A 57404-nucleotide genomic window follows, 5' to 3' on the forward strand; every position below is an offset into this window, starting at 1 on the left:
CATAGGTTTCAGCTCTTCCCAGGGCATGGTCAGATCCTCACAAAATCGACCCTGCCAGTTAATAACTGTTACCTATGTGCGTGAACTGATTTGTAACCCATGTGGGTGAGTCATACCGGCAAGAGCGCTTTGCTTACTTTGGCGCTCTTCCAAAGTGAGCCGCCGTAAGGGCGGAACCCTAAGTGGCCGTGACCGCAGCAACGGATATGTACACATCCCCAACAACCAAATCAACCAACCCATCTGCTGACTGATACACCACCATCGCGGGCAAGCCCACTCCCACCGCAAAGCCATTGCCACATCCCGATTTTTGCGAATGACCCGGCGACTTTATTTCGTTTGCCGGGCCACCGCGCTCGCGGCTTAGATAGGCGCAAACCGCCCCTTTGCGAGCCCGTGATCCATGAGCCACGAAACCATCAGCCAGTCGATTTCCATCGTCCATCCCATCTGCCTGAGCCACGGGCGCAACGCCGAAGTCTGGGACACCGAGGGCAAGCGCTATATCGACTTTGTCGGCGGCATTGGCGTGCTCAACCTCGGCCATTGCCACCCGGCTGTGGTCGAGGCGATTCGCGAGCAGGCTACCCGGCTCACCCATTACGCCTTCAACGCCGCGCCGCACGCGCCCTATATCCAGTTGATGGAGCGCCTCAGCGCCTTTATCCCGGTGGCTTACCCGGTCAGCGGCATGCTGACCAACAGCGGCGCCGAAGCCGCCGAGAACGCACTGAAGATCGTCCGTGGCGCCACCGGCCGCACCGCCGTGATTGCTTTTGACGGCGGCTTCCACGGGCGCACCCTGGCCACCCTCAACCTCAACGGCAAGGTGGCGCCCTACAAGCAAAAAGTCGGCGTGCTACCCGGCCCGGTTTATCACCTGCCCTACCCCAGCGCAGACAATGGCGTGACCACAGACGATGCACTCAAAGCCATGGAGCGCCTGTTCAGCGTCGAAATCGACATCGCCGACGTGGCCTGTTTCATCCTCGAACCGGTGCAGGGAGAAGCCGGCTTCCTGGCCCTCGACATTCCCTTCGCCAGAGCCCTGCGGCGCCTGTGCGATGAACACGGCATCCTGCTGATCGCCGACGAAATCCAATCCGGCTTTGGCCGCACTGGCCAGCGTTTCGCCTTCTCACGCCTGGGCATCGAACCCGACCTGATCCTGCTGGGCAAAAGCATCGCCGGCGGCGTGCCCCTGGGCGCGGTGGTCGGGCGTAAGGCCTTGCTGGACAACCTGCCCAAAGGCGGCCTGGGCGGCACCTATTCCGGCAACCCGATCGCCTGCGCGGCCGCCCTGGCCACCCTGGATGTGATGAGCGACGAACACCTGCAAACCTGGGGCGAACAACAGGAAGCCGCGATCACCCGGCGTCATGCCGCCTGGCAGTCTGAAAAACTCTCGCCCTACCTCGGCCGCCTGACCGGCGTCGGCGCCATGCGCGGTATCGAGTTGGTCAACCCCGACGGCAGCCCAGCCAGCGCCCAACTCCAACAACTGCTGAACCTGGCCCGCGACGCAGGATTGCTGCTGATGCCCAGCGGCAAGGCCCGGCATATCATCCGCTTACTGGCCCCGCTGACCATCGAGCCGGCGGTGTTGGAGGAAGGCTTGGATATTCTGGAGAAATGCCTGGCACAGCTCGACGCGCCGGCATGTCGCAGATGACCCTGCGGGCTCTGGAGCGAGGCGCTGCGGGTGTCACCCTCGGCCTGTCTGTGCTGCAGGTACTGGGTTTGGAACCGGACATAGCCCATATCGCCGCCAAAGGTGTCGATTGGCAACGGATACTGATTGCTCCAGGCAGAACATTGGGCGGCGCACGTCCAATACGACGGCCACCTGCGGATCGCCAATGGCCGACATTGGCCAACGCCCTGGGTATACGGATGAGCCGGGAATTCAGGCTGGCGCTGTAGGAGCCGACAAGTCGGCCCCTACAGGGTTGAGGTCAGTAACGCGCGTCCACCGGCTTACCGCCGTTCGGCCAGTCCTTCACCTTGTCCGGGAAGTCCGGGCGTGGCTTTTGCGAGAAGTAGGCGGCAACGTCTACCGCTTCCTGGTCCGACAAGCCGCCCTGGCCCAACGGGAATTTCTCGTGGAAGCCGATCGGCATATTGCGTTTGACGAACGCGGCCGCCGTGTAGGTGCGGGCCATGCCAGCGCCGATGTTGAAGGACTGGTCGCCCCACAACGGTGGGTACACCAGGCTGCCGTCGGCACGGGCCAGGCCCTCGCCGTCGCTGCCGTGGCACACCGCGCATTGCTTGGCGTAGACCTGCTCGCCATTGGCCAGGTCGGGCTTGATGGCCGGGTCGATCTTGCCGACACCACGGCCAGGGACTTTATCCTCGGGCTTGGTGTTGTTTTTCATCCAGTCGAAGTACGCCACCATCGCCTGCATATCCGCCGATTGAGGCGGTATTGGCTTGCCGTTCATCGAGCGGCGGAAGCAGCCGTTGATGCGCTCCTCCAGGCTCACCACCTTGCCGGCACGTGGGGCGTAGCTGGGGAAGAAGGCCGACACGCCCACAAACGGCGAGCCATCCGCCACGGTGCCAGCGTTGAGATGGCAACTGGTGCAGTTCAGCGCGTTGCCGACATTGTCTGGCAGCAGTTCCTTGGTCTGCAGGTGCAGGCGCATGCCGCGGACCACTTGATCGGCATTGGATGCTGCCAGCAGGTTGGCCAGGCGCGGCGTCTCGAACGCCGAGGAGTCGGTGCTCACCGGGTTGAGTTGGTCACGCATTTTCTTCACCTGGGCGGTGCTGATCGGCGTGCCTTCGTTGCCCCAGCGTGTGCGCACAAAGGTGAGGATTTCCGCCACTTCGTTGTTCGCAAGCCTGGCAAAGCCCGGCATGGTGTAGACCCGTGGATGGGCGGCGGTCTCGGCGGTTTCCCAACCGGTCAGGGTGATGTGCAGCAACGAGGTCGGGTTGCTGGCAACCACGCCGGTGTTGCCGGCCAATGCCGGGAACAGGCCCTTCACGCCCGCGCCATCGCTGCGGTGGCAATCGCTGCAGAACTGCATATAGCCCAAACCGCCACGGCTGGTGAACAAGTCCTTGGGCAGTTCGGCCGGGCCTTTGGCGACGGCCGGCATCGGCAGGTCATCCTTGCCCGGTGGCAGGGATTTGAGATAGGTCGCAATGGCCGTCAGGTCAGCATCCGTGAAGTGCTGGGTGCTGTGCCGGATCACGTCCACCATGTTGCCCGATACCGTGGCAAAGCGGTTCTGCCCGGTCTTGAGCAGTTGCACGGTGTCTTGCACCGTCCACAGGTTGCGCAGGCTCAAGGCGCGCCAATGCTCGACGGTTTCCCCGCCCAGGTAATGCTCGCCGCTGCTGCCGGCGTCGCTCATGGCTTTTTCCTGGAAGGCGATACCGCGCGGGGTGTGGCACGAGCCACAGTGGCCGAGGCCCTGGACCAGATAGGCGCCCCGGTTGAGCACGGCATCCCGGGCCGGGTCGGGCTGGAACGGTTGCTTGTCGAGGAACATGAAATTCCACAACGCCAGGCCCCAGCGCTGGTTGAACGGGAAGCCCATGTCGGCTTCGAGGTTGGCCTGTTTCACCGGCTCGACGGCGTGCATCAGGTAGGCGAACAAGGCACGCATGTCCTCTTCGCTCATCTTCGCGTAGGACGGATACGGCATCGCCGGGTACAGGTTCATACCCGCCGGCGTCACGCCTTCACGCATCACACGGTCGAACTGTTCGAAGGTATAGGCACCAATCCCGGTCTCGCGGTCCGGGGTGATGTTGCTGGAGTAGATGATGCCCATGGGCGTGCTCAGCTCCAGGCCACCCGCCATCTCGGGGCCTTGCTTGGCGGTGTGGCAGGCGATGCAGTCACCCAGTTGGGCAACGTATTTGCCCTGGGCAATCAGTTCGGTATCGGGTTTGGCGGGTTCGTTGGCGTGCAGGGGAAGCGCAAGACACAGCGTCGCCCCCATCCAGGCCAAACGTGACAGAGAAAGGGCCATCGCATTATTCCTTTAATAACCTGGCCTGGGGGTTGGCCCCTGGGTACAGGTTTGTCTGCGTTTTTATGAGGTCATCAGGCGGACAACCGGGGCTTTGTAAGCCCCGGTTTGTTGTAGCGGATTTTCGAGGGGAGCCCGTTGATATGGATCAGGCCGAGGGCGGTTCAGGCGTTTTGCAGGTAGTGCGCGGCGTCGAGCTCGATCATCACCGGTTGACGGCTATCGACCAGGGTTTGCAACAACCCGTGCAAGGCCTGTGGCGTGTCGGCCGTGTGATAGGCGACGTGGCAGCTGCGGGCCATCGCGGCAAAGTCCGGGGTCAGGATATCCACCCCCAGCGGCGCGATTTCCCGGGCCTGCATATAGTCCCGGATCTCGCCGTAGCACTGGTTATTCCACACCACCAGGATCACACCGATGCCGGCCTCACGGGCCGCGATCAGTTCGTTGCTGGCAAACTGCAGGCCGCCATCGCCGACCAGTGCCACCACTGGCCGTTCAGGCTTGGCCAGCTTGGCACCGATCGCCGCTGGCAATCCGTAGCCGAGGGTGCCGTAGCCGGTGCCGGCGTTGAACCAACTGTTGGCCGCCGGCGCTTGGTAGCCCACCGCGCCCTGGTACACCGGCTGGGTCGAATCGCCAACGATCAGCGGGTCGACCAGGCTGTCGCGCAGCAGGTCCAGCAAGCCTTGCAGCCCCTGTTGCTTGGCGTTCCAGCTCTCGCGTTCCAGACGGTTGACGCGCTGCACGCTGTCCTGTGCCCAACGCCCGCTCGGCGCTGGCGGGCTGACCGCAGCCAGCAACGCCTGCAAGCCTTCGCGGGCATCGCCCAGCAGCCCGACATGGGCGCGTTGCACGCCCATGACTTGCATCGGGTCGATATCCAGGCGGATCAGCGGTGCCTTGAATTTCAGTGGGCCAAGGCCGAAGAAGTCGTAGTCGGTTTCTCCCAATTCAGTGCCCACGGCGAGGATCACATCGGCCTCGTCAAACAACGAGCGGCCATGCCTGGACGACTGCACGCCGTCCAGCAACAGCGGGTGCCCCATGGGCAGCAGGCCACGGGCATTGGTGGTCAGGGCCACCGGCGCTTGCAGGCGTTCGGCCAGTTGCTGCAACACTTCGGCGCAATCACGGGCGCCGCCGCCGGCGAGGATCAGCGGCCGCCGCGCTTCATTGAGCAGGCTCACCGCCGCCCGCAGCGAGGCCGGCGCCGGAGCCGGGGCGCCGGGCAGGCTGCGGGGCATCAGGTTGAGGTCGATGGCCGGCATCTCCAGCACATCCAGGGGGATTTCCAGATGCACCGGGCGCGGGCGCGCGCACTTGAACACGGCGAAGGCGCGGGCCAGCAGTTCCGGCAATTGCTCCGGTGATTGCAGGGTATGGCTGAAGGCACACACACCGGCGACCATCGCCCGCTGGTCCGGCAGCTCGTGCAGATGCCCGTGGCCCAGGCGCAGATGTTCGCGGCGGTTGGTGGTGGAAATCACCAGCATCGGCACCGAGTCGGCATAGGCCTGGCCCATGGCGGTCAGAATATTGGTCATGCCGGGACCGGTGATGATGAAACACACGCCCGGCTTGCCACTGGCGCGGGCGTAGCCGTCGGCCATAAACCCGGCGCCCTGCTCATGGCGCGGGCTGACATGCCGCAGACGGCTGCCATGCAGGCCGCGATAGAGCTCGACGGTGTGCACACCGGGGATGCCGAACACGGTATCTACCCCATAACCTTCCAGCAGGCGAACCAGGGACTGGGCACAGGTGGTCATTGCTCATTTCCTTCTTATTGTTCTGTGTCGATTGGTCAGACCTTAGGGGGCGCTCCGAGGGCGGACAAGCAAAAAATTTGCCGACCATTGGCAAAAAAAATTCACGGATTGCCGCGCACTACAGCCCGCCACCCAGCTGCGACTTCACCCACTCGCCAAACGCCTGCACCACCGGGCGCTCGACTTTCTGGTGATCAGCCACCAGGTAATAACCACGGTTGGATTCGATCTCGGTCTCGAACGGCCGCACCAGCAAGCCCCGGGCCAGGGCCTCGCCGCTGATCAGGTTGTCGCCCATGGCGATGCCCTGGCCGGCGATGCACGCCGACTGCACAAAGTGCGCATCGGCAAACACGATGCCACGCTGCACATCCACATTCGGCGCCCCGGCGGCGGCCAGCCATACGCGCCAGTCGGAGTAGTCGATCATATGCAGCAGCGGTGCGCCGGCCAGGTGTTCCGGGTTCTTCAGGCCGCCCATGGTGTTGACCAGGCGTGGGCTGCACACCGGGAAATAACGCAGCGAGACGATCTTCTGCACATGCTGGTTAGGCCAGTCGCCCATGCCGTAGGCGATAAACAGGTCGGCGCCGTGGTCGCTGGTGTCGTCCGGGGTGCGCGGTGATATCAGGTGCAGTTCGACCTGTGGATAAAGTGCCTGGAAGTCGGCGATATGGGTGCACAGCCAATAGGTGGCAAACCCCGCCGGGCTGCTGATACACAGGCGCCCGCTGACCTGCTGGCCATCGAAACGCTGCCCGGCTTCAAGGATATTGGCCAGCAGCCCGTGGATATCCCGAGCATAGCGCTCGCCCTGCCAGGTGATGCGGATGTTGCGCCCGGTGCGCTCGGTCAGGGCAAACCCCAGGGTCTGTTCCAGGCTTTTGATCTGGTGGCTGATGGCGCTGGGGGTGAGGTTCAGCTCGGCGGCTGCCTCGGACACGCTGCCCAGCCGGGCCACCGCGTCCAGCGCCCGCAAAGCGGTCATGGAGGGGTAACGCATGGATGTTCACCTGCTCGAAGATACCCGCACCATAGCCGGAATCAGCCGTCAGACATAGCCACCAGCAAGCGGGACAGTTGAATTAAATTTCAATACCGAGCGAAAAATGCTCGATTGACCTCATGTGGCCAGTGGCTATTCTCGATCCTCATCACTGCATGCCTGTGCAGCTTTGCGCAGGAGCCGGCTCCTGCAGAAAACTGCCTCATCTACAAAAATAAAGAGGGATAACCCTTGAACCCAGTCACCCCGGTGGTCGCCATTGATGCTCTGCACAAGAGCTATGCCGCGCACCATGTTCTCAAAGGCATTTCCCTGCGCGCCAACGAAGGCGATGTGGTGTCGCTGATCGGCTCCAGCGGTTCGGGCAAAAGCACCCTGCTGCGTTGCATCAACCTGCTGGAGATCCCATGCAGCGGCAGCCTGCGCATCAATGGCGAAGAAGTGCGCCTGAAAAAGGACCGCGCCGGCAACCCGCTGATCGCCGATCCCGACCAGGTGGCACGCCTGCGCACGCAACTGGGCATGGTGTTCCAGAGCTTCAACCTGTGGCCCCACCGCACCGTGCTGGAAAATGTCATCGAAGCACCGGTGTATGTGCTGGGTGAAGACCGCAAGGACGCCATCGCCCACGCCGAGCACCTGCTGGAAAAAGTCGGCCTGGCGAGCAAGCGCGATACCTTCCCGGCCTTCCTCTCCGGTGGTCAGCAACAGCGCGTGGCCATCGCCCGCGCCCTGGCCATGCGCCCGCGTGTATTGCTGATGGATGAACCCACCTCGGCCCTCGACCCGGAGTTGGTCGGCGAAGTGCTGAAGGTGATCCAGGGCATCGCCGAAGAAGGCCGCACCATGATCCTCGTCACCCACGAAATGGCGTTTGCCCGGGATGTATCGAGCAAGGTCATGTTTTTGCACCAGGGATTGGTTGAAGAAGAAGGCACGCCCCAGCAAGTCTTCCAGAACCCCACCAGCGAGCGTTGCCGCCAGTTCGTCATGGCCCAGGACAATCGCGTTTGAACTGCCGCTTCCATCCTTCAAAACAATAACTTCGAAAGGGTCAAGCCATGCATAACTCTCTGAAATCCCTCGCCGCCGGCTGCGTGCTCGCCGTGCTTTCCCACAGTGCAGTGGCCGCCGAAAAAATAGTGTTCGGCATCGCCCTGGAACCCTACCCGCCGTTCTCCGAAAAAGCCGGCAATGGCGCCTGGAGCGGTTTCGAACCTGACCTGATCAAGGCCCTGTGCGAACGCCTGCAAGCCCAATGCCCGCTCAAGGAAGTGTCCTGGGACGGTTTGATCCCGGCGCTGCAATCGAGCCAGATCGACGTGATCCTCAACTCCCTGAGCATCACCGAAGAGCGCGAAAAGGTCATCGCCTTTACCGCCCCCTACTACCAGACCCCGGCCATGTGGGTCGCCGACAAAAGCCTGGACCTGGTCACCACCCCCGAAGGTCTCAAGGGCAAGTTGATTGGTGTGCAGGGCTCAACCTCCAACGCCACCTACCTCAAGGCCTACTACGCCAAGGGCTCGACCCTGCGCTACTACAACACCCAGGACGACATGACCGCCGACCTGCAAAGCGGGCGTATCGACGTGATGCTGGCCGACGCGCTGACCATCGAGCCGATGCTCAAGTCCAATGCCGGCAGTGGCCTGGCTGACAAGGGCCTGGCGCCCAAAGACCCGTTGTTCGGTTCCGGTATCGGTGCCGCCGTGCGCAAGGGCGACGACAGCCTGCGCGAGCAGCTCAACACCGCGTTGGCGGCGATCAAGGCCGACGGCACCTACGACAAAATTCGCAGCCGCTATTTCAGCGTCGATATTTCCGCGCAATAACGTCCAACGGAACGCGCCATGATTTCTTTGTCCGAACTCACCCAGTTGTTCGTCGCCGACGGCTGGCTCAACGCGCTGCTCCAGGGCGCGGTGGTGACCTTGCAGATTTCCGCCGGGGCTTTTGTGCTGGGCCTGGGCATCGGTTTGCTGGTGGCCATGATCAAGCTCAAGGGCCCACGCTGGATGGTGCGCCTGGCCAACCTGTACACCACGCTGTACCGCGCGGTGCCGGAGCTGCTGCTGATTTTGCTGCTGTATTACGCCGGCACCGACCTGCTGAATATGGCGATGGCCGCCATGGGCCGCGACAGCGTGACGGTCAACGGTTTTATCGCCGCCGTGCTGGTGCTGGGCATCGTTCAGGGCGCGTACTCCGCGGAGATCATTCGCGGCGCGATCCAGGCCATTCCCGTCGGCCAGCTGGAAGCGGCGCGGGCCTTTGGCATCGAGCGCTGGCTGCTGGTGCGCCGGGTGTTGCTGCCGAGCATGTTGCCGTTTGCCATGGCCGGCCTGTCGAACCTGTGGCTGGTGCTGGTCAAGGACAGCGCGCTGATCAGCATCGTCGGCTACAGCGAGTTGCTCTCGGTGGGCAAACAGGCGGCCGGCTCCACCAAGCATTATCTGGTGTTCTACCTGGCGGTGGCGGCGGTGTATTTCATCATCACCCTGATTTCCAACGGCGCCTTCCGGGTGTTCGAGCGACGGATCAACCGCTGGATGCCGCAGCACTAAGGAGCGCAGCCGATGGACTTTTCATGGATCAACAGTTTTGGCAACGAGCTGCTGCACGGCCTGGGTATCACCCTGAAGTTGCTGGCCTTGTCCGGGGTGTTTGGCTTTTTGCTGGCGGTGCTGGTGGCCTTGGGGCGCTTGTCGTCCAACCCGCTGATCAGTGGGCCGTTGCGCGCCTATACCGCGGTGTTCCGAGGCACGCCGCTGCTGGTGCAGATCTACATCCTGTATTACGGCGTGGGCAGCGTGTTTGCCAGCTACCCGCTGATTCGCGGCAGCTTCCTCTGGCCGTACTTGCGTGAAGGCTTCTGGTACGTGGCCCTGGCCCTGATTCTGTGTGTCGGCGCGTATGTCGGCGAAGTGCTGCGCGGCGCCCTGCGTGCGGTGCCACGGGGCGAGCTGGAAGCGGCGCGGGCGTTTGGCATGAAGCGCCTGATGGTGCTGCGCCGGGTCTGGTTGCCACGGGCCCTGGAGCTGGTGAAGCCGACCCTGGTGGGCGAGACCGTGTTGCTGCTCAAGGCGACCGCCCTGGCCTCCACCGTGGCCGTCACCGACCTGCTCGGCGCCGCCAACCTGGTGCGGGCGCAGACGCTGCGGGTGTATGAACCACTGTTGGCCGTGGCGGTGATCTACATTGTCCTGGCGTTCGTGATCGAACACGTCTTCTCGCGCTGGGGCAAAGTCCCGCAGCGCCAGGCTTGAATCAATTTTAGGAGAACAAGGATGCGTTATTCACCGTTTGTCGAGCGCATTAGTGGCGAGTCCGTCAGCGCCTGGGATATTCACTACGCGGCCGTCGAAGCCCGTGGCCGTGGCGAAGATGTGATTGTGTTGAGCGTCGGCGATCCCGACTTCGCCACCACCAGTGCCATTTGCGAAACCGCCGTCGACGCCCTGCGCGCCGGCGACACTCACTACACCCATGTCCTCGGCCGACCGGCCCTGCGCGAGGCGATTGCGGCCAAGCAAAGCCGTCTGCAAGGCATCGCCGTACACGCCGATAACGTGGCCCTGGTGGCGGGTGCGCAAAACGGCCTGTTCGCCACCTCGCTGTGCCTGTTCAGCCATGGCGACGAAGTGCTGGTGCCGGAGCCGATGTACCTGACCTATGAGGCGTGCATCCACGCTTCCGGTGCGCGCATCGCGACCATCGAGCAACCGGCAGCCAACGGCTTTCGCCTGACCCGCGCGGCCCTGGAAAAAGCCATTACCGCCAAGACCCGGGGCATTGCCCTGGCCACGCCGTGCAACCCCACCGGGAACGTCTACAGCCGTGAAGAGCTGGAGTGGGTGGCCGAAGTCGCCCGTGAGCACGACCTGTGGGTAATTTCCGATGAGGTCTACGGCCAGATCACTTACGACCAGCCGCACCTGAGCATTGCCTCGCTGCCAGGCATGGCCGAGCGCACCGTGGTGCTCAACAGCCTGTCGAAAACCCACGCCATGACCGGCTGGCGCGTGGGCTGGGTGGTGGCGCCGACCACGTTGGTCGGCCACCTGGATAACCTGCTGCTGTGCATGCTCTATGGCCTGCCCGGGTTTATCCAGGAAGCGGCGATCAAGGCCCTGGAGCTGGATGACGAGGTGGTGAGCGACGCGCGCACGGTGTATCGCCGCCGGCGCGACCTGGTGGTGGCCGGCCTGGGTGGCATCGCCGACCTTGATTGCCGGGTGCCACAGGCCGGCATGTTCATGCTGGTGGACGTGCGCCGCACCGGGCTGTCGAGCATGGACTTTGCCTGGCAGCTGTTCCGCGCCACCGGGGTGTCGGTGCTCGATGCCCAGGCGTTTGGCGCCAGTGCCGAAGGCTTTGTGCGCATCTCCTTTACCGTCGCCGACGACACCCTCAAAGACGCTTGCCAGCGGATTGCCGGGTTTGTCGAGGGCCTGCGCGCCAACCGCTGAGCTTTATGTGGGAGCGAGCGTGCTCGCGATGCGGGCAACTCGGTCCCACAGGCACACCGCGGTGATGCCATCGCAGGCAAGCCAGCTCCCACCCTTTGATCGTCGCCGCTTCTGAATATTGAGGTTTCCCCCGTGACCGCTTCCGACCAATTCACTTCCACCCACTCCGTTGTCGGCGAGCACGCTGACCTGGTGCTGCACCACGGCCGCTTCTACACCCTCGACCCGGCCCAGCCGTGGGCCGACGCGGTGGCGATTCGCGGGGGACGTTTTATCGCAGTCGGCACATTCGCCGACCTGCAACACCTGATCGGCCCGCAGACCCGCCAGCATGATCTGCTGGGCGCATTCTGCATGCCCGGCCTGCACGATATGCACACCCATCCCGACCTCGCCCTGGCGCCACGCTACAGCGATGACCTGGATGTGGGCATCGAAGATCCCACCCCCGAACAACTGGCGGCGGCGATCCACGCCTACGCCGATGCCCACCCCGGCGATGGCTGGATCTACGGCCAATACTGGGTGCGCTACACCTTCCGCGAAGCCGGGCTGACCCCAGGGCGCGAATGGCTCGACAGCATCATGCCGGACCGCCCGGTGGCGCTGCTGGACCGTATGTGGGGGACCATGATGGTCAACTCCTGCGCCTTGAAACTGGCCGGCATCGACCGCCACACCGCCGACCCGCGCAACGGCTATATGGAGCGCGACGAACTCAGCGGCGAGCCCAACGGCCTGATGATCGACGGTGCCTACGCGCTGATCCATGCGGCCATGCCGCCGACCCCGGTGGCGGTGCTGCGCCGGGCCTATCGCGACGGCGTGCATTTCCAGAGCTCGCGTGGCGTTACCGCGACCAAGTATGTTCACGTCTGCGAGCGGCGCCTGGACGCCCTCAAGGAGCTGGACGATGCGGGCGAATTGAGCCTGCGCGTGGAAGCCGCGATCAGTTGGCAGGACGATATCTTCCCGGTGCGCCGGCGCTGGGAGTTGCTCGGCGGCGAGCGTCACTACTATCGCAGCGCGCGGCTGAACGCCAACGCGGTGAAATTCCACTTCGACGGCACCGTGGAGCCCAAGTCTTCGTACCTGATGACCCCCTGGGCGGCCGACTCCACCTGGCGCGGCAAGCTCAACCTGACCCCGGAACATATCACCGACATGGTGGTGGACATGGACCGCCGTGGCCTGCGGGTGATCGCTCACTGCACCGGCGACGGCGCTTCCGATGTATTCCTTGATGCGGTCGCCGAAGCGCGGCGGGTCAACGGTGACAGCGGCATTCGTCACCAATGCGCCCACAGCACCTTGCTGCATCCGGGCAACCTCAAGCGCTTCAAGGCGCTGAATGTGATCGCCGAATTCTCCCCGGCGGCCTGGTACCCGACGCCGTTTGCCAGCGGCGCCCGCTCCGGTTATGGCGCCGAGCGCCTCAAGCGCATCTACGACTTCAAAGGTGTGCTGGCCGAAGGCGGCCTGGCGGTAATGGGCACCGACTGGCCGGTGGCCTCGATTGACCCGTGGCTGGCCCTGGAAACCATGGTCACCCGGCAGAACCCCTGGAACCAGGAACCGGACTGCTTCGGCGAGCCGATCACCCTGGAACAGGCACTGCAAGTGGCGACCCTCAACGGCGCCCACGCCATGGGCCTGGAGCACTCCACCGGCAGCCTGGAAGTGGGTAAGTGCGCCGACCTGATCGTGATCGACCGCGACCTGTTCGCCCAGCCGGCGCGCAACTACATCCACCAGACCCAGGTGCTGCTGACCCTGGTCGATGGTCGGCCGGTGTACGACCGTCTCAACACCTTTGAAGGCACGGCGCTGCAAGCCGTGTGGCAAGGCCTGCCGCCGGTGATCGAATGAATAGCGAGAGCATTGCAGTCACGGTAGTTTCGGGTTTTCTCGGCGCAGGCAAGACCACCCTGCTCAACCGCATCGCCCAGCAGCCGCAACATGGGCGCATGGCGGTGATCGTCAATGACTTCGGCGAGCTGAACATCGATGCGGCGATCATCGCCGAAGTCACCGACGCCGTGTTCAGCCTGCAGAACGGCTGCATCTGCTGCACCGTGCAAGAGGACCTGCTGGCGCAACTGGTGAGCCTGAGCCAACTGCGCCCCCGCCTGGACCGTATCGTCATCGAGTGCAGCGGTGTGTCCGACCCGCAACGCATTGTGCAAACCCTGGGTTATCCGCAGCTCAAGGCGCACCTGCATCTGGATACGGTGATCACCCTGGTGGACGCCAGCGGCTATGGCGCCCTGGAGGGTGAGTTCGCACGCTTGTCCCGGGCTCAGGTGGCCTGTGCCGACCTGGTGCTGCTGAACAAAGCCGACCTGGTCAGCGCCGCCGAACTGCAAAGCCTGCGCGCAACTATCGGTGCCCGCACACGCGTGATCAGCACCGTGCAGGCGCAGATCCCCGATGCCCTGCTGCTGGGCGAGCGCACCCCGCGCAACGGCTTCACTCCCGTGCCGACGCCGCACCACGAACTGTTCGAAAGCTGGACCTGGCAAGCCACCCAGGCCCTGCCGGCCAAAGCCCTGCGCGATTGGCTGGGGCAACTGCCCAAGGACTTGTTCCGCCTTAAAGGCCTGGTGCATTTACAGGGCAATGAGCAACCCTTCTGGTTGCAACATGTGGGCAACCGCAGCCAGTTCAGCCTGGCCAGCGGCGAGCACGCGCAGGATTCGGCGCAACTGGTGTTTATCGCCCGACGGGATAGCGGGCTGCGGGAAACGCTGGAGGCGCAATTGCAGGAGATGCAGGAACTGTAAGCGCGGATGACGATGAAGGCAGAGTGCCGCCTTGACCTTGCTACCCCGGCCCTTGAAAATGCCCGACGTTTTTCCCGTCTCCCCGCTTACAGAAGTAGTGAAATTTCAATGTCAGATTCCCGTACTGAAGAATCCGTAGTCACTTTGCAGTCCAAAGCTGAATACGAAAACGCCATCAATCTTTCACAGCATGTGCCAGCGGCCAAGAACATCAGTGAAATGGTGCTGGACGCGTTCCACACCTCCAAGGAAAGCGACCAGATCCGCGAATTGCGCGTCGCCATCCGCCAGGCCCACGATGCCTTTGACGATGACCAGGCCTATGACCTGATGGGCCAGCTCAAGCAGCTCAAAGACGCCGAAGCCGCCGACAACGCAGCCCTGGAAGACCTGAGCAGCAAGTTTTCGATCAGCCGAATCCTTTCCAGCTTCAAGGACGACCCCGAGTTCCAGGAACTGGTGTATGGCCTGGCGCTCAAGGTGTTGAACCAGACCCACCAGGCCATCAGCAACCCGAGCGCCGGCAAGGGCAAGGCTGCGCGGGCGAAGAAGGAAGTTGAGGTATTTGTGATCAGCAAGGACGGGATCAGCGTGACCCTGCCGATGCGCACGCCGCGCTCCAAGCTCAATGTTGACCGCGAGGCGCTGGAGTTTTTGGGCTTTAGTTTTGTGGGTGAAGGGGATGAGGCGGAGCTTGAGAGTGAAAGCTTTGTGGATAACTCCGGTGCCGAGCAGCCTTTGACGCGCAAGAGTATTGTGACGGCGCTGCAACAGCAGACAGCGTTTGCTGGGTATAGCATTGCTCAGCAATAGGTCTTGATTGAGTACATATCCGTTTTTTTGTAATGGCGGCTATTGGTTCCGCTCTTACAGCGGCTCACTTTTGTAGAGCGCGAAAGTAAGCAAAACACTCTTGCCCCACCACTCGGTGCCTCGCCTAGACTCGGCATGCCCCTCATCCGACATTGATTTGGGTGGCCACGCTGTATCAGTCGATAAATCTATTGACTGACCTGCCGCCATCGCAGGCAAGCCAGCTCCCACAGGGGAAGGCAGCTTCGCGCTCTGGCTTTGCTGTTGCTGTTGCTGTTGCTCTGCTTTTGATCTGGCTTTTGATCTTGATCTCAGGCGCCCCGTTAAACCACGATGGCCGCAGGCAGGTATTGCGCAGTGGGCACCCCGGCATGGATGCCGGGGTAGCCGCGACACGGCCATGGATGGCCGATCGCGGCGGGCCCACGGAGCAATGCCTGACTGCGGGCATGCCGAGCCTAGGCGAGGCACCGAGTGGTGGGGCAAGAGCCCTTTTGGTTACTTTTGGGGCTCTTTTCCAAAAGTGACCCGCTGTAAGAGCGGAACCAATAGCCGCCGTTACCGCAGAAATGGATATGTACCCATACCAACCCCCACCCCACAAAAAAGCCCCGCTCTTCTCTCAAAGGCGGGGCTTTTCATGACATCCCAACTCAGTGGGCGTAAGTCAGCAACAACTCTTTCGGCACCTGGAAATCCAGGGACATCATCACGCTCAAAGCCGTAATGGTGAAGATCGAGAAGACAAACAACTTACGCGCCCAGACAGTGTCATCCACCGCCTTGTAGCCGGTCCAGGCCATGTACAACCAGTACATGCCCATGGCCGCGGCGACGGCGAGGTAGCTCATGCCGGCATACCCACTGAAGGTCAACATCAAGGTCGCCACAAGGAAGGCCAGGATGTACAGCAGGATGTGTTTCTTCGCCACCTGGATGCCACGCTTGACCGGCAATACCGGAATCGAAGCCGCCAGGTAGTCGTTGAAACGGAAGATCGCAATGGCGTAGGAGTGCGGCATCTGCCACAGGCTGAACATCACCAGCAGCACCAGCGCAGCCATGTCGAAGCTATTGGTCACAGCCACATAACCAATCACCGGCGGCATCGCCCCCGACAGGCTGCCCACCAACGTGCCGTGAACCGACTTGCGCTTGAGGTACAGGCTGTAGAGGCCGACGTAGATGACAAAACCGATCACGGCAAACAACGCCGCCAGCGGATTGGCCACCGTGTACAGCAATGCCACGCCGGCAACACCGAGGACGGTCGCGAAGATCAGTGCCAGTTTCAGGGAGATAAGGCCCTGGACCAGCACGCGATTCTTGGTGCGCTCCATCTTGATATCGATGTCACGGTCGATGCAGTTGTTGAACACGCAACCGGACGCCACAACAAGGGAAGTGCCGATCATTGCCGCCAGGAAGATGGCCAGATCGACATGCCCCTTGGAGGCCAGGAAGAAACCGCCTGCCACAGAAAGCACGTTACCGAAAATGATCCCCGGTTTGGTGATTTGGATAAAGTGCTTAAGCGACATCGGGTCTTACCTCACTTCGCCATCATGTAGGTGTGGATGCTGAACATGATCCACAACGACAGGCCAACCAGCAGCAGGATCACAATGGCCGTGAACACAAACGCAATCACGTTGTTGCGCTGGGCCTGGGAGCGATCCAGGTGCAGGAAGTAATACAGGTGGACAACCACCTGAATCACCGCGAACAACAGCACGATGGCCAGTGTCGTGGCCTTCGGCAAGGTTGGGTACATCACCAGGCCGAACGGGATGATCGTCAGGATCACCGACAGGATGAAGCCGATAGCGTAAGACTTTACGCTGCCGTGGCTCGCATCATGGCTGTCATGGGAGTGTGCATTAGCCATTACAGAGTCCCCATCAAGTAGACAACGGTGAAGACGCAGATCCAGACCACGTCCAGGAAGTGCCAGAACAGGCTCAGGCAGCTCAGGCGGGTCTTGTTGGTCGACGTCAGGCCATGCTTGTTGACCTGGTACATCATGATCGCCATCCAGATCAGACCGGCGGTTACGTGCAGACCGTGGGTACCGACCAGGGTGAAGAACGCCGACAGGAAGCCGGAACGGCTAGGGCCGTAGCCTTCGGAGATCAGCAGGTGGAACTCGTTGATCTCCATGGCGATAAAGCCAAGGCCGAGCAGGAAGGTCAGGCCCAGCCACTTGAGCACGCCTGCCTTGTTGCCACGGAAGAACGCCAGCATGGCGAAGCCGTAGGTGATCGAACTGAACAGCAGCAAGGCGGTTTCGCCCAGCACGTAATTCAGTTCGAAGATGTCGTGGCCCGACGGGCCACCCGCTACGTTGTTTACCAGTACCGCGTACACCGCGAAGATCGACGCAAACAGGATGCAGTCGGTCATCAGGTAGAGCCAGAAACCGTATACGGTCATCTCGCCCGAGTCGTGGTGATGGTCATCGTGCCCATGGTCATCGACATGGGCGTGTCCAGCATTGGTCACTAAGTTCGACATGGTTTAAGCCTGTTCCAACGAGGTTTCAACACGGTTGGCCGGAATCTTCTTCTCGGCTACCAGGCGAGCGTGCTGCTCGGCTTCGATGCGCTCGATCACGTCGACCGGCACCATGTAGCCTTGATCATCACGCGCCGCGTGGATCACGAAGTAGATCACGGTGCCAGCCAGGCTAGCGATGGCCAGCCACCAGATGTGCCAGATCATCGCGAAACCGAAGACCGTCAACAGCGCGCCCATCACCACGCCAGTGGCGGTGTTGTTCGGCATGTGGATCGGTTCGTAGCGCACAGGTCGCTGGTACGCAGTACCGTTTTCCTTGGCTTCGGTGAACGGGTCGATGGTCTCGGCCTTCGGCAGTACAGCGAAGTTGTAGAACGGCGGTGGCGACGAGGTCGACCATTCCAGGGTGTGTGCATTCCATGGGTCGCCGGAGTCGCAGGCGTTTTGCTTGCGGTCACGGATACTCACGTACAGCTGGATCAGCTGGCAGGCGATGCCGACAGCGATCATCACCGCACCGAACATGGCGACGTACAGGTACGGCACCCACTCAGGGTTGGTAGTGGCGTTCAGACGACGGGTCATGCCCATGAAGCCCAGTGCATAGAGCGGCATGAACGCGACGAAGAAGCCGGTGATCCAGAACCAGAACGCAGCCTTGCCCCAGCCTTCGTGCAGCTTGAAGCCGAACGCTTTCGGGAAGTAGAAGCTGAAACCAGCGATGTAGCCGAATACCGCACCACCGATGATCACGTTGTGGAAGTGCGCGATCACGAACAGGCTGTTGTGCAGCACGAAGTCAGCACCCGGGATGGCCAGCAGTACGCCGGTCATGCCGCCGATGGCGAACGTCACCATGAAGCCCAGGGTCCACAGAACCTGGCTGGTGAAGCGCAGGCGGCCGTGGTAGATGGTGAACAGCCAGTTGAATAGCTTCACCCCCGTCGGGATCGAAATCAGCATCGTCGCCAGGCCGAAGAAGGCGTTGACGCTGGCCCCCGAACCCATGGTGAAGAAGTGGTGCAGCCAGACCATGAAGCCCAGTACGGAGATCGCGCCCGAGGCGTAGACCATCGAGTGGTGACCGAACAGGCGCTTGCCGGTAAAGGTCGAGATCACTTCGGAGAAGATACCGAACGCTGGCAGGATCAGGATGTACACCTCAGGGTGACCCCATGCCCAGAACAGGTTCACGTACATCATTGGATTGCCACCAAGTTCATTGGTGAAAATGTGGAAATCCATGTAACGGTCAAGCGTCAACAGTGCCAGGGTAGCGGTCAGGATCGGGAACGAAGCCACGATCAGGACGTTGGCCCAGGTGCAGGTCCAGGTGAAGATCGGCATGTCCATCAGCTTCATGCCTGGGGTACGCATTTTCAGCACGGTGGCCAGGAAGTTGACCCCCGTCAGCGTCGTACCTAACCCGGATAGCTGGAGCGCCCAGATGTAGTAATCCATCCCCACGCCCGGACTGTATTGCAGCCCCGACAACGGCGGATAGGCAACCCAACCGGTCTTGGCGAATTCGCCGACGCCCAGGGACAGGTTGATCAGCACCACGCCGGAAACCAGCAGCCAGAAGCTCAGGGAGTTGAGGAACGGGAACGCAACGTCACGCGCACCGATCTGCAACGGCACTGCCAGGTTCATCAGGCCGGTGAAGAAAGGCATCGCCATGAAGATGATCATGATCACACCGTGGGCGGTGAAGATCTGGTCATAGTGTTCAGGCGGCAGGTAGCCAGGCGAACCCTCGGTGGCCATGGCCAACTGGGTACGCATCATGATGGCGTCGGCAAAACCACGCAGCAGCATGACCATGGCGACGATGATGTACATCACGCCGATTTTCTTGTGGTCGACCGACGTCAGCCACTCGGTCCACAGGTAGGTCCACTTCTTGAAGTAGGTGATTGCCGCAAACAGTGCCAGACCACCCAGCGCGATCATGGCGATGGTCACCATCACGATCGGCTCGTGGAATGGGACCGCTTCCCAACTTAATTTACCAAACATCGTTTACTCCTCTGCCCCGGCAGCTGAATGCGAATTTGCGTCCGTCCCTTCCACAGCAGCCACTTCTTTCTTCTCGTGCTTGACCGGCTTGCCTGGTTTCATCCCTTCATACTTGTCGATGATTTTCTGAAACAGGTCCGGCGTGTACGAGGAGTACAGCTCTACAGGGTTGTTCTGGCTTGGCTTGGCAAGGGCTTCGTATTCAGCTTTTTCAAGCTGTTTTGGTGAGCTCTTGGCTTCTTGTACCCAGGCGTTGAAGTCTTCCTGGGTGGTGGCGATTGCTTTGAATTTCATGCCGGTAAAGCCCGCGCCACTGTAGTTGGCGGAGATACCGTCGAGCTCGGCGTTCTGGTTGGCAATCAGGTGCAGCTTGGTCTGCATGCCCGCCATCGCGTAGATCTGGCCACCCAGGCCCGGGATGAAGAACGAGTTCATCACCGCATCCGAGGTCACTTTGAAGTTGATCGGGGTGTTGGCCGGGAACACGATCTTGTTGACGGTGGCGATCCCTTGCTCGGGATAGATGAACAGCCACTTCCAGTCCAGCGCGACCACTTCGATAGTGATTGGCGGCACGTCGGATTCCAGCGGACGGTAAGGGTCCAGCTCGTGGGTCGACTTATAGGTGATGTAACCCAGGGCGATAATGATCAGTACAGGTACCAGCCACACCGCGATTTCAATCTTGGTGGAGTGCGACCACTTCGGCGCGTAGGTCGCCTTGGTGTTGGACGCGCGGTATTTCCAGGCGAACGCGAAGGTCATCACGATCACCGGCACCACGACCAACAGCATCAGCAAGGTGGCCGTGATGATCAGGTTACGTTGCTCTACGCCGACCTGACCCACAGGGTCGAGCAGCGTCCAGTTGCAGCCTCCCAGCAATAACATGCCGAAAAGCGGCACTATGCCTAGTAATCGGGTGTACCTGTTTTTACTCATCTCACGACCTCTAAAGCAGCTTGCGCAATGCAGTTGGGTTTTGATCGCCAACACTTCACCCTGCCAAGGGTTGGCATTTCTCTTCGATTGAATAAGGGCCTGCCCGGCGCTTCATGCGCTGATCGACACGTCCAGGTCTGGCGGTGAATTCTTATTCGATTTCGTTGGTCAAAGGCCTTGTTACAGACCAATTCCATTTGGTGCGGATAGTTGAAAGGCTGCCGGCACCTGGGGTCGCATGAAGCATTGTTTCCGCCTCTCGACCGCCCTATTTGCTCAGGGTTGAGCAGCACCGGACACTCAGTGCGGGCGATTGTAGTTAGCTGGCGATGTATAAACCATGACCTATAAAGAAATAATTTTTATCGTTTCCAGCAATAATCCTGCGCCATTGTTGCAAAGGTTCGGGATCGTATCGCGTTTGATTCTCAACAAAAACCCCAAAAAAAGCCGTGTTATTGCCCATTCTGTCGCACCCAGAGACCTCTTCCAGGGTCGCCAAACCCCAGGCAAGCCCGCTAAAAACAAGGCATTCGCCCATCACTGGATGTTCTGTAGAGCACGCCGCGCGCGGGGTCGGCCAGGGTGGAAAATGACAGGCAAAAGCGCCCAACCCATGGTCGATTAAGCGCTGTGCCATGGGGTATGAAATGTCCTGCGGCGCCCTCAGTGTGACAACGTGTCGCACGTTGCGCGCAGCCAATCTTGTCCAGCGTCATGACCCCTTCACAAAATGCCCACACACAAAAACGCCCCTGCCTGCATCAGCAGGACAGGGGCGTTTTGTAGGACGATTTAAGCGTTTTGCTTGCGATTACGGTAAATGCCCAGGGGCACCAGGATCACCGTCAACACAAACGCCACCAGCGCCCACTGGGCCAGGGACAAGCCCAGGACCGGCGGGTACGGGGTACTGCAGAACCCATCAACCTGGAAGCCCAAGGGGAAGATCTTCGCCAGGGGCAGGTCATCGACAATCGGCTGCAGCACATCGACGCCACAACTGATGGTTGGATAGAACTGGGTGTACACATGATGCCCGGCGGCAGCGACACCACCGAGGGCGCTGAGCACGACCAGCACTTCAAAGACCGTGACACTGCGCTGGGTGCGCATGGCCGCGCCAATAAAGGCAAAGAGCGCAATCAGCAACAAGGCATAGCGTTGCAAGATGCACAAAGGGCATGGCGCTTCGCCCAGCACTATCTGCATATAAAGCGCGCCACCAATCAGCGCCAGGCAGATGATGCCCAGCAACACCAGGAAGCGCCGCTCACGGCCCAACCGCATTTCGTCAATCATCCCCGTTTCCCTTTGCCTAATGATGGGTATGCCAATGGCCGCAAGTTTACACACAGGTGGTGAAAATTTAGCAGTAGGCGTCGCAATCTTAGGCGCAGGCGGGTTAACGACACATTAATGTGGTGGTCTTTCGGGCCTCTTCGCGAGCAAGCCCGCTCCCACATTTGAATGTATTCACAGATCAAATGTGGGAGCGGGCTTGCTCGCGAAGAGGCCAATACGGTGTTGAAGAGCGGCCGCTTATTCCAGCGCCGCCGCCGGGCCAAAGAACTCATACCGGCTCTGCTTCTCAGGCACACCCAAAGCCTTGAGGTGACGCTTGATCGCGCTCATAAAACCCTTCGGCCCCAGGAAGTAGGCATCCACATCACGCTCTTCGGGCAACCACGCCGCCAGTTGCTCCTGGGTCAGCAAACCGAGCTTGTCCGCCGCCGGGCTGATGCCGTCGTCTTCGGCATAGCAGTAAAAGCGCTGCAATTGCGGATGGCGCGCAGCCAGGGCATCGACCCAATCGCGGAACGCATGCACGCCGCCATTGCGTGCGCAGTGGATAAAATGCACCGGGCGCTCGGTGGCCAAGGCCGCTTCCAGCATCGGCAAGGTCGGGGTGATGCCCACCCCGCCGCTGATCAGTACCAGGGGTTTGTCGCTGGGCACCAGGGTGAATTCCCCCGATGGCGGGAACAGGTCGATGGTCGCGCCCACGTGCATCTGGTCATGCAGGTAATTGGACACGCGCCCGCCCGCTTCACGCTTGACGCTGATGCGGTACAGGCCCGCTTCGGTGCGCGCCGACAATGAATAGTTGCGGCGCACTTCTTCGCCATCGAGGATCAGCTTCAAGCCGATGTACTGGCCGGGCTCGGCGGCGAGGATCGGGCCATTGTCCACCGGGGCAAAGTACAGGGAGACGATTTCACTGCTCTCCTCCACACGCTTGACCAGCAGAAACGCACGCGCCCCGCGCCAGCCGCCAACGGCCTGGGCTTTTTCGTCGTAGATGGCGCTTTCTGCGCCGATCAGGATGTCGGCCAACTGACCATAAGCCGCGCCCCACGCGCTCATCACTTCTGGGGTGGCGATTTCGTCACCCAGCACCTCGGAAATCGCCCGCAGCAGGCAGTTGCCGACAATCGGGTAGTGCTCCGGGAGGATTTGCAGGGCCACGTGCTTGTTGATGATCTTGGCCACCAGGTCGCCCAACTGATCCAGTTGGTCGATATGCCGGGCGTACATCAGCACGCCATTGGCCAGGGCGCGGGGCTGGTCGCCGCTGGCCTGGTGGGCCTGGTTGAACAGCGGGCGCACTTCGGGGTACTCGGAGAGCATCATGCGGTAGAAGTGGGTGATCAGGGCTTCGCCACCGCTTTCGAGCAGCGGCACAGTGGACTTGATGATGGCACGGTCTTGAACGCTAAGCATGGGGAGACTCCTGAGCCTTTAAGGCTTCTGAATGATTACCCTGTAGCAGTCAGTATTCATGCCAACTAATAAACCCTTTATTATCAAGAACTTAAATTAAACATAGTCAATATGACTTCATACACCTTATAGTCATTAGGACTACAAGGAGTCATTATGACTGCACATTCCCTGCTCACCACCCTGCTGCCACTGGTGGCTGACCTGTCCCGTGAACTGCCGGAAGGCGAGCGTTACCGACGCCTGCTGCAAGCCATGCGCACCCTGCTGCCCTGTGATGCCGCCGCGCTGTTGCGCCTGGACGGCGAATGGCTGGTACCCCTGGCTGTGGACGGCCTGAGCCCGGACACCCTGGGCCGGCGCTTCAAGATCAGCGAACACCCGCGCTTCGCCGTGCTGCTGAGCAGCCCCGGCCCGACCCGCTTTGACAGCGACAGCGAACTGCCCGACCCCTACGACGGCCTGGTCGATGGCCTGCACGGGCATCTGGAGGTCCACGACTGCATGGGCTGCCCGCTGTTTGTCGACGACCATCCCTGGGGCCTGCTGACCCTGGATGCCCTGGACACCGAGCGGTTTGACCGGGTCGAACTGGACGCCTTGCAGGCCTTCGCCAGCCTCGCCGCCGCTACGGTCAATGTGGCCGAACGCATGGAGCACCTGGCCCTGCGCGCCGAAGACGAACACCAGCGTGCGGAAATCTATCGCCAGGCCAGCGGCCAGCAGCACAAGGAAATGATCGGCCAGAGCAAGACCCACAAGCGCCTGGTGGAAGAAATCAAACTGGTGGGCGGCAGCGACCTGACCGTGTTGATCACCGGTGAAACCGGGGTCGGCAAGGAGCTGGTGGCCCAGGCCATCCACGCTGCCTCGCCCCGCGCGGAGAAGCCGCTGATCAGCCTCAACTGCGCCGCCCTCCCGGAAACCCTGGTGGAAAGCGAGCTGTTCGGCCACGTGCGCGGCGCGTTTACCGGCGCGCTGAACGAGCGTCGGGGCAAGTTTGAATTGGCCAACGGCGGCACCCTATTCCTCGACGAAGTGGGAGAGTTGTCACTGACGGTCCAGGCCAAGCTGTTACGCGTCCTGCAAAGCGGGCAGTTGCAGCGGCTGGGTTCGGATAAGGAGCATCAAGTGGACGTGCGCCTGATCGCCGCCACCAACCGCGACCTGGCCGCCGAGGTGCGCAACGGCCGCTACCGCGCCGACTTCTATCACCGCTTGAGCGTGTACCCCCTGCAAGTGCCGGCCCTGCGTGAACGCGGGCGCGATGTGTTGTTGCTGGCCGGATTTTTCCTCGAACAGAACCGTTCACGCATGGGCCTGGGCAGCCTGCGCCTGACCAGCGATGCCCAGGCGGCATTATTGGCTTATGGCTGGCCCGGGAATGTGCGCGAGCTGGAACACCTGATCGGCCGCAGCGCGTTGAAGGCCCTGGGCAATTGTCGCGAGCGGCCGAAGATCCTCAGCCTCAGTGCCAAAGACCTGGACTTGCCCAATGACTCTGCGCCCTTGATAGAGGAGCCTGGCGAAATCCCCGTGGTGACTGGCGATCTGCGCCAGGCCACCGAGCACTACCAAAGGCAAGTGATCAGCGCCTGCCTGGAGCGCCACCAGCACAACTGGGCCAGCGCCGCCCGCGAACTGGGCCTGGACCGCGCCAACCTGGGGCGCATGGCCAAGCGCCTGGGCCTGAAGTAACGCGGATCACACTGTGGGAGCTGGCCTGCCTGCTCCCACATTAGATCTTCTTACACATTAGGTTTGCTTCGGTTGCAAAAGCGGGCTCACAGGCGCAACCGCCCTGGGCTTACGAAACACCAGCACATTCCCCAGCATCACCAATACCAACCCGGCCAGCGCCGGGGCGCTCCATTGGTAGCCCTCGAATAGCGCCGAGACGTTCAATGCCACCACCGGGAACAGCACCGTGCAATACGCCGCCCGCTCCGGGCCCATGCGGCCGACCAGGGTCAGGTACGCGGTAAAGCCAATCACCGAACCGGGGATCACCAGGTACAGCAGCGAACCGATATAGCGGGTGTTCCACTCCATCTCAAAGGGAATGCCCTGGACCACGCAGTACAGCGCCAGCATCGACGCGCCATAGGCCATGCCCCAGGCGTTGGTGGTCAACGGCCTGAGCCCGGCTTTCTGTTGCAGGCTCGACAACATATTGCCTGCCGAGAAACACAGGGTGCCCAGCAGCGCCAGGCCCAGGCCCAACAGTGTTTCGGGGCTAGCGGTATGCCCGACCAGTTCAGGCCAGAACAGCAGCCCCAGCCCCAGCAACCCAAGGCCGCCGCCCAGCAGTACATTGCGCGCAACTTTCTGGCCAAAGAACACCCGCGCATTCAACGCATTCCACAGTGTCGCGGTGGAGAACACCACGGCCACCAGGCCACTGGGGATCCACTGGCTGGCCGTGAGGAAGCACATGAAGTTCACACAAAACAGGCACAAGCCCTGGGCCAGGCAGATCAGGTGACCCCGACGGTTCATCACCTGCAATTTGCGGCTGAGCAACAGCAGCCCAAACAGCACCAGTGCCGCCAGGCCGAAGCGATAGACGATCGAGACCGGAATTTCCACCACGCCCAATTGCCACTTGAGGGCAATCCAGGTGGTGCCCCAGATCAGCACGGTCAGTAAATACAGGGATAGGTTCATGGCGCACTCCGGTGGTTGAGCCACAGTTTCACCCCGCCTTGCTGCTGGGCACTTGCAGATTCTTGCGCTTTTGTCGGGCCGAGGGATCACAGCGCCAGCCGCCGGGAGTAGGATGCAAGGCGTCGGAGAGAACCCCATGTCTGTACTGGAAAACCTGCAAGTCTTCAAAGCCCTGAACAGCTCGCCCAACGCTCGCCTGGAGCTGTCTGCCGAGCTTGGGGACGGCTTGTCTGCAGCTTTGTGGAGCAACCACCACGACGCCCAGGATTACCAGGCGCCCAGCCATCACACCTTGTCTTGCTATGTGGCCGGCGGCACCGGCACTTTCCGGCGTAACCAGCCCGGCACCAAGGGCGGCCCCGACAAGCTGTGCATCCTGCCCGCCGAGCATCAGTCGGCCTGGGTGATCAATGGTGAAATCCGCCTGGCCCATGTGTACTTCAGCCCCGAGCAATTTGCCCTGGGTTGCGTCACCCTGCTGGACCGTGAACCCCGCGCCCTGCAACTGCGCGAAAGCACCTTTCTGGAAGACGAACAGCAAGCGCGACGTTTTCATCAACTGATCCGCCTCAATTGGCAGGAACCGGCAGAACGCTTGCTGACCAGCAGCCTGGCCTTTGAAATGCTCAACCATACCCTGCTCAGCCAGGTCGGCCTGCGTGAGGGGTTGCGACTCAAGGGCGGCCTGGCGGCGCACCAGCGCCGGCAGTTGGTGGAGTACATCGACCAGCAACTGGCCGAGCCGATCAGCCTTGGGCAACTGGCGGGGCTGTGCGCCTTGTCGGAATACCACTTCGCGCGGATGTTTCGCACAAGCTTTGGCCTGCCGCCCCATCAATATGTACTGGCCCGCCGCCTGTCCCGGGCCCAGGCCCTGTTGCGCAGCGGCTCACTGCCGCTGGGGGAAATTGCCCTGGCGTGTGGGTTTTCCAGCGCCAGCCACTTTACCAACCGGTTTCGCCAGGCAATGGGAGCGACACCGGGGGAATACCGGCAGGCGTTCCAGCCCTAGAGGCCTTACACAAAACCAATGCGTGCGGGTTTCAATCGAGGCTTTGTGCCAGGACCACGGCGAGTCGATCTTCCAGCGCCTTGATCCGGCTCCCCTGCACCACATAGTTGTTGGTCAGCATCGAAAACACCAACCGCCGCCCACCCGCATCGGTGATGTAGCCCGTCAACGAAGACACCCCACCCATCGACCCCGTCTTGGCCTGCAGGTTGTTTTGCGCCGCTGTCCCGCGCAGGCGGTAACGCAGGCTGCCGCCGTCCAGGCGGTCCGGGTTGCCGGCGATGGGCAGTGCGTCGTACCAGGCGTTGAACCACGGCTGCTTGTTAATGGCCAGCAACAGGTCGGTGAAGTTCTGCGCCGACACCAGATTACGTCGCGACAAACCCGAGCCATCCACCTGGCTTAATGTTGCCGGGTCCAGGCCCTGGCGCTTGATAAAGTCGGCCACCGCCGCAACCCCGGCCGCCGCCGTGCCAGCATTCGCCTGCTGGCGCCCCATGGCCTTGAGCAGCGCTTCGGCCATGCTGTTATTGGACAGTTTGAGCAAGGGCCTGATCAGCTCCTGCAACGGTGCCGACTGGTGTGTTGCCAGGACAGTGGCGGTCGCCGGACTCACACCACCGATCACCCGCCGCCCCTGCACGCTGATCCCCTGCTCCGCCAAGGCCTGGGCAAACAGATTGGCCACCAGTTGCGTCGGCTCCCACACGCTGACCCATTGGCGGCTTTGCTTGCCCGGCGGTAACGCGCCGCTCAGGCGCAGCAGGTTGCTGCCATGCTGGCGATTGAGCCCATAGCTATTGCCCGGGCCGCTGACGGCCAGGTTGCTGAGCTGTACATAGTCGGTGGGCGGACTCAGGGTGACATTCACCAACTGGCCGACCGTTGTGGGCGCCTTGGCCGTGACGATCAAGGTGCCCGCATCAAAATCAGCATTGGGTGACACGGTCAGCGCGGAAATCTGCGCGCCGTAATACTTGTCTTCGTCGTCATGGGCCCAATCCACACCCAAGCGCTCGGCGTCGAACCAGCTGTCATCGAACACCATATCGCCCTGGACCTGACGGATGCCCTGGGCGGCGAGGCTCGCCGCCAGCGCCTGGTAATCCGCCCACTGGATCGTCGGGTCACCCAGCCCCCGCAGGTACAGGTTGCCCAGCAGGCGCGTGCCCTGTTGGCTGCCATTGCTCAACAACTGCGTAGAAAACCGATACTGCGGGCCCAGTACATCCATGGCCGCCGCAGTGGTCAGCAGTTTCAGGCTGGAGGCCGGCACCAGCCGCGTGCGTGGGTTGTGCTGGTACAGCGTGTTGCCGCTGCGAGCATCACGCACCATCAGCGAAACACTGGCACCCGCCAAGGCAGGATCAGCCAACAATTGGTCCAGCGCCTGTTCGCCGGTTTTCGAAGGCGTGGCACAGCCACCCAATAACAGGCTCACGCCCACCAGCATGGCGCTGGTGTGTATCCATCGTCCCAACTGCATCAAACCGTCCCGGCAATCATCAAAGAGCGCAACGCTAGCAGCTCAGGCCGCCAGCGTCATCGCCGACGGTCAGAACTCCAGGGTGCTGGACAACGATACCTGGCGCGCATCGCCCATGGACACAAACATGCGGCTGACAGCCGAGGTGTAGTAGGTACGGTCAAACAGGTTCTTCACATTGAGCTGGAACTTGACCTTCTGCCCGTCAACCTTGGTGTCATAGGTGGCAAACGCATCGGCCACGGTGTAGCCCGGCAGGTCGAAGCTGTTGAGGGCATCGCCGGCCCGCTCGCCCACATAACGCGCACCGGCACCGACGCGCAATTGGTCGCCGCCGACGATGGTGCCGAAGTCATATACGGCTGAAACAGAGCCGGAGTTTTTCGCCACGTTCTGCAGGCCCTTGCCTTTGTAGGTCGGGTCTTCGGTGACCTCGGCATCGGTGTAGGCATAGCTGCCGATCAGGCTCCACTGGTCGGTCAACTGCCCACTCAGGTCCATTTCCAGGCCACGGGAGCGCACCTTGCCGGCGACGCTGTAGATCGAGGTCGCGCCCTCGGTGATCGACACCAGCACGTTGCGTTTTTGGATATCAAACAAGGCCACGTTAGCGGTAATACGCCCCGGCATATCGAGCTTGGCCCCCAGCTCCCAGGATTTGGACTGTTCCGGGGCGATGCTGCCGTCGATCACCATCTTGTTGTCCAGCGGCGCAATGGTGGAGTTGGGTTTGAACGATTCGGTGTAGCTGCCATAGAACGACAGCTCATCGGTGTAGCGATACACCAGGCCGGCACGAGGCACCCACTTCTGGCCGTTGCTGTTGGTGTTGGCCGTGAACGGGCGGCCCTTGCCGGCGTATTGGTCGTATGCCTGGAAGCGCGCACCACCGACCAGGATCCACTGGTCGGTGAGGTGAATGGCGTCCTGGAAAAACACCGAATCGCTGCGCAGCAGGTCGGTCTGGTTGCTGTCCGGCGCGCTGACGTTGGTGCCCGCCACTTCGCGGCCGTACACCGGGTCGTTGTAGTTGAACACGCTGCGGCTGGCCTGGCGGATCAGGTCGGCGCGGTAGATTTTGCGGTACTCGTCATCCAGGCCGAATACCAGGTCATGGCGCATGCCGGCCACGTCCACCTTGCCTTCAAGGCTCACGGTGGTGAAGCGGTCGGTGGTCAGCGCGCCCTGGGTGCCGTCCATGTTGCGCGTCAAGGTGCCATTGGCATTGACCTTAGTCACACGCACCTGGCTGGCGTCGTAGGTTTCGCGGTTCCAGCTGTAGCCGAAGTGGGCCTTCCAGTCGTCGTTCAGGTCGTGGTCGACTTGGACGCGATACAGGTCCGAGCGGCCTTCCATATTGTTGAAGGGCTCATCCAGGCGGCGCGTGGCGGGGATGTCCAGCGGGTGATTGGTCTTGGGGTCGATGGCCGTGCCACGGTCGAACGGCGAGAGAAATTCGCGGTGCTCGTAGGCCAGCAGCACCTGGGTGGTGTCGCCGTACCAGGCCAGGGACGGCGCGATCAGGCTTTCGCGATAGGTGCCGAAGTTGCGCCAGTAGTCCTCATCCTGATGGTCGACGATCAAGCGGTAAGCCAGGCCGCTGTCACCCAACGGGCCGGTGGTGTCGAGGTTGCCGCCGCTGCCGTTCTTGCCGCTGCCATAGGTCGAGCCACGCACGGTCAAGGCGGTGGATTGGGTCAGTTCGGGTTTCTTGCTGACAATGTTGATCACCCCGCCCGGGTCCTGGATGCCATACAGCAACGATGCCGGGCCCTTGAGCACTTCGACGCGCTCAGCGGTTTCGTTCAGCGCCCGGCCTTGCACCACGGGCATGCCGTCGCGCATCACCGAGCCATTGCGGTTGTCGCCAAAGCCACGCAGCATCACCGCATCCTGGGTGCTGCCCAAGGTGTTGGTCTGGGTGATGCCGCTGATGTTGGCCAAGGCATCGTCGAGGTTGCGCGGCACCTGGTCGCGCATCACCTGGGCCGGCACCATGTTCACGGTTTGCGGGGTTTCCAGCAGCAAGCCCTGGGAGCGCATCACCGAGCTGGTGGGCGGTGGCTGGTAGCTGGTGGTTTGCTGCTGGTTGACACCGCTGATGGTGGTGGCGCCGAGGTTGACCGCGCCTTCGCTAGGCAGCGGTTCCAGGGCCAGGGTGCGGGCGTCGATCTGGCGGAAGGTCAAGCCGGAGTTGCCCAGCAGGCGCTGCAGAGCCTGGGCGGCACTCATCTGCCCACTGACGGCCGGGGCGTTGAGGGTGTAGGGGGCTTCGTCGGTGTAGACCACGCTGATGCCGGTCACCCGGCTGAAATCGCTCAGGGCCTGGGGCAACGGCTTGGCCGGCAGCGCAAAACTGAAGACTGCGCTCTGCTCCTGCGCCGCTTGCGCCAGGCTCAGGGGTTGTAATGCCAGGCCTGAAGCGGCCAGAAGGGAGGCTCCCAGCCACTGTTTAACCGAACCGCCTACCGCCGATTTTGCCCTGGACTTCATGCTTGAGAACCCGTGTAGAAAACGCTGTTAATGCGAATTGATCGCAGTTTCAAGCACTACACGGATGGCGTGGGGTTTTACCTCAGGTGAAATTGAAAATAATTTCAACATCAGCCTTTATTCTTGTTTTTCGCCCCGCCCTGCCGGGCCTTGAAGCGTGGGTTGGATTTGCAGATCACATAGATCCGCCCCCGGCGCTTGACGATCTGGCAGTCGCGATGACGGTTCTTGGCTTCTTTGAGGGAGGACAGGACTTTCATAGGGTGGCTCCTTTGCATGAATGTAATAACATATCATAAATGCAAATAAGAATAATTATCAACTTTCTCTTCAGGCGTTCACGATTCCTGTGTGGCTGGTTTTTAGCGGACCACGATCAACCGCCCCAACACACTGTGCTGCTCAAAGCCCAGCACCGCTTGCAATGCCTTGAGCACCGCCTCGGGGTCTTTGCTCGGGAAACTGCCGCTGACCCGGCGGGCGCCGAGTTCGTCATTGAGCAGCAGGATGCGGCCGGGGTAGTAACGGCCCAGGTCCTTGACCACATCGGCCAGCGGGGTCTTGTAGTAGTTGAGCCAGCCATCGCGCCAGCCCAGGCGCGATTCACTGTCCACCGCATGCCGCTCATCAGCCACACCCTCGGCGTAGGCCACTTGCTGGCCTGCCGTCAATATTTGCTGAGGCTCCTGGGCCGACGGCGTAACCCCTACCCGCCCCGACAGCACCGTCACCTGGGCGCCCGCCGGTTGCAGACGCACTTCAAATTGGGTGCCCAGCACCCGCACTTCGCCGCTGTCGGCGTGCACCACAAACGCTTGCCCGGTGTGGGCTACGCTGAAAAAACCGGCACCGCGACGCAATTGGATATGCCGCTCACCGTGACTGAAATCCACGGCAATCGCGCTGTCGGCATCCAGGGTGACTTGGCTTTGATCAGCCAGGGTCACGGTTTTGACTTCACCCGGCGCACTGACGTAATCGGCGCCCAGGTCATCGACCCAGCGCTGCGGCTGCCACCCCGCGCCCAGCGACACCATCAGCACCAGGCACGCCGCCACTGCCAGCGCTGCAGACCAGCGGCGCATGCGGGAGCCTTTCGCACCGTCCATGGCCTTGAGGTAACGCTGCAAGGCCAACGCGTCTTCGTCAGCCAGAGTGCTCGCCGGGACTTCGCTCAGTTCCCACAGCACCTGGGCCTGGGCATACGCCTCGACATGGGCCGGGTCGGCGCGCAACCAGTGGCTGAAGGTAGCCTGGTCGCCACTGCTCGGCGCATCGTGCAGCAGACTGAGCCAGGCCAGGGCGGCCTGTTCCTGGGCGGGTGTCGGGGTGACGTTCACGGTGCTTTCCCTGGCGAGCGTGGCGGATGGGCTTGCCGAAGGCTGGCTTTGCAGGCCTCGAGGGCGCGCATCATATGTTTTTCCACGGCACTTTGGGACAGGCCCATGGCCTTGGCGATTTCTGCGTATTTGCGCCCGTGGATGCGGTTGAGCAAAAAGATCTGCCGCGTACGCTCCGGCAAGCTGCGCAGCGCCGCTTCGACATGGCGCAGATCGTTGCCCGCTTCCAGCGCGGCCTGGGGCTCGGAGCTGTGATGGTCGTGCTGCTCCGGCATCCAGCCTTCAGTGCCGCGCACCCGCGCGTTTTCGCTGCGCAGGTGGTCGATGGCGATATTGCCGGCGCAGCGCAGCAGGTAGGTGCTGAGTTCTTCGACCTGCACCAGGGGCCGGCGCCAGAAACGCAGAAACAGGTCCTGTACCAGGTCCGCTGCCGTCGCCCGGCAGCCTACGCGGCGGCTGACCAACGCCTCCATCTGTGAACGCTGGGACAAAAATACCTGCAGGAAATGTGCGCGCCCGCCCGACGCTTCTGCGTGGGGCTGATCCTGGGACTCGGGCGGCGTGGCGATCATCAAAAGGGGCTCAGAGGGTCGCGAAAGCCGCAACGGGGCTGACCAGCAGGCCGACGCCCGCGAGAACCAGGGCCAGCCTGGGTCGATACGGCAACAGCAGCACCAGCAACAGCCCACTGAGCATCAGCACCGCGCACCAGTCCACCAGGCCCCGGCTCCAGCCGGCCATGTGTACCGCCGGCCAGATCGACAGCCCCAGCAACAACCAACCGCCCACGCGCAACCCCAGGCGCCGTCGTGGCGAAGGTTTGCTGTGCAGCAACTCGCCATGGTGACGGTCCTGGGACAGGCACAGTGCAACAAAGCCCGCATAGCACAGCAACAAGGCCAGCAACATCAGTGCACCTCGCTTTTGAGGGTCAGTGGGCGGGCGCGCTCGGCCCGGGGCTGGGCGGCGCTGCGGTGCTGCATTTTCCAGGCAGCCCAGGCCAGGAACAGGCCGCTGCCCAGGCAGGTCAGGTCAAAGCCGGCCATGGCCCAATCGCCCTTGGCCACTGACACGCCCAGGTGCTCGGAGGTTGTCAGCGCATTGAGCAGCGGCACCGCCATAAACAGCACGGCGCCCAGGCCCAATTGCTCGATCCAGGCACGGCGGCCACGCCGCAACATGGCATGGAGCAGGGTCAGGCCCCAGGCGATAAAGAAGCTCTGCACCTCCCAGTCCGAGCGTTCGGCGAAGCTCACAGGCAGCAGGCGATTGGCCCAGAAAAACGCGGCAATGGCGATGACCAGCCCGGACATGCTGGCAATGTTCAGCACTTCCACCAGGCGCAACTCAAACGGCATCACCCCGGTCTTTACATGCTTGAGCTGACGCTTGCCCAGCCAGATCACCAGGCCGGTGCCAATCATCGCCGTGCCCGCCAGGCCGCAGATAAAGTACAACCAGCGCAGCAGCGGGCCGGCGAAGTGCCCCATGTGCAGGCCATAGAAGCTGCCGCTGATCGCCTTCGGCAGCGACTGTTCGGCACTCACCCGCAGCAGTTCGCCGGTGGAGCCATTAAAGGACACGGTGCTGCCGAAATCATGCACCACCCGGTCAGAACCGGCGCGGGAGACATTGACTGCGGCATTCACATCGCCGGGGTTGTTCACCGCCAGCCGCCCCACGTGCCCACCGTCCCACTGCGCCCGTGCCTGTTCTACCAGCGGCGCCAAGGGCAACAGCTTGCCCGGCTGGCCGAGGGCCGGTGCGTTGTTGGTGGAAGGGAACAATTCATTGAAGAAGGCGCGGGTGTCGCCGTCATAGGACGCAAGGATGCTGGCGGGCATGACCATGGTCATGAAAATCACCAGGCTGCTGTAGGTGATCATCAGGTGGAACGGCAACACCAGCACGCCCACCGCGTTGTGCCCATCGAGCCAGGAGCGCTGGCCCTTGCGCGGGCGGAAGGTGAAGAAGTCCTTGAAGATTTTCTTGTGGGTGATGATCCCGGTGATCAGCGCCACGAACATCACCATCGCCGCAATGGTCGACAACCAGCGACCCCACGGGTGGGGCATCTGCAACTGGAAGTGGAACCGGTAGAAGAACTCGCCGCCCATGGTTTCCCGGGCCTGGAGTTGCTCGCCGGAGACCGGGTCGAGCATTTTTTCAATGAAGTTGCCGCGCCGGCCAGGGTCGACCTTGTCTTGCCACATCACCGACAAACCGGGGTCGCGGCTGTTGGGCAGGCCGATAAACCAACGCGCCGCCGTGGGGGCGTGCTGTTCCAGATAGCTTTGCGCCACGGCCACACTGCGTGCATCGTCCACCGCATGGGCGGGCACTTCGGGCTGCATCCAGTGGGTAATTTCGCCCTTGAAGTAAGCCAGGGTGCCGGTGAGGAAAATCGCGAACAGCAACCAGCCGAAAATCAACCCGGCCCAGGTGTGCAACCAGGCCATGGCCTGACGGAAACCCTCTTTCATGGGCGCGCCATCCAATAGGCCAGGCCTGCCAGGGTGGCCAGTATCGCGCAGGGCACCAGCACGCCAAACCAGGCGCGGGCGGCACTGCGGCAGGCAAAACACCAGATCACCGCCAGCAGGTAGAACACAAAGGAACTGAGCATGCCGCTGACCACCGCATCGGCGCGGGAGATTGGCAGCCACAAGGTCAGGCACACGCTGGCCAGGGACGCCAGCACATAGCCACCGACCACAGCCGCCAGCACCCGCGACGTCACGCCGAGACGATAGGAAACAGGAAGTGATGCTTTGCTTTTCATGCCAGTGGCACCTGGTTATCAGGGGCGGGAGTTTAATGATAATTATTCTTACAAGCAAAAGAGAACGGATGAAGCGAATACCCACAGGGTTTTGTGTCGGCTTTAAAACGGCTATCGGTCCTGTGCTGATTGCCGAATGCCACCTGGCCACTCTACAATGCGAACAATTCTCGTTATCTAAAGCATGCAGATGCTGCCGGAGTGTTCGCGTTGCGGCCGTCCAATACCGTCGAAGTCCTGTATCACGACCATCACCACTGGCTGACCGGCTGGTTGCGACGCAAGCTCGGCTGCCCGCACAGCGCCGCCGACCTGGCCCAGGACACGTTCATCCGGGTGTTGAGCGCCCGTGAAACCCCGACGTTGATCGAGCCCCGCGCCTTCCTCACCACCATCGCCAAGCGCGTGCTGTTCAACCACTACCGCCGCCAGGACCTGGAGCGCGCCTACCTCGACGCCCTGGCGCAAATGCCTGAACTTGCTGCGCCATCAGAAGAAGAGCGGGCGATCATCCTGCAAACCCTGATGGAGCTGGACCAGTTGCTCGACGGTTTGCCCGTACTGGTCAAACGCGCCTTCCTGCTGGCCCAGCTCGATGGCCTGACCTACGCGCAAATCGCTGCCGAACTGGGGATTTCCATCGCCACCGTCAAACGTCATCTGAACAAAGCGGCCATGCGCTGCTATTTCGCCCTATGAACCCCACCACACACTTCTCGACCCAGGTCGCCGAACAGGCGGTGCAATGGCTGATGCAAATGCAGCAAGGCCCGCTCAACCCGCGCCAACAGGCCAAATGGCAACACTGGCTGGAGGCCCACAGCGAGCATCAACGGGCGTGGGAGCATATTCAGCGGGTCAACCAACGCCTGCGCGGCATGCCCTCGCCCCTGGCCCATGCGGCGTTGAACGCACCGCAATCCAGCAGCCGGCGCCAGGCCCTGAAACTGCTGCTGATCCTCGGCGTCGGCTCGGCGGCTACGTGGGGCTTGCGCCAGCAGCACTTGATCCCGCCGCTGACCGCCGACTACCGCAGCCCCCTCGGCCAGCGCCGCAAGGTACAACTGGCCGACGGCAGCCAGCTGCAACTCAATACTGCCAGTGCGGTGGATGTGCAATTCGATGGCCCACAGCGCCTGATCCGCCTGCTCGAAGGCGAGATATTGCTGCACACCAGCACCCCGTTGCAGATCATCACCGGCCAGGGCGTCGTCAGCACCCAGGCGGCACAGGTGAATGTGCGTCAGTTCAACGATCACACCCAGATCGCGGTGCTGGATGGCCAGGTGGAGATTGCACCCAGGTCCTACAGCGGCCTGCCCCTGCCCTTGGAAAAATCCCACCAGGTCAACCTCACCCGCAAAGGCTGGGATACCCCGCGTCTCACCGATGCCAACACGGGTGCCTGGGCCGACGGCATGCTGGTGGCATCGCACATGCGCCTGGCAGATTTCCTCGAGGAACTGAGCCGTTATCGCCGCGGCCAATTGCAGTGTGATCCGCAGGTGGCCAACCTGCTGATCTCCGGCAGCTACCCGCTGGACGACAGCGAGCGCATCCTCGACCTGCTGCAAATCAGCCTGCCAGTCAAAGTGCGGCGGTTTACCCGCTATTGGGTCAGCGTCGAAGCCCGCGCCTGAATTATTTTCGACACCCGTGAGCCGTTTTCCGTACCTCGCGTGACAGAGAGGGAAAGCCACCCTGTTTCCCACCTCTGAGGAACGTTCTTCATGCCCCAGCAACCGACTCGCCTGACGCCACTCGCCCGTACGCTGCGCCACTTGCTGCTGGGCGCCAGCCTCAGTTTCAGCGCCTTGCCTTACGCCCTCGCGGCCGAGGTCAAGCCTTATCACATCGCCCCGGCGTCCCTGGAAGCGGCATTGAATCAATTTGGGCGTGAGGCTGGCGTGCTGATTTCGTTTGGCTCCGAAGTGACTGCCGGCGCGCAAAGCCAGGGCCTGCAGGGCAACTACACCACCGAGCAAGGTTTGAACGCATTGCTCAAGGGCACCGGCCTGCAAGCCCGCGCCGAAGGTGACAATGCCTATAGCCTGCAACCCCTGAACGCGCCGGCCCCCCTGGAGCTGGGCACCTCCAATGTGGTGGGCGACTGGCTCGGCGATGCGGCGCAGATCAATGTCTTCGAACACCCCGGCGCCCGCGATGTGATCCGTCGTGAAGAATTCGAGCGCCAGGGCGCAACCCAGGCCCGTGACGTGCTCAACCGTATTCCCGGGGTCAACGCGCCGGAAAACAACGGCACCGGCAGCCACGACATGGCGTTGAACTTCGGTATTCGCGGGCTCAACCCGCGCCTGGCGTCGCGCTCGACGGTATTGATGGACGGCATTCCGGTGCCTTTCGCGCCGTATGGCCAGCCGCAGCTGTCGTTCGCGCCCATCAGCATGGGCAACATGGATGCCGTGGACGTGGTGCGCGGCGGTGGCGCGGTACGCTACGGGCCGCAGAACGTCGGCGGTGTGGTCAACTTCGTGACTCGGGCAATTCCCGATGCACCGACGGTCAAGGGCGGCCTGCAGACCGAGACCAGCCCGTCTTCCAGCCACGATGGCTTCAAGACCACCGGCAACCTGCTGGCCGGCGGCACCGCCGACAATGGCCTGGGCGGCGCGCTGCTGTATTCCGGCACCCGCGGCGGTGACTGGCGTGAACACAGCGACACCCAAATCGACGACCTGATCCTCAAGGGCCACTACCAGCTGGACGAAGCCAACAGCTTCAATGCCATGGCCCAGTACTACGAGGGTCAGGCCGATATGCCCGGTGGCTTGAGCACGGCGGCCTACAAGGCCGACCCGTATCAATCCACCCGGCCCTACGACAAGTTCTGGGGCCGCCGTACGATGTTCAACGTAGGCTATCGCTACCAGGAAGATCGCCGGGAATTCACCGTCAACAGCTTCTTTACCAAGACCTTGCGCAGCGGTTATCTGGACCAGGGCAGCTTCCTTTCGCTGTCGCCGCGCGAATATTGGGTACGCGGCCTGGAAACCCGCCTGGCCCAAGGCTTCGACCTCGGCCCGAGCAGCCACGAGGTGGGCGTGGGCTACCGCTACATCAACGAGGCCGGGCATGAATTGCGCTACCGCACGCCGATCAGCGCCAACCAGCAACTGCCCAATACCGACAGCCGCAACGACCGCGACACCCGGGGTGGCACCGAAGCCAACGCGTTCTTTATCGACGACCGGATCGATATCGGCAAGTGGACCGTGACCCCGGGCATCCGCTACGAGATGATCAAGTCCCAGCAGACCAACAACCTGACCGACGTCAAATACAAGGGTGACTACAACACCGCCCTGCCGGCGTTGAACGTGCTGTATCACCTGACCGACGACTGGAACCTGTACGCCAACACCGAAGGTTCCTTCGGCAGCGTGCAGTACAGCCAGATGCCCAACCGTGTGAGCAGCGGTGCGGTCAAGCCAGAAAAGGCCCGCACCTGGGAAGTCGGCACGCGCTACGACAATGGCGCGCTGCGCGCAGAAATCGGCGCGTTCCTGATCAACTTCGACAACCAGTACGAAAGCAACCAGACCAACGACTCGGTGATCGCCCGGGGCGAAACGCGGCACCAGGGTATCGAGTCCAGCGTCAATTACGCCCTCGACGGCTTGAGCCCGGCGCTGGCTGGCTTTGATGTGTATGCCAGCTACGCCTATGTCGATGCAACCATCCGCGAAGACGGCCCGAACAAAGGCAACCGCGTGCCCTTCTCGTCCAAGCACAAAGGCACCCTGGGCGTGGGCTACACCGAAGGCCAATGGAAGTTGAACCTGGACAGCACCTACCAAAGCAGCCAATTCGCCGATAACGCCAACACCCAGGCCGAAAGCGTGGATGGCAGCAACGGGCGCATCCCCGGCTACATGCTGTTCAGCAGCCGCGCGGCATACGACTTCGGCCCGCAGTTGTCGGATCTGAATGTGGCGGTGGGGGTGAAAAACATCTTCAACACCCAGTACTTCACCCGTTCGTTTGACGATAACAACAAAGGCAAATACGTGGGAGAACCGCGCACCGTGTATGTGCAGACCTCAGTCGCGTTCTGACGGGCCGGCAAAGATCCTGAATACACTGCTGGCCAGCTCCGACATTTGATACCTATCAGCCACAAAAAAACGGGCCTGCATCTGCAGGCCCGTTTTTTATGGGGTTGAAAAACAGTCAGCAATCAGCTGTTAAGCGCAGCCTGTTCGTTTTCCAGGAATTCCTCTTCAAGCCCGGCTTCATCGACTTGGTTGTTGGGCGTGCGTTTCTCTGCACGCGGCTTGCCTTGCAGTCTGCCGAACAGATGCTCCAGCGCGTTATCCAGCTTGGTGGCCGCCCCGTCGATCGCTTGTTCCAGGGTGTCGGCTTTATGGATGACCGAAATCGGTTGATGGCCCTTTGGCCGCGCTTCCAGGCGGCAACTCAAATCATGGGGGCCCGGCTTGTCGCCGTTCTCATCCCGCAGGTAGACCTCGACGCGGGTCAGGTCTTCTTCATAACGTTCGAGCGTGCTCTCAATGGTAGTACGTACCCACTCCTCCAGTCGGATGCTGCTTTCAATATGGTTGTCGCTGTTGACTTGGATTTGCATAGTGTTTCCCTTATTTCAGCTAGCTCGCCAGAGATCACAACTGCAACACCGATGCGGTGAAACCATGACCTCTTAACTACACAATTGAGCACCTGAAGGAACAATTCAACCCCTATGCAAAGATAAATCCTACATTACAAATTAAGCCTGACAGCCGCTCAAAGCGCTGTTATCGTCGGGAGTTGGGTATCCCCACCTACCTGCGTAATTCCTCACAATTGACCCTCTCCCAAGGGGTGCAATCCGCGAAAAATCCCCGCCTCTTCCACCAGCCAGTCATGCACCGCACGTACGCCGGGATGGTTCAGTGCGCCTGGCGCATACAGCAGCACGTAGCGCTTGTGATTCGGTACCGCAAGGCCGAATGGCACGATCAGGGTGCCGCGCTCCAATTCGTCATTGAGCAGGGTGCGCCGGGCAATCGCCACGCCCATGCCGGCAATCGCCGCCTCGATGGTCAGGTGGTTGCGGTTAAAGGTGTGCCCACGTCGCACGTCGGCGTCGGGATAGCCGATCGCATTCAGGTAAAACTCCCACTCGGCGTATTCATAACTCCCACGCCAGGCAGTGATGTCGTGCAACAGCGGGAAGTGGGCCAGGTCGGCCGGACCGTGCAACGGCGGCCGCCCGCGCAACAGGCTTGGCGCGCACACCGGAAATATCTGCTCGTCGAGCAAGGCTGTGGATAACAAACCGGGATAACTGCCGTCGTTGAGGTCGATGGCCAGGTCAAAGTCGCCTTCGTGCAAGGCAATGCTGCTGTCCTCGGCCACCAACCGTAACTGGATATCCGGGAAACGCTGCTGCAAACGCGGCAAACGCGGCGTCAACCATTTGCCCAGAAAGGACGGAATCGAGCGCAGCCGCAGGGTGCCACTGATCATCCCCGCATCCAGGCGCTGCAACTCGGCATCAATGCTGCCGTAGGCCTCGCTTACCGTGGTCGCCAGCCGCTGCCCTTCGGCACTCAACTCCACGCCACGCGCCCGGCGATGGAACAGGCGAAAGCCCAGACGCTCCTCCAATTGGCGAATCTGCTGGCTGACCGCCCCAGGGGTGATGTGCAGTTCTTCGGCGCAACGGGTAAAGGATAAATGCCGTGCAGCGCAGGCAAATACGTGCAACCAGACATAGGTCTGGGCATGCAGGGGGCGAGCCATAGAGTTTAGTCCTGCTAAAGGGTGTCTTAGGATAATTCGTTGGTCAGTGCCGATCTAGAGGCTCAGTATCGCGCCTCTTCCGCTTGTCCTACAAAACATGGCAGCGATTTCCTACTCCATAGCTTGTAAGGCTTTAGCATGGCTATCAGCGTTTTTGATCTATTCAAGGTGGGCATCGGCCCATCCAGCTCCCATACCGTGGGCCCTATGCGGGCTGCGGCAACTTTCGCCCAGTCCCTCACCGACCAACAATGGCTGGAGCACACCCAACGCGTGGAAGTGCGCCTGTACGGCTCGCTGTCTGCCACCGGCGTGGGCCACGCCACCGATCGCGCGTGTGTGATGGGGTTGATGGGCGAATGGCCAGATCGGGTTGACCCCACCTCGATCGGGCCGCGTATCCAGCAGTTGCGCGAATCCTCCAGGTTAATGCTTGCAGGCCAAAAAGAAATTGCCTTCAACTGGCAGCACGATCTCCTGTTGCTGGAAGAAAGCCTGCCCTACCACCCCAACGCCATGTCCCTGCATGCCTACGGGGCAGACGGCCTGTTGAGCGAACAGACCTACTACTCGGTGGGCGGCGGTTTCATCATCGAGGCGGCCGAGGCCGAGTCGGGTATTGCTCCCACCAGCGATGTAGAACTGCCCTACGACTTTTCCAGCGCCGTCGAACTGCTGGCCCTGTGCAACAAGCATGGCCTGCGTGTCTCTGAATTGATGATGGCCAACGAACGCGCCTGGCGTAGCGATGAAGAAATCCGTAGTGGCCTGCTGCATATCTGGTCGGTAATGCGCGAGTGCGTCGAGCAAGGCCTGCGTGATGAAGGCATCTTGCCCGGCGGCCTGGATGTGCCGCGCCGCGCCGCAAAACTGCACCGCAGCCTGCTGGAAATCGGCAAACCGAATGTGATCACCTCGACCTTGTCGGCCATGGAGTGGGTCAACCTGTTCGCCCTCGCCGTCAACGAAGAAAACGCCGCCGGTGGGCGCATGGTCACCGCACCGACCAATGGTGCAGCCGGGATCATTCCGGCAGTGCTGCACTACTACATGAAGTTCAATGCCGACGCGTCCGACGATGATGTAGTCAACTTCTTCCTGGCCGCAGCCGCCGTCGGCATCCTGTGCAAGAAAAACGCCTCGATCTCCGGCGCTGAAGTCGGCTGCCAGGGCGAAGTCGGTTCGGCCTGCGCCATGGCCGCCGCGGGCCTGGCGGATATTCTCGGCGCCACCCCCGAGCAACTGGAAAACGCCGCCGAAATCGGCCTGGAGCACAACCTCGGCCTGACCTGCGACCCCGTCGGCGGCCTGGTCCAGGTGCCCTGCATCGAGCGCAACGCCATCGCCGCCGTCAAAGCCATCAACGCCACACAAATGGCCCTGCGTGGCGACGGCAAACACTTCATTTCCCTCGACCGGGTGATCCGCACCATGCGCGATACCGGCGCCGATATGCATGACAAATACAAAGAAACTTCACGGGGCGGCCTGGCGGTCAGCTGGGTGGAGTGCTGAGGAGCACTGCTACCTGCCCCCTACGTGAGCCCGCGCAAAAATAATAATGAGGCAATAACGATGACCGATGTACGTACACCTGCTGCCGAAAATCCCGCTGCTGTCACGCAAACCGTAACGACCGGCTGGAGCAAACACGACACCACCTGGATGCTGGGCCTCTACGGTACCGCCATCGGTGCTGGCACTCTGTTTCTACCGATCAACGCCGGGGTCGGCGGCTTCTGGCCACTGATCGTGCTGGCGCTGCTGGCCTTCCCCATGACCTTCTTCGCCCACCGTGGGCTGACGCGCTTTGTGCTGTCGGGCAAATCCGGCGACATCACTGACGTGGTGGAAGAACATTTCGGCGTCGGTGCCGGCAAGCTGATCACCCTGCTGTACTTCTTCGCCATCTTCCCGATCCTGCTGGTGTACAGCGTCGCGCTGACCAACACCCTCGGCAGTTTCATGGAACACCAACTGCACATGACTGCGCCGCCACGGGCGATCCTGTCCCTGGTGCTGATCCTCGGCCTGATGGCCATTGTGCGATGCGGCCAGGGCGTGATCGTCAAGGCCATGAGCGTGCTGGTCTACCCGTTCGTCGCCGCCTTGCTGCTGTTGGCCGTAAGCCTGATCCCCAACTGGAACGGCGCGTTCTTCGCCTCCGCCAGTGAGGGCATGCCCCTGCCGGTGTTCTTCAAGACCCTGTGGCTGGCGATTCCGGTGATGGTGTTTTCGTTTAACCATTCGCCGATCATCTCGGCCTTTGCGGTGGACCAGAAACGCGTGTACGGCGCCCAAGCCGAACGCAAGAGCAGCGGCATCCTGGCCACGGCCCACGGCATGATGGTGCTGACGGTGATGTTCTTCTGCTTCAGTTGCGTACTGGCGCTGTCACCGGCTGATCTTGCCGCCGCCAAGGCGCAGAACATTTCGATCCTGTCCTACCTGGCCAACCACTTCCAGACCCCGGTCATCGCCTACGCGGCGCCGTTGATCGCGCTGGTGGCCATCACCAAATCCTTCCTCGGCCACTACATCGGCGCCAGCGAAGGCTTCCAGGGCCTGATCGTCAAAACCCTGCGCGGGCGCAACCGCACCTTGTCGGCGCGCTGGCTGGAACGCTGCACCGCGGTGTTCATGATCCTCAGTTGCTGGGCCGTGGCCACGTTCAACCCAAGCATCCTGGGCATGATCGAAACCCTCGGCGGGCCGATCATCGCGTGCTTGCTGTTCCTGATGCCGATGTACGCAATCCGCCGCGTGCCATCGCTGCGCCAGTATTCGGGCCAGGTGTCGAATGTATTTGTGGTGTTGGTGGGGCTGATTGCGCTGTCGGCGGTCATTTTCTCGCTGGTGCCCTGAAACAGCTCACTGCACAGATCAACCTGTGGGAGCGGGCTTGCCCGCGATAGCGCTGCATCAGTCACTGAATGGTTGGCTGATCCACCGCAATCGCGGGCAAGCCCGCTCCCACAGGGGCAGTTCGTCGTCAGAAAGATAGCTGTACGGCACGCCCCTTGCTGTACACCCACTGAAGGAAAACGGAGCTTGCGACCGGTGGTCAGGCAACACGAACCAATCGCCATACCGGTCGTCAATCAGTGCATGTTCTTATCAGGCGGTAACGCACCATGGACAATCCTTTTCAACTGATCACCGACACGTTCGCCCCCCAATACCGGGTCAACCTGAGCATCCAGCGCCTGGACGGCAGCATCATGCTGACCCTCTCCGATGACAGCGGCGTGGTCGCCAAACGCATGATCAGCGCCGAACAGCGCAACGACCCGCAACGACTCAAACGCCTGGTGCAAAGCGTGCAATTTGGCATTGCCATTGAACAAGGGCACAGCGCCATGGAGATTTTGGCAGTGATGACCGACGGCGACAGTCATAAACTGCTGCAGCGCCCGCCGAGCAACCGGCCGCCCATCGCGGCCGGGCTCTGACTCAGGATTCGGACTTTTCCTTGACCGATGGGTAGCGCGACGAAGCAAAACGCACCACCAGGATGGCGAACGCCAACAACAGAATCCCACCACACAAGTAAATGATGCCCAGGTCCGGGGCATTGTGGTGGGACACGTCGCCGATCAGCAGGCGGGTCAACGCCGTGATCGCCACGTAGAGCAGGAAGCGGATGGGCATGTGGTTGGTCTTGAAGTAGATCCCCACCATGGCGCCCAACTCCAGGTAGATAAACAGCAGCAGGATGTCATCAACGCTGATACCACCTTTTTGCAACATGTCGATAAAGGTCATTATTGCCGCATAGGCGGTGATTGCACCGATACCAAAAAGCGCCAGATAGTGAAACGCCTCCACTGCCAGGTTGCCCAGGGAATCTGCATTCGCGTGCAGGCTTTTGCGCACTTTGTCGGCCCACTTCATTTCTGTCATTGCTCACCACCACTGTTTAAAAAATAGCCAACTATTTGCCATTGCCTAAGCCATGCTTCGGCTCGGGGGGGATAATGCCCGTTTGGCATGACGATTTCTCTGCATGCAGAAAGAAGGCCAGAGATTGCAGAATGAGATGATGGTGGAATGACATGAGACACTTATCTTGCCGTTGGGGTTTACGACTGCGGCACTCCGACACCTGACAAACCCCATTTCCCAACTACATTAAAAAGCTGCTACCCAAACCCCATGGATTGGCTTATCCTTTTAGCTGTATATAAATACAGTAGTCGCAATAGACAACTATCGTGAAGGCATGTGAGGTGGTGAATGGCCGTCGAAGTGGTATACCGCAGCAGCCGAGATCTGGAGCGTTTGTTCATGGATAAAGCCGAAGCTGACCGTCATGACAAGATGCTTGAACTCGCTGAGTTGCTCGCAGAAGTGTTGCAAAAAGCCGTGCCGTCCCTGAGCGAGCAGCAGGTGGAGGAAGCCGGGATCTACATGGCGAAGAATCGCGATGTGTTTGCCAAGGCGTTCAAGAGCCAGCCGGATGCGTTGTCCGAGTTGCTGAACCCGGCGGCGGAATAAAGCCCGAATTGAACAGGCCCTGAATCATTGATTCAGGGCCTTTTTAATAAGGGCTCGGCGTACAGCAGCCGTTCGGCCAGCTCATCGGCCACTCGGGCAGGTGAGCGTTTTTCGGCCTGGGCGTGGCCGAAGATTTCGGTCAGGCGGGTGCCGATGTTGGACAGGTGCGCGGTGATGGTCGCCAGGTCCGCGCCGTTGTGCTTGAGGGCGACATAGATCAGGCCGCCGGAGTTGATCACGTAGTCCGGTGCGTAGAGGATCCCACGCGCCTCCAATTGGTCGGCCACTTGCAGGTGGGTCAGTTGCGCGCTGGCGGAGCCGGCCACGGCGGCGCAGCGCAGTTGGGCGACGCTCTGGCGGTTGAGGACGGCGCCCAGGCCGCACGGCGCGAGAATGTCGCAGGGGGTGCTGAGCAAGGCTTCGTTGGCAATCGGGTGGGCGCCCAGTTGCTCCATGGCCAGTTGCACTTTGCCAGGGTCGATATCGCTCACCAGCAATTCGGCGCCAGCGGCGTGCAGTTGTTCGGCCAGGGCGTAGCCGACGTTGCCCAGGCCCTGGATTGCCACACGCAGGCCTTCCAGGTTGTCGCTGCCCAGGCGGGCCATGGCGGCGGTGCGGATGCCGGCGAATACGCCCATGGCCGCATGGGGTGACGGGTCGCCGGCGGCGGTGGTGCTGGTGACAAAGCGCGTGTGCTGGGCGATGCAGTCCATGTCGGCCACAGAGGTGCCGCTGTCGATGGCGGTGATATAGCGGCCATCGAGCTGCTCGATACACCGGCCGAAAGCTTCGAACAGCGCGGCGCGGCTTTCCACATGGGCCGGGCGGATGATCACCGCGTTGCCACCGCCCACCGGCAGACCGGCCAGCGCGGCCTTGTAACTCATGCCTTGGGCCAGGCGCGCGGCATCGGCCACGGCGCTTTCATCGTCGGGGTAGGCCAGGTAGCGACAGCCACCCAGGGCCGGCCCCAAGCGACTGCTGTGGATGGCAATGACCGCCTTCAACCCGGTCACCGGGTCAACGCTCAGGTGCAGGGATTCAAGGCGGGTGCTGTGCATGAGAGCAAACATCGTCAAGCTCCCGAATCACTTCTTGTAGTCGCCAAGTATAGGCTGCCGGGAAAAGGTTGCCGGAGCGTGCAGGAATAAGCAGCCCGTAATTACAGGCTTTGCGACATATCCAGGTAGGCCGGTTCTCAAGAAGCTGGACGAAAGTTCTTGGCAAGGCTAAAACGGGACATCCGACGGAGAATGCAATGAATCCCCGCCAAGCCTTTTTCGAATGCCTGCACCGCTCGCCTCCGGCGCTGTTTGAGGCCGCGTTATGGATCGCTGCCGAGCACGACCCTGCCGTGGACCCGCAGGCGATCCTGGCTGACTTCACGGTGCTGCAACAGCAAGTCAGCCTCGGCATGCCGCTGCTGCCGGCCGATGAACTGGGCCAGCCGTTGCTGCGGATAATGAATGACCTGGGGTTCGCCCAGGATGACTTCACCCCCTTGCGCCCCGCCGCCGCCCTGTTGGACAAGGTGTTGCAGCGCCGCCGTGGACAACCCCTGGCCCTGGGCCTGATCGCCCTGGAGTTGGCGCGGCGCCTGGAGATCCCTATGGTGGGGGTCAATTTTCCGGGGCACTTCCTGCTGCGGGTAAGCGGTGCCGATCATTTGCTCGACCCCTGCGGCGGGCGGCGGCTGTACCCCAACGACTGCCGCGAACTGCTGCAACGCCAGTACGGCCCCAATCTCAAGCTGCAAGCCGAACACCTGCGCAGCGCCGAGCCGCGACTGATCCTGCAGCGGCTGTCGCGCAACCTGCGGCAACTGCACCTGACCAATGACCATCACCTCGCGGCGCTGATCGACGCCGAGCGCGTGCTGGAGCTGGGCGACGCCAGCGCCGCCGACTATCTGGCGCGGGCCAGTCTGTACAAGCACCTGGATTGCCCGAATGCCGAGCGCTTCGATCTTGAGCATGCGCTGTTGCTCAGTGAAGACCCGGTGCAGCGGCTGCGCCTGACGGAGCGGCTGGGGCATTTGCCGCCTGGGGCGGTGGTGCATTGACGGAGACCTTGAACCGCGCCGCCCCCATCGCAGCCTCGCTGGGGCTCGACAGCTCCCACAAGTAAGGGGGTTGCCCCTCAGGATTCAAGCGGGTGCTGAAGGATCTCAACCGGCGCCTTGGCCTCGGGCGAGCGCACCTGAATGATCAACAACGCGGCGATCACCGCCGGAATCGCGCAGAAGAAGAAAATCTGCTGCACCGGCACGTGCATCGCCAGCAGCATGCTGCCAAACAACGGCCCCAGGATCGAACCAAACCGCCCGACACCCAGTGCCCAGCCGGTGCCCGTGGCACGTACATGGGCCGGGTAGAAGTTGCTGGCAAATGCATTGAGGGTCAACTGGCCGCCGATGATGCAAAAGCCCGCCGCAAACACAAACGCCACCAGGTAACGCGGGTTGTCATGGTTGAGCCCCAGCAGAATCGTGCACACCGCCGCTGCCGCCAATACACCGGAAAGCAGGCGTACTTTGCTTTTCAGGCGGTCGGCAAACCAGGCCATGCCAATCGCGCCCAGGGTGCCGGCGAACAGGAACATCGAGGTCACTAGGTTGGCTTTGTTCAAGGCCATGCCACTTTCCAGCAGCAGTGACGGCAACCAACTGATCATGAAATACAGCAGGATCAGGCTGACAAAAAAGGTCGACCAGATCAGCAGCGTCGGCCGTGCATAGCCATTGCGAAACAACTCCACGACAGTCAGCTTGCTGCCCTGCTCCTGGCGATTCTGTTCTTCGCTGGCCGCCGGTGCCTGCCAACCGGGCAGCATGCGCGCCGTGACTTTCTGCAGGCGCGTATAGGGCGGTGCATCGCGCAACAAACGCGGCAAGGATTCAGGCAGCAGCCATACCAGAAAGGGAAACAGCAGCAACGGCGTCACGCCACCGGCAAGGAACACCGCCTGCCAGCCAAAGCTGTCGATAAACCCCGCCGCGACAAAACCGCCTGCTGCCCCGCCGAACGAGAACCCGCAGGCCGCCAGCGTCACCATCAACGTGCGCATACGCGGTGGCGAATATTCCGACATCAAGGCCATGGCGCTGGGCATCGCGCCGCCCATGCCAATGCCGCAGATAAAGCGCGCGGCCATCAGGGTATTCAGGGAGTTGGCGAATACCATCAGCACCGTGAGGCTGGCGTAGATCAGTACGCAGGCGAGCAGGATGCGGCGCACGCCGAAACGGTCGGCCAGGGGCGTCACAGCCAGGGAGCCCAAGGTCAGCCCCAGCAGGTTGGCACTGAACACCGGGCCGAAGGCGGCCTTTTCCAGGCCCCAGTCCTGGGCCAGGGCCGGGACCACGTAACCCAACACCTGGGCGTCGTAACCATCGGTGACCAGCAACAACGCTAACAACAGGAGAATCAACCACTGGTAGCGCGACACCGGACGGGCGTCGAGTGCCGCGCGAAAGCTGGCAATCTGATTGTGCATCGCAAGGACCTTTTTATTTTTATGGGGTATCACTTGTGGGAGCTGGCAAGTCAGCTCCCACATGGATCTAGGGGGTGTCAGGTGTGTCAGGTTGGTTGGAGGGGTGGGCCTGGATGAAGGCGGGGTGTTTGGCCGCCAATGCCGCGACACGCTGGATTCGCGGGTAACCCTCCAGCGCCACCTTGAAGCGCTCTGCCGCATACAACTGCGGGATCAGAAACGCATCCGCCAGCCCTGGCTGGTCACCGAAGCAATAGCCCTGGTCACCGATCAATTGCTCCACGGCGCCCAGGCCCTGGCTGATCCAGTGCCCGATCCACTCCAGCAATTGCGCCTCGTCATGCCCCCACTGACGCAGCAGGTTCTGAGTGCTGGAGTTGTGCAGCGGGTGGATGTCACAACCGATGATCGACGCCACTGCACGCTGATGGGCGCGGGCCGCCAGGTCCTTGGCGAGCAGCGGTACCTGTGGATAACGTTCGTCCAGGTATTCGATGATCGCCAGCGACTGGATCAACAGTTCGCCCTCGTCGGTACGCAACGCCGGGACACGGCCCTGGGGGTTGATCGCCAGGTACTCGGGCTGGCGGTTGGCGCCGCCCTTGGGCACCAGCAGGTTGACCGGCAGCGCGGTAAAGTCCAGGCCCTTGAGCGCCAGGGCGATGCGCACCCGATAAGACGCCGTGGAACGATAGTAGGTATAGAGCTCCATCCCCTCGCCCCCTTAGCGCGCGGCGACCACAGTGCCACGGCATTCGCCGAAACCAATGGAGGCAAACCCCTCACGCTGGCAGCGGGCGCGCAGGATGATTTCGTCGCCGTCTTCGAGGAACTTGCGCACTTCGCCGGAGGCCAGTTCGATCGGCTTTTTGCCGCCTTCGGTGATTTCCAGCAGGCTGCCGAACTGACCGGCCTCGGGGCCCGACAGGGTGCCCGAACCAAACAGGTCGCCGGCCTGCAGTTGGCAGCCGTTGACGCTGTGGTGCGCGACCATTTGCGCCACGGTCCAGTACATGTGTTGGGTGTTGCTCAGGGTCAGGCGATGGGGCGCCAGGTTCTGCTCGCGCATCGCGGCGGTGGTCAGCAGCACTTCCAGTTCGATATCAAAGCCGCCAGCGGCCTGATCACGGGGGTCCAGCAGGTACGGCAGCGGTTGTGGATCGCCGGCCGGGCGCGCGGGCTGGGCCTTGCGGAACGGTTCCAGGGCTTCGGCCGTGACCACCCAGGGCGAGATGCTGGTGATAAAGCTTTTCGACAGGAACGGCCCCAGCGGCTGGTATTCCCAGGCCTGGATATCGCGGGCCGACCAGTCGTTGAGCAGGCAGAAGCCAGCGATATGCTCGGCGGCATCGCCAATGGCAATCGAGTCGCCCATGGCATTGCCCTGGCCGATCCAGATGCCCAGTTCCAGCTCGTAGTCCAGGCGTGCGCACGGGCCGAAGGTCGGTTCGGTCTGGCCGGCTGGCAGGGTCTGGCCCTTAGGCCGGCGCACCTCGGTGCCGGAGGTACGGATGGTAGAGGCGCGGCCGTGATAACCAATCGGCACGTACTTGTAGTTGGGCAGCAAGGGGTTGTCCGGGCGGAACAGTTTGCCGACGTTCTGCGCGTGTTCGATGCCGACGTAGAAGTCGGTGTAATCGTTGATTTTCGCCGGCAGGTGCATCTGGCAATCGGCGGCCAGTGGCAACACCTGGGCGCCCAGGGCTTGCAGCTTGGCTTGTTGGCTGCTGCCCTCGGCGAGCAGTTCCAGCAGGCGTTCGCGCAGTGCCACCCGTGGGCCGCGGCCCAGTTCGAAGAAGGCGTTCAGTTGGCCGTCCGCCATAGCGTCGATGGCGCGGCGCGCTTCACCGTCAAACAGGTCACGGGCCGCTTGCAGATCAAAAATGTGCTCGCCGATCGCCACGCCACTGCGCGGTGCCGAACCGTTGTGGCTGAAGATGCCCAGGGGCAGGTTCTGCAGGGGGAAGTCCGTGTGACCGTTGGCCGAGGCCACCCAACTGCGGGTGAGAGTGGACTGCGTCATGGCTTATCTCCGATTCGGGTTGAAGGTTGCCGGCAGCGTGGCCCAGCAAGCGTCGTAAGTGTTTTGCAATTGCGGGCAATCCAGGGCGAAGCGGGTCGGGCGCAGCACCTGGCTGGTCTCGAACATAAAGGCCATGGTGTTATCAATTTTGTGCGGCGCCAGGTCGACGGCGATGGCCTTGGTGCAGGTCTCGCCATCCGGGCCGTGGGCACTCATGCAACTGTGCAGCGACGCGCCGCCGGGCAGGAAGCCTTCGGCCTTGGCGTCATAGGCACCCTGGATCAGGCCCATGTATTCGTTCATCAGGTTGCGGTGGAACCAGGGTGGACGGAAGGTGTTCTCGGCCACCATCCAGCGCGGCGGGAAGATCACGAAGTCGAGGTTGGCCAGGCCGTGAACGCTGGTGGGCGAGGTCAACACAGTAAAGATCGACGGGTCCGGGTGATCGAAGCTCACCGTGCCGATGGTGTTGAAGCGACGCAGGTCATATTTGTACGGCACGTTATTGCCATGCCAGGCCACCACGTTCAGCGGCGAGTGGTCGAGGGTGCAGCCCCACAGCTCGCCGAGAAACTTCTGCACCAGGGGTGTGGGTTGCGAAAGATGCTCGTAGTGGGCGACCGGGGTCAGGAAGTCCCGGGGGTTGGCCAGGCCATTGCTGCCAATCGGCCCCAGGTCCGGCAGGCGCAGCGGCGCGCCGTGGTTTTCGGCGACGTAGCCGCGAGCCTGGGCATCCAGCAGCTCGATGCGAAATTTCAGGCCCCGTGGCAACACGACGATTTCCAGCGGCTCGACCTCCAGCACCCCCAGTTCGGTGGCGATGCGCAGGCGGCCTTGCTCAGGGACGATCAACAGTTCGCCGTCGGCATTAAAGAACACCCGCTCCATGGAGCAGTTGGCACGGTAGTGATAGATGCTGATGCCGGAGGGTTTCTCGGCGCCGGCGTTGGCCACCATGCCGACCAGGCCGTCGATAAAGTCGGTGGGTTGTGCAGGTATATCCAGCGGGTTCCAGCGCAGGCGGTTGGGCGTGACCTCGCCCAGCGGGCCGCCGGCCAGTTGCCGGTCCAGCTTGATGAATGCCGGGTGATTGGCCGACGGCTGGATGCGATACATCCAGGTGCGCCGGGCTTCGCTGCGCACCATGGTGAACGCGGTGCCGGAGAACAGTTCGGTGTACAGCCCGTAGGGCGCTTTTTGCGGGGAGTTCTGGCCGACCGGCAGTGCACCTGGCAAGGCTTCGCTGGCGAATTCATTGCCAAAGCCCGATTGATAATCGAGGGTCATGGATCGTCCTCAGTAAGGAAGTTGTTTTTATCGTAATCCAGTTACGCATAACGTAATTTGCTCCGTATCGACCGTCAAGCTATAAAGACCGCCATTCGTCTTTCGGACACACGCTCTCCATGGAAAAGCCGCCCGCCCCCCGCGACACCGGTAAACAGAAAGTCCGCTCGGCCGAAGTCGGCACCGACATCCTCAAGGCCCTGGCCGAACTGTCGCCGGCCACATCCCTGTCGCGCCTGGCCGAGCACGTGCAGATGCCGGCCAGTAAGGTCCACCGCTACTTGCAGGCCCTGATTGCCTCGGGGTTTGCCGAACAGAACGCAGCCACCAACCATTACGGCCTGGGCCGCGAGGCCTTGCGCGTGGGGCTGGCGGCGCTGGGCAGCATGGACGTACTGAAAGTCGCCACCCTGCCCCTGGCGCAGCTGCGCGACGAGTTGAATGAAACCTGCTTTCTCGCGGTATGGGGCAACCACGGCGCGACCGTGGTGCATATCGAACCGGCGGTGCGTGCGGTCACGGTGGTGACGCAATTGGGCTCGGTGCTGCCGCTGCTCAGCTCCTCGACGGGGCTGGTGTTCAGCGCGTTTTTGCCAGAGCGCGAAACCGTTGACCTGCGCGCGCAGGAGATCCAGGCCGGCATCGCCCATGCGCTGGCGGACGACCAGGCGTATGTGCAGGCCTGTGAACAGATTCGCCAGCGTGGCCTGCACTTTGTGCATGGTTTGCTGATGCCGGGGGTCGATGCGCTGTCGGCGCCGGTATTCAATGCGCTGGGGCAGGTGGTGGCGGTGATGACGGTGGTGGGGCCGACCTCGTTGTTCCATGCCGATGAAGATGGACCGGCGGCCCGGCAATTGCTGGCAGCGAGCCAGGCGGTGAGTTGGCGGATGGGTTATCAACCCTGATCCACCAATACTGAATGCACACAGGTTAATGTGGGAGCTGGCTTGCCTGCGATGGCGGTGGGTCAGTCGCAGAATGTATCAACTGACCCACCGCCATCGCAGGCAAGCCAGCTCCCACAGTTGATCTCCATTGCCTGTAGTACCGTCGCTCAGGCCATCAGGCCCAGGCTCTTGGCCTTGGCCACCGCCTGGGTGCGCCGCTCCACCCCCAATTTGCTGTGAATCCGCCGTGCATGGGTCTTCACCGTGTGCAGCGAGATAAACAACAGGTCGGCAATTTCCAGATTGGAGTTGCCCAGCGCGATCAGTTGCAACACTTCCAGCTCCCGTTGGCTCAACGGGTTTTCCCCCGGCGCCGCCACTGCCTCCTGAGGTTCAAGCCCCAATTCACTGAGCAACCCCGGCTGGCGCAGGCGCAGTTCACGCACCGCCTGCTGCACCTGACAGCGCGCCGCCAGGGCCAGACCGGTTTGCAGCGCACGCACCGCCAGCGCTTTCTCCCCCAGTTGCCAGGCCACCTCGCCCAGCACCAACTGCAACTCCACTTCCAGGCACTGCATGCCAGACTCGCGGGCGGTGTCGAGCAAGGCGGTGAGCCGCTGGATGGGGTGCTCGGCGCGGCGCAGTTTGACCTGGGCCAACACCAGCAGGTACTCCAGCCGGGGGATCAACTCCAGGGTCGCCGGCGGCGCCTGCTTGGCGTGGGGGCCGTGATAATGGCGCAGCACCCGGCTGACCGCTTCCAGGGTCAGTTCGGCCCGCCCCTGCTGTAGCCAGAAATGCCCGCTGAGCAACAGCAGCACCGCCCGGTACACCGTATCGGGCACCTGCCGGCGCTGCATCAGGCGCTCGGCGTCGCGCAGTTGGATAAACGCCTGGGCGTAGTCGCCGCGGTTGGCCGCCAGCATTGCCAACCCGAGGAAGCCATACAGCACGCGCTTGTCCTGGCTATGCAGGCACATGCCCAGGCCGGCTTCGAGACATTCGGTGGCCAGGGCGTCATGCCCCTGGCGCAGTGCCAGATGCCCTCGGCGCAAGGCAATCCGGCCCATCAGCGGCCCGGTCTTGAGACGCTGCTGGATCAACATGGCCTGCACGCCTTCCAGCAGGCTCTGGGCCCGGTACGGTGCGCCCCGCTGCTCCAGCAGTTGCGCATGATCCAGCTCCAGTAGCGCCTCCAGCAACAGCGAACCATGGGCCCGCGCCAGGCACAGCGCCTCGCGGTTGAGGGCCTGGGCCACGTCCAGTTCGCCGCGCAACAGCGCTTGCTGGGTCAGCCCAGACAGGCACATCAGGCGCGACGTCCAGGCGCTGTCCGGCAGATCATTCAACGCATCGAGAAAGTGCGCGCGGGCCCGCACCGCTTCGCCCCCCAGATGCAACAACCATCCCCACTGCGCCTGCCAGCGCGCCAGCAGATGCCGTTGCAAGGCGGCCGTGGGTTGCGGGGTGAAACGTGCCAGTTGATCAACACATTGCGCGGCCTGCTCGAAACGCCCGGCAAACAGCAAGGCGGCGGTGACCAGCCCCACCCGTTGCGCCGAGCCGAGCATCAACTCGTCACCGTGCTGCTCATGCAGGCGCAACAACAACACGGCGTTTTGCTGACGGAACAGGTCTTCGAAACTGAAGTGCTCCAACAGGCTCACCGCCGCTTCGTACTCCTCGGCCAACAGCGCTTGCTCGAACGCCGCCTGCCAATCCTGGGCCGCGCTGAACCATTGGCAGGCGCGCCGGTGCCAGGAGCGCCGGGCCGGCCAGGGTTCGTCGCGCAGCAACTGGGCCAGGGGGGTGAAGACCTGCAGCCAGTCCGGCGAGTCTTCCCAGGGCTCGATAAACGCCCCCAGGGCCTGAAGTTCACGCAGGTAGTCGGCGCCATCGCCAAAGCCAAACAGGTGTTCGCATAGCCCCTGGTTAAAACGTGGCAAGTGCGCCAGTACGCGCCAGGCCTCCTCCAGCTCTTCAGGCAGGGTGCTGAACAGCTCGTGCTGCAGATAGTCGAGTAGGGTCTGGGAACGCCCATGCCAGGCGCCGCTGTCGGGATGGCTGTCGCCTTCCAGCAGGGCAATACGCACGCCAGCGCACCAACCGGCGCTGAATTGCAGGACCTTGTCGGCAGTCTGCCCGGCGGCGGCGTGATGCTCGAGCAGTTGCTGGACCTCGCGCTGATCGAACGCCAACTCGGTGCCGCCGCACTCCCACAATTCATCATCGAGCAACAGCCGCGGCCAATTGCAGGCCGGTCGGCGCCGCGCCCCCAGCCACCAGACCAAGGCCGGGCTGCTGGCCGTCAGCACCCGATCGAGCAAGGCATCCAGGGCTGGTGCCGACACCCGGCAATAGTCATCGAGAAACAGCCAGGCCGGCGCTTGCCAGCGGCTCAGGTCCAGCAGCAAGCTGGCTTCATCGACAAACGCGAGGCCCAGGCTTTGGGCCAGGCGCTGGCAGAAATCCAGCGGGGCCAAAGCCGCGCCATTGAGCGGCAACCAATACACCTGGCAGCTCGCCGGGGCCTGCAGGGCACATTCGGCCAACAAGGCGCTCTTGCCGCTGCCGGCCGGCGCGCACAGCAACCGGACCCGCGCCTCGGTACCCCGCAACGGCTCGGCCAGGCGTGGGCGCAGCAAATGGTGGGAAGACAGACGTGGCATGAATCCAGGACGATCCAGGCGACGGGTCATGGCGGTCATTACAGCGTCCCTTTTTTATTGTTATGCGGCGTGCGGACTACCGTAGTCCTGTCAATGGGCGTTGTTGAAGAAGTATTCAGCGGGCTGATTGCCGAGCATAAAAAAGCCGGGCTTCATGTGAGCCCGGCACAGGATTGGGTTTACAACCTCAGGTCAGCGTACGCCCGAGGCGCGCAAGGCCGCCGGGGTGTAGTCCGCTGCCTTGGCGTTGAAGCCGAACACAAAGCTGCTCTTCTCCTCGTTCTTCATGCCCAGGGCGATGTAGCGCCCGGCGATGATGTCGTACAGGGTCTCGACCGTGTAGGCCGGGGTCTGGTGGTTGTAGTAGAACTGCGCATGGCCTTCGGCAACGCGCCACAGTTGGCCACGGCCGTCGTAGTGATCCACCAGCGCCACTTGCCAGCTGTCTTCGTCGATGTACATGTGGCGCTTGGCATAGATGTGCCGTTCGTTGGGCTTGACCGTGCCGACCACTTCCCAGACCCGGTGCAGTTCATAGCGGGTAAGGTCCTGGTTGATATGGCCGGCCTTGATGATGTCGTCGTACTTGAGGGATGGCGAGTCGAGCTTGTAGGCGTTGTAGGGAATGTACATTTCCTTCTTGCCCACCAGCTTCCAGTCGTAGCGGTCTGGCGCGCCGGAGAACATGTCGAAGTTATCCGAGGTGCGCAGGCCGTCGGACGCGGTACCCGGCCCGTCGTAGGCCACTTGCGGTGCACGGCGCACGCGGCGTTGACCGGCGTTGTAGATCCACGCCAGGCGCGGTTCCTTCACCTGGTCGAGGGTTTCGTGCACCAGCAGCACGTTACCCGCCAGGCGGGCGGGCGCGGTGACCGACTGTTTGAAGAAGGTCAGCACGTTGGCGCCCTTGGCCGGGTCCATGTCCGGGATCAGTTGCGGCACCGCCACTTCTTCTTCGAAGCGGATCGGCGTGTAGCTGCCGTTGGTCTGCGGTGTGGCCTGGGTGATGATGCGCCGCAGGTTGCCGCCGTGGTAACGGGTGATGTGGTTCCACAACACCTCGACGCCATTCTTCGGAATCGGGAAGGCGTAATAGCGGTTGCCGGTGAAGTTTTCCAAGCCGTTGCCGTCGTTGATCGACTTGACGTTGAGCGCGCTGCGCTTGATCGACTCGTAGATATCGTCGGGCAGGTTGACCGTGCGGTGAGTGGTGTAGACCGGGATTTTGTAGGTCTCGGGATAACGCTTGAACATCGCCACCTGGCCGTCCGAGAGTTTGTCCTTGTACTTGTCGACCGTGGCCGCAGTGATCACGAACAGCGGTTTTTCATTGGCAAACGGGTCGGCCAAAAAGCCCTTGCTGTCCACCGCACCGGCGTTTTTCGGGATGCCGCCGGTCCAGGCCGGGATCGAGCCATCGGCGTTACCGGCCTTCTCCGCCCCCACCGGGGTCAAGGTGGTCCCCAGCTTGGCGGCTTCCTGCGGTGACACCGCGGCCATCACGTTGGCGGCCAACAGGCCGAGGGCCAGCACACCGCACTGCAAAATCGTCTTACGCATGGTTGTTGTCCTTGTTCTTTTTTAGCCGAATCAGAAGTTCACGCCGAAGCTGAGGGCGAGGAAGTCACGGTCGGTCAGGGTGTTGTAGTCACCGCCAAAAAAGTCGGTGTAGCTCAGGCTCGCGGTGTAGGTGTTGCGGTAGTCCGCATCGACCCCGACGCTGAGCGCCTTGGCCCCTTCGTTGAACAGGCCGTTGGGGCCGTAGCCCTTGACGTCATGGGACCAGGACAGGTTGGGCTTGAGGTTGATCCCGGCGATCACGTTGTTGTAGTCGAGGATCGCCCGGGCCCGATAACCCCAGGAGGTCGCGGTGACGAAGCCGTCGGTGTCACCGCCAAAGCCGTATTGGCCATAGACCGAATCGCGGCCGTAGCGCAGCTTGGTTTTGTTCTCCAGC

General features: G+C 62.0%; 50 protein-coding genes and 3 pseudogenes (1 of these 53 running past the window's edge). 22 read left to right on the forward strand and 31 right to left on the reverse strand.

Annotation, left to right across the window (positions count from 1 at the left end):
- Positions 1-406: 406 nt before the first annotated feature.
- Complete coding sequence (locus tag HBR93_RS14485) at positions 407-1675, forward strand: aspartate aminotransferase family protein (RefSeq protein WP_169960555.1); 1269 nt, start codon at positions 407-409, stop codon at positions 1673-1675.
- Positions 1648-1773 (forward strand): annotated as a pseudogene (locus HBR93_RS14490) (XRE family transcriptional regulator); the annotation flags it as partial. The gene HBR93_RS14485 and the pseudogene HBR93_RS14490, both read left to right, overlap by 28 nt.
- Before the next feature lie 185 nt (positions 1774-1958).
- Here the strand turns inward: HBR93_RS14490 and HBR93_RS14495 are convergent.
- The 3 genes from HBR93_RS14495 to HBR93_RS14505 all read right to left on the reverse strand — a co-directional run bounded on the left by HBR93_RS14495 (position 1959) and on the right by HBR93_RS14505 (position 6767).
- On the reverse strand, positions 1959-3992 hold the full coding sequence (locus HBR93_RS14495) for a c-type cytochrome (RefSeq protein ID WP_120731713.1): 2034 nt from the start codon (positions 3990-3992) through the stop codon (positions 1959-1961).
- A gap of 164 nt (positions 3993-4156) precedes the next feature.
- A complete protein-coding gene (locus tag HBR93_RS14500; protein ID WP_169960556.1) occupies positions 4157-5764 on the reverse strand; it encodes a 5-guanidino-2-oxopentanoate decarboxylase in 1608 nt (535 codons plus the stop codon).
- A 118-nt stretch (positions 5765-5882) separates the two neighbouring features.
- On the reverse strand, positions 5883-6767 hold the full coding sequence (locus HBR93_RS14505) for a LysR substrate-binding domain-containing protein (RefSeq protein ID WP_057960590.1): 885 nt from the start codon (positions 6765-6767) through the stop codon (positions 5883-5885).
- 252 nt (positions 6768-7019) lie between these two features.
- Between HBR93_RS14505 and HBR93_RS14510 the strand changes: the two are divergent.
- The 8 genes and pseudogenes from HBR93_RS14510 to HBR93_RS14545 all read left to right on the forward strand — a co-directional run.
- Positions 7020-7784 (forward strand): annotated as a pseudogene (locus HBR93_RS14510) (ATP-binding cassette domain-containing protein); the annotation flags it as partial.
- 47 nt (positions 7785-7831) lie between these two features.
- Positions 7832-8605: a transporter substrate-binding domain-containing protein gene (locus tag HBR93_RS14515; RefSeq protein ID WP_120731709.1), complete on the forward strand. Its 774-nt coding sequence runs from the start codon at positions 7832-7834 to the stop codon at positions 8603-8605.
- An 18-nt stretch (positions 8606-8623) separates the two neighbouring features.
- Positions 8624-9337, forward strand: a complete 714-nt coding sequence (locus tag HBR93_RS14520) for an ABC transporter permease subunit (RefSeq protein ID WP_057437878.1) — start codon at positions 8624-8626, stop codon at positions 9335-9337.
- Positions 9338-9349: 12 nt separating this feature from the next.
- Entirely contained in the window at positions 9350-10039 is a 690-nt protein-coding gene (locus HBR93_RS14525; RefSeq protein WP_057437876.1) for an ABC transporter permease subunit, read from the forward strand.
- A 21-nt stretch (positions 10040-10060) separates the two neighbouring features.
- Positions 10061-11242 (forward strand): aminotransferase class I/II-fold pyridoxal phosphate-dependent enzyme, encoded by a 1182-nt coding sequence (locus tag HBR93_RS14530; protein WP_120731708.1) that lies wholly within the window; start codon positions 10061-10063, stop codon positions 11240-11242.
- 132 nt (positions 11243-11374) lie between these two features.
- Positions 11375-13111 (forward strand): amidohydrolase, encoded by a 1737-nt coding sequence (locus HBR93_RS14535; RefSeq protein WP_120731706.1) that lies wholly within the window; start codon positions 11375-11377, stop codon positions 13109-13111.
- Positions 13108-14025: a GTP-binding protein gene (locus tag HBR93_RS14540; RefSeq protein WP_057960594.1), complete on the forward strand. Its 918-nt coding sequence runs from the start codon at positions 13108-13110 to the stop codon at positions 14023-14025. Before HBR93_RS14535 ends, HBR93_RS14540 begins: the two co-directional genes overlap by 4 nt.
- A gap of 108 nt (positions 14026-14133) precedes the next feature.
- Positions 14134-14838 carry a hypothetical protein gene (locus HBR93_RS14545; RefSeq protein WP_169960557.1) on the forward strand — a complete coding sequence of 235 codons (705 nt, stop codon included), beginning with the start codon at positions 14134-14136 and terminating at the stop codon, positions 14836-14838.
- Positions 14839-15491: 653 nt separating this feature from the next.
- On the opposite strand, the gene cyoE is transcribed toward HBR93_RS14545, so the two are convergent.
- The 5 genes from cyoE to cyoA are packed head-to-tail and all read right to left on the reverse strand — an operon-like array spanning position 15492 to position 20316.
- Positions 15492-16379: a heme o synthase gene (gene cyoE, locus HBR93_RS14550; RefSeq protein WP_029300217.1), complete on the reverse strand. Its 888-nt coding sequence runs from the start codon at positions 16377-16379 to the stop codon at positions 15492-15494.
- A gap of 11 nt (positions 16380-16390) precedes the next feature.
- Positions 16391-16726, reverse strand: a complete 336-nt coding sequence (cyoD, locus tag HBR93_RS14555) for a cytochrome o ubiquinol oxidase subunit IV (RefSeq protein WP_029300215.1) — start codon at positions 16724-16726, stop codon at positions 16391-16393.
- A complete protein-coding gene (cyoC, locus tag HBR93_RS14560; RefSeq protein WP_038446230.1) occupies positions 16726-17352 on the reverse strand; it encodes a cytochrome o ubiquinol oxidase subunit III in 627 nt (208 codons plus the stop codon). The genes cyoD and cyoC overlap by 1 nt, the downstream gene beginning before the upstream one ends.
- A 3-nt stretch (positions 17353-17355) precedes the next feature.
- On the reverse strand, positions 17356-19374 hold the full coding sequence (cyoB, locus tag HBR93_RS14565; protein ID WP_057444528.1) for a cytochrome o ubiquinol oxidase subunit I: 2019 nt from the start codon (positions 19372-19374) through the stop codon (positions 17356-17358).
- A gap of 3 nt (positions 19375-19377) precedes the next feature.
- Positions 19378-20316, reverse strand: a complete 939-nt coding sequence (gene cyoA / locus HBR93_RS14570; protein WP_029300208.1) for a ubiquinol oxidase subunit II — start codon at positions 20314-20316, stop codon at positions 19378-19380.
- A gap of 27 nt (positions 20317-20343) precedes the next feature.
- Here cyoA and HBR93_RS27155 point away from each other — a divergent pair.
- Positions 20344-20558, forward strand: a pseudogene (locus HBR93_RS27155) (hypothetical protein).
- A gap of 77 nt (positions 20559-20635) precedes the next feature.
- Here the strand turns inward: HBR93_RS27155 and HBR93_RS14575 are convergent.
- The 3 genes from HBR93_RS14575 to hmpA form a co-directional block, all read right to left on the reverse strand.
- Complete coding sequence (locus tag HBR93_RS14575) at positions 20636-20956, reverse strand: hypothetical protein (RefSeq protein WP_162947692.1); 321 nt, start codon at positions 20954-20956, stop codon at positions 20636-20638.
- Between the two features lie 155 nt (positions 20957-21111).
- On the reverse strand, positions 21112-21618 hold the full coding sequence (locus tag HBR93_RS14580) for a disulfide bond formation protein B (protein WP_115127460.1): 507 nt from the start codon (positions 21616-21618) through the stop codon (positions 21112-21114).
- Between the two features lie 240 nt (positions 21619-21858).
- Entirely contained in the window at positions 21859-23040 is a 1182-nt protein-coding gene (gene hmpA / locus HBR93_RS14585; protein ID WP_169960558.1) for an NO-inducible flavohemoprotein, read from the reverse strand.
- 156 nt (positions 23041-23196) lie between these two features.
- Here hmpA and norR point away from each other — a divergent pair, with 156 nt between their 5' ends.
- Positions 23197-24738: a nitric oxide reductase transcriptional regulator NorR gene (norR, locus tag HBR93_RS14590; RefSeq protein WP_057958352.1), complete on the forward strand. Its 1542-nt coding sequence runs from the start codon at positions 23197-23199 to the stop codon at positions 24736-24738.
- A gap of 57 nt (positions 24739-24795) precedes the next feature.
- On the opposite strand, the gene HBR93_RS14595 is transcribed toward norR, so the two are convergent.
- On the reverse strand, positions 24796-25707 hold the full coding sequence (locus tag HBR93_RS14595; RefSeq protein ID WP_057437865.1) for a DMT family transporter: 912 nt from the start codon (positions 25705-25707) through the stop codon (positions 24796-24798).
- 136 nt (positions 25708-25843) lie between these two features.
- Between HBR93_RS14595 and HBR93_RS14600 the strand changes: the two genes are divergently transcribed.
- Complete coding sequence (locus HBR93_RS14600) at positions 25844-26719, forward strand: AraC family transcriptional regulator (RefSeq protein WP_169960559.1); 876 nt, start codon at positions 25844-25846, stop codon at positions 26717-26719.
- A gap of 31 nt (positions 26720-26750) precedes the next feature.
- Here HBR93_RS14600 and dacB read toward each other — a convergent pair whose 3' ends face one another.
- The 8 genes from dacB to HBR93_RS14640 form a co-directional block, all read right to left on the reverse strand.
- A complete protein-coding gene (dacB, locus tag HBR93_RS14605; protein ID WP_169960560.1) occupies positions 26751-28205 on the reverse strand; it encodes a D-alanyl-D-alanine carboxypeptidase/D-alanyl-D-alanine-endopeptidase in 1455 nt (484 codons plus the stop codon).
- 69 nt (positions 28206-28274) lie between these two features.
- Entirely contained in the window at positions 28275-30698 is a 2424-nt protein-coding gene (locus HBR93_RS14610) for a TonB-dependent receptor (RefSeq protein ID WP_169960561.1), read from the reverse strand.
- 110 nt (positions 30699-30808) lie between these two features.
- Entirely contained in the window at positions 30809-30958 is a 150-nt protein-coding gene (gene ykgO, locus HBR93_RS14615; RefSeq protein WP_020297337.1) for a type B 50S ribosomal protein L36, read from the reverse strand.
- Between the two features lie 102 nt (positions 30959-31060).
- Complete coding sequence (locus HBR93_RS14620; protein ID WP_169960562.1) at positions 31061-32038, reverse strand: FecR family protein; 978 nt, start codon at positions 32036-32038, stop codon at positions 31061-31063.
- Positions 32035-32613, reverse strand: coding sequence for an RNA polymerase sigma factor (locus HBR93_RS14625; RefSeq protein ID WP_115127456.1), 579 nt, complete (start codon positions 32611-32613; stop codon positions 32035-32037). Before HBR93_RS14625 ends, HBR93_RS14620 begins: the two co-directional genes overlap by 4 nt.
- 7 nt (positions 32614-32620) lie before the next feature.
- Positions 32621-32947 (reverse strand): DUF3325 domain-containing protein, encoded by a 327-nt coding sequence (locus HBR93_RS14630; RefSeq protein WP_169960563.1) that lies wholly within the window; start codon positions 32945-32947, stop codon positions 32621-32623.
- Complete coding sequence (locus HBR93_RS14635) at positions 32947-34521, reverse strand: PepSY-associated TM helix domain-containing protein (protein ID WP_057437855.1); 1575 nt, start codon at positions 34519-34521, stop codon at positions 32947-32949. Before HBR93_RS14635 ends, HBR93_RS14630 begins: the two co-directional genes overlap by 1 nt.
- Positions 34518-34820: a DUF3649 domain-containing protein gene (locus HBR93_RS14640; RefSeq protein WP_057437853.1), complete on the reverse strand. Its 303-nt coding sequence runs from the start codon at positions 34818-34820 to the stop codon at positions 34518-34520. The genes HBR93_RS14635 and HBR93_RS14640 overlap by 4 nt, the downstream gene beginning before the upstream one ends.
- A 210-nt stretch (positions 34821-35030) precedes the next feature.
- Between HBR93_RS14640 and HBR93_RS14645 the strand changes: the two genes are divergently transcribed.
- From HBR93_RS14645 to fecA, 3 genes are all read left to right on the forward strand, one after another.
- Positions 35031-35519 (forward strand): sigma-70 family RNA polymerase sigma factor, encoded by a 489-nt coding sequence (locus HBR93_RS14645; RefSeq protein WP_057438029.1) that lies wholly within the window; start codon positions 35031-35033, stop codon positions 35517-35519.
- Positions 35516-36460 (forward strand): FecR family protein, encoded by a 945-nt coding sequence (locus HBR93_RS14650; protein WP_169960564.1) that lies wholly within the window; start codon positions 35516-35518, stop codon positions 36458-36460. The genes HBR93_RS14645 and HBR93_RS14650 overlap by 4 nt, the downstream gene beginning before the upstream one ends.
- Positions 36461-36550: 90 nt before the next feature.
- Complete coding sequence (gene fecA / locus HBR93_RS14655) at positions 36551-38896, forward strand: TonB-dependent Fe(3+) dicitrate receptor FecA (RefSeq protein WP_169960565.1); 2346 nt, start codon at positions 36551-36553, stop codon at positions 38894-38896.
- A 122-nt stretch (positions 38897-39018) separates the two neighbouring features.
- Here fecA and HBR93_RS14660 read toward each other — a convergent pair whose 3' ends face one another.
- Together HBR93_RS14660 and HBR93_RS14665 are read right to left on the reverse strand one after the other, a co-directional pair.
- Positions 39019-39426 carry an HPF/RaiA family ribosome-associated protein gene (locus HBR93_RS14660; protein ID WP_057437847.1) on the reverse strand — a complete coding sequence of 136 codons (408 nt, stop codon included), beginning with the start codon at positions 39424-39426 and terminating at the stop codon, positions 39019-39021.
- 212 nt (positions 39427-39638) lie between these two features.
- Positions 39639-40586: a LysR substrate-binding domain-containing protein gene (locus HBR93_RS14665; protein WP_057437845.1), complete on the reverse strand. Its 948-nt coding sequence runs from the start codon at positions 40584-40586 to the stop codon at positions 39639-39641.
- Between the two features lie 138 nt (positions 40587-40724).
- Between HBR93_RS14665 and HBR93_RS14670 the strand changes: the two genes are divergently transcribed.
- The 3 genes from HBR93_RS14670 to HBR93_RS14680 all read left to right on the forward strand — a co-directional run bounded on the left by HBR93_RS14670 (position 40725) and on the right by HBR93_RS14680 (position 44038).
- Entirely contained in the window at positions 40725-42101 is a 1377-nt protein-coding gene (locus tag HBR93_RS14670) for an L-serine ammonia-lyase (protein ID WP_169960566.1), read from the forward strand.
- A 60-nt stretch (positions 42102-42161) separates the two neighbouring features.
- Complete coding sequence (locus HBR93_RS14675) at positions 42162-43451, forward strand: serine/threonine transporter (RefSeq protein ID WP_057437841.1); 1290 nt, start codon at positions 42162-42164, stop codon at positions 43449-43451.
- A gap of 269 nt (positions 43452-43720) precedes the next feature.
- Positions 43721-44038, forward strand: coding sequence for a DUF3509 domain-containing protein (locus tag HBR93_RS14680; RefSeq protein ID WP_057444533.1), 318 nt, complete (start codon positions 43721-43723; stop codon positions 44036-44038).
- Position 44039: 1 nt separating this feature from the next.
- Here HBR93_RS14680 and HBR93_RS14685 read toward each other — a convergent pair whose 3' ends face one another.
- Positions 44040-44489: a phosphate-starvation-inducible PsiE family protein gene (locus tag HBR93_RS14685; protein ID WP_032857668.1), complete on the reverse strand. Its 450-nt coding sequence runs from the start codon at positions 44487-44489 to the stop codon at positions 44040-44042.
- Positions 44490-44822: 333 nt separating this feature from the next.
- On the opposite strand from HBR93_RS14685, the gene HBR93_RS14690 reads away from it, so the two are divergent.
- Positions 44823-45083: a YebG family protein gene (locus HBR93_RS14690; RefSeq protein ID WP_003188807.1), complete on the forward strand. Its 261-nt coding sequence runs from the start codon at positions 44823-44825 to the stop codon at positions 45081-45083.
- A gap of 32 nt (positions 45084-45115) precedes the next feature.
- Here HBR93_RS14690 and HBR93_RS14695 read toward each other — a convergent pair whose 3' ends face one another.
- Positions 45116-46156: a Glu/Leu/Phe/Val dehydrogenase dimerization domain-containing protein gene (locus HBR93_RS14695; protein WP_057958339.1), complete on the reverse strand. Its 1041-nt coding sequence runs from the start codon at positions 46154-46156 to the stop codon at positions 45116-45118.
- Positions 46157-46341: 185 nt separating this feature from the next.
- Between HBR93_RS14695 and HBR93_RS14700 the strand changes: the two genes are divergently transcribed.
- Positions 46342-47145 (forward strand): tetratricopeptide repeat protein, encoded by an 804-nt coding sequence (locus HBR93_RS14700; protein WP_057437838.1) that lies wholly within the window; start codon positions 46342-46344, stop codon positions 47143-47145.
- A gap of 77 nt (positions 47146-47222) precedes the next feature.
- On the opposite strand, the gene HBR93_RS14705 is transcribed toward HBR93_RS14700, so the two are convergent.
- The 4 genes from HBR93_RS14705 to hmgA form a co-directional block, all read right to left on the reverse strand.
- A complete protein-coding gene (locus HBR93_RS14705) occupies positions 47223-48578 on the reverse strand; it encodes an aromatic acid/H+ symport family MFS transporter (protein WP_057437836.1) in 1356 nt (451 codons plus the stop codon).
- 67 nt (positions 48579-48645) lie between these two features.
- Positions 48646-49290, reverse strand: a complete 645-nt coding sequence (gene maiA / locus HBR93_RS14710) for a maleylacetoacetate isomerase (RefSeq protein WP_057958338.1) — start codon at positions 49288-49290, stop codon at positions 48646-48648.
- Between the two features lie 12 nt (positions 49291-49302).
- A complete protein-coding gene (fahA, locus tag HBR93_RS14715; protein WP_169960567.1) occupies positions 49303-50601 on the reverse strand; it encodes a fumarylacetoacetase in 1299 nt (432 codons plus the stop codon).
- 3 nt (positions 50602-50604) lie between these two features.
- The gene (hmgA, locus tag HBR93_RS14720; RefSeq protein WP_057444536.1) at positions 50605-51888 is read right to left on the reverse strand and encodes a homogentisate 1,2-dioxygenase; all 1284 of its coding nucleotides are present in this window, start codon (positions 51886-51888) and stop codon (positions 50605-50607) included.
- Positions 51889-52007: 119 nt separating this feature from the next.
- On the opposite strand from hmgA, the gene HBR93_RS14725 reads away from it, so the two are divergent.
- A complete protein-coding gene (locus tag HBR93_RS14725) occupies positions 52008-52796 on the forward strand; it encodes an IclR family transcriptional regulator (protein WP_057958335.1) in 789 nt (262 codons plus the stop codon).
- Positions 52797-52945: 149 nt separating this feature from the next.
- Here the strand turns inward: HBR93_RS14725 and HBR93_RS14730 are convergent, their stop codons facing one another.
- From HBR93_RS14730 to HBR93_RS14740, 3 genes are all read right to left on the reverse strand, one after another.
- Positions 52946-55486, reverse strand: a complete 2541-nt coding sequence (locus tag HBR93_RS14730) for a LuxR C-terminal-related transcriptional regulator (RefSeq protein WP_169960568.1) — start codon at positions 55484-55486, stop codon at positions 52946-52948.
- Between the two features lie 153 nt (positions 55487-55639).
- Entirely contained in the window at positions 55640-57007 is a 1368-nt protein-coding gene (locus HBR93_RS14735; protein ID WP_169960569.1) for a DUF1329 domain-containing protein, read from the reverse strand.
- A gap of 30 nt (positions 57008-57037) precedes the next feature.
- On the reverse strand, positions 57038-57404 hold the 3' end of the coding sequence (locus HBR93_RS14740) for a DUF1302 domain-containing protein (RefSeq protein WP_120731682.1). Its footprint extends 1424 nt past the window's final position; the window shows 367 of its 1791 coding nt (coding positions 1425-1791); the start codon falls outside the window, past its right edge; the stop codon is at positions 57038-57040.

The sequence above is a fragment of the Pseudomonas sp. WS 5411 genome (assembly GCF_012985595.1).
Lineage (GTDB): Bacteria > Pseudomonadota > Gammaproteobacteria > Pseudomonadales > Pseudomonadaceae > Aquipseudomonas > Aquipseudomonas shahriarae.

Bases quoted from the DNA above. Each gene is read 5' to 3' on its own strand.
- HBR93_RS14485 (WP_169960555.1), top strand. From the start codon at position 407: ATGAGCCACGAAACCATCAGCCAGTCGATTTCCATCGTCCATCCCATC.
- HBR93_RS14495 (WP_120731713.1), bottom strand. From the start codon at position 3,992: ATGGCCCTTTCTCTGTCACGTTTGGCCTGGATGGGGGCGACGCTGTGT.
- HBR93_RS14500 (WP_169960556.1), bottom strand. From the start codon at position 5,764: ATGACCACCTGTGCCCAGTCCCTGGTTCGCCTGCTGGAAGGTTATGGG.
- HBR93_RS14505 (WP_057960590.1), bottom strand. From the start codon at position 6,767: ATGCGTTACCCCTCCATGACCGCTTTGCGGGCGCTGGACGCGGTGGCC.
- HBR93_RS14515 (WP_120731709.1), top strand. From the start codon at position 7,832: ATGCATAACTCTCTGAAATCCCTCGCCGCCGGCTGCGTGCTCGCCGTG.
- HBR93_RS14520 (WP_057437878.1), top strand. From the start codon at position 8,624: ATGATTTCTTTGTCCGAACTCACCCAGTTGTTCGTCGCCGACGGCTGG.
- HBR93_RS14525 (WP_057437876.1), top strand. From the start codon at position 9,350: ATGGACTTTTCATGGATCAACAGTTTTGGCAACGAGCTGCTGCACGGC.
- HBR93_RS14530 (WP_120731708.1), top strand. From the start codon at position 10,061: ATGCGTTATTCACCGTTTGTCGAGCGCATTAGTGGCGAGTCCGTCAGC.
- HBR93_RS14540 (WP_057960594.1), top strand. From the start codon at position 13,108: ATGAATAGCGAGAGCATTGCAGTCACGGTAGTTTCGGGTTTTCTCGGC.
- HBR93_RS14545 (WP_169960557.1), top strand. From the start codon at position 14,134: ATGTCAGATTCCCGTACTGAAGAATCCGTAGTCACTTTGCAGTCCAAA.
- cyoE (WP_029300217.1), bottom strand. From the start codon at position 16,379: ATGTCGCTTAAGCACTTTATCCAAATCACCAAACCGGGGATCATTTTC.
- cyoD (WP_029300215.1), bottom strand. From the start codon at position 16,726: ATGGCTAATGCACACTCCCATGACAGCCATGATGCGAGCCACGGCAGC.
- cyoC (WP_038446230.1), bottom strand. From the start codon at position 17,352: ATGTCGAACTTAGTGACCAATGCTGGACACGCCCATGTCGATGACCAT.
- cyoB (WP_057444528.1), bottom strand. From the start codon at position 19,374: ATGTTTGGTAAATTAAGTTGGGAAGCGGTCCCATTCCACGAGCCGATC.
- cyoA (WP_029300208.1), bottom strand. From the start codon at position 20,316: ATGAGTAAAAACAGGTACACCCGATTACTAGGCATAGTGCCGCTTTTC.
- HBR93_RS14575 (WP_162947692.1), bottom strand. From the start codon at position 20,956: ATGGCACAGCGCTTAATCGACCATGGGTTGGGCGCTTTTGCCTGTCAT.
- HBR93_RS14580 (WP_115127460.1), bottom strand. From the start codon at position 21,618: ATGATTGACGAAATGCGGTTGGGCCGTGAGCGGCGCTTCCTGGTGTTG.
- hmpA (WP_169960558.1), bottom strand. From the start codon at position 23,040: ATGCTTAGCGTTCAAGACCGTGCCATCATCAAGTCCACTGTGCCGCTG.
- norR (WP_057958352.1), top strand. From the start codon at position 23,197: ATGACTGCACATTCCCTGCTCACCACCCTGCTGCCACTGGTGGCTGAC.
- HBR93_RS14595 (WP_057437865.1), bottom strand. From the start codon at position 25,707: ATGAACCTATCCCTGTATTTACTGACCGTGCTGATCTGGGGCACCACC.
- HBR93_RS14600 (WP_169960559.1), top strand. From the start codon at position 25,844: ATGTCTGTACTGGAAAACCTGCAAGTCTTCAAAGCCCTGAACAGCTCG.
- dacB (WP_169960560.1), bottom strand. From the start codon at position 28,205: ATGCAGTTGGGACGATGGATACACACCAGCGCCATGCTGGTGGGCGTG.
- HBR93_RS14610 (WP_169960561.1), bottom strand. From the start codon at position 30,698: ATGAAGTCCAGGGCAAAATCGGCGGTAGGCGGTTCGGTTAAACAGTGG.
- ykgO (WP_020297337.1), bottom strand. From the start codon at position 30,958: ATGAAAGTCCTGTCCTCCCTCAAAGAAGCCAAGAACCGTCATCGCGAC.
- HBR93_RS14630 (WP_169960563.1), bottom strand. From the start codon at position 32,947: ATGTTGCTGGCCTTGTTGCTGTGCTATGCGGGCTTTGTTGCACTGTGC.
- HBR93_RS14635 (WP_057437855.1), bottom strand. From the start codon at position 34,521: ATGAAAGAGGGTTTCCGTCAGGCCATGGCCTGGTTGCACACCTGGGCC.
- HBR93_RS14640 (WP_057437853.1), bottom strand. From the start codon at position 34,820: ATGAAAAGCAAAGCATCACTTCCTGTTTCCTATCGTCTCGGCGTGACG.
- HBR93_RS14650 (WP_169960564.1), top strand. From the start codon at position 35,516: ATGAACCCCACCACACACTTCTCGACCCAGGTCGCCGAACAGGCGGTG.
- fecA (WP_169960565.1), top strand. From the start codon at position 36,551: ATGCCCCAGCAACCGACTCGCCTGACGCCACTCGCCCGTACGCTGCGC.
- HBR93_RS14660 (WP_057437847.1), bottom strand. From the start codon at position 39,426: ATGCAAATCCAAGTCAACAGCGACAACCATATTGAAAGCAGCATCCGA.
- HBR93_RS14665 (WP_057437845.1), bottom strand. From the start codon at position 40,586: ATGGCTCGCCCCCTGCATGCCCAGACCTATGTCTGGTTGCACGTATTT.
- HBR93_RS14670 (WP_169960566.1), top strand. From the start codon at position 40,725: ATGGCTATCAGCGTTTTTGATCTATTCAAGGTGGGCATCGGCCCATCC.
- HBR93_RS14675 (WP_057437841.1), top strand. From the start codon at position 42,162: ATGACCGATGTACGTACACCTGCTGCCGAAAATCCCGCTGCTGTCACG.
- HBR93_RS14680 (WP_057444533.1), top strand. From the start codon at position 43,721: ATGGACAATCCTTTTCAACTGATCACCGACACGTTCGCCCCCCAATAC.
- HBR93_RS14685 (WP_032857668.1), bottom strand. From the start codon at position 44,489: ATGACAGAAATGAAGTGGGCCGACAAAGTGCGCAAAAGCCTGCACGCG.
- HBR93_RS14690 (WP_003188807.1), top strand. From the start codon at position 44,823: ATGGCCGTCGAAGTGGTATACCGCAGCAGCCGAGATCTGGAGCGTTTG.
- HBR93_RS14695 (WP_057958339.1), bottom strand. From the start codon at position 46,156: ATGTTTGCTCTCATGCACAGCACCCGCCTTGAATCCCTGCACCTGAGC.
- HBR93_RS14700 (WP_057437838.1), top strand. From the start codon at position 46,342: ATGAATCCCCGCCAAGCCTTTTTCGAATGCCTGCACCGCTCGCCTCCG.
- HBR93_RS14705 (WP_057437836.1), bottom strand. From the start codon at position 48,578: ATGCACAATCAGATTGCCAGCTTTCGCGCGGCACTCGACGCCCGTCCG.
- maiA (WP_057958338.1), bottom strand. From the start codon at position 49,290: ATGGAGCTCTATACCTACTATCGTTCCACGGCGTCTTATCGGGTGCGC.
- fahA (WP_169960567.1), bottom strand. From the start codon at position 50,601: ATGACGCAGTCCACTCTCACCCGCAGTTGGGTGGCCTCGGCCAACGGT.
- hmgA (WP_057444536.1), bottom strand. From the start codon at position 51,888: ATGACCCTCGATTATCAATCGGGCTTTGGCAATGAATTCGCCAGCGAA.
- HBR93_RS14725 (WP_057958335.1), top strand. From the start codon at position 52,008: ATGGAAAAGCCGCCCGCCCCCCGCGACACCGGTAAACAGAAAGTCCGC.
- HBR93_RS14730 (WP_169960568.1), bottom strand. From the start codon at position 55,486: ATGACCGCCATGACCCGTCGCCTGGATCGTCCTGGATTCATGCCACGT.
- HBR93_RS14735 (WP_169960569.1), bottom strand. From the start codon at position 57,007: ATGCGTAAGACGATTTTGCAGTGCGGTGTGCTGGCCCTCGGCCTGTTG.